The 40734-nt window shown below is 61.3% G+C and carries 35 protein-coding genes and 1 pseudogene; 22 read left to right on the plus strand and 14 right to left on the minus strand.

Annotated features, from left to right (window positions below):
• The first annotated feature begins 127 nt into the window (after window positions 1-127).
• From ccoN to NFV80_RS02705, 8 genes are all read left to right on the plus strand, one after another.
• Window positions 128-1555, plus strand: coding sequence for a cytochrome-c oxidase, cbb3-type subunit I (gene ccoN, locus NFV80_RS02670; RefSeq protein ID WP_296757738.1), 1428 nt, complete (start codon window positions 128-130; stop codon window positions 1553-1555).
• Between the two features lie 12 nt (window positions 1556-1567).
• On the plus strand, window positions 1568-2182 hold the full coding sequence (gene ccoO / locus NFV80_RS02675) for a cytochrome-c oxidase, cbb3-type subunit II (protein ID WP_296757740.1): 615 nt from the start codon (window positions 1568-1570) through the stop codon (window positions 2180-2182).
• A gap of 6 nt (window positions 2183-2188) precedes the next feature.
• Entirely contained in the window at window positions 2189-2383 is a 195-nt protein-coding gene (locus tag NFV80_RS02680; protein WP_296757743.1) for a cbb3-type cytochrome c oxidase subunit 3, read from the plus strand.
• Window positions 2380-3288, plus strand: a complete 909-nt coding sequence (gene ccoP, locus NFV80_RS02685) for a cytochrome-c oxidase, cbb3-type subunit III (RefSeq protein WP_296757746.1) — start codon at window positions 2380-2382, stop codon at window positions 3286-3288. Before NFV80_RS02680 ends, ccoP begins: the two co-directional genes overlap by 4 nt.
• Window positions 3289-3566: 278 nt before the next feature.
• Window positions 3567-4982, plus strand: a complete 1416-nt coding sequence (gene ccoG / locus NFV80_RS02690; protein WP_296757748.1) for a cytochrome c oxidase accessory protein CcoG — start codon at window positions 3567-3569, stop codon at window positions 4980-4982.
• Between the two features lie 8 nt (window positions 4983-4990).
• Window positions 4991-5533, plus strand: a complete 543-nt coding sequence (locus tag NFV80_RS02695) for a FixH family protein (protein WP_295326541.1) — start codon at window positions 4991-4993, stop codon at window positions 5531-5533.
• Between the two features lie 3 nt (window positions 5534-5536).
• Window positions 5537-5677: a DUF3149 domain-containing protein gene (locus tag NFV80_RS02700; protein ID WP_295326539.1), complete on the plus strand. Its 141-nt coding sequence runs from the start codon at window positions 5537-5539 to the stop codon at window positions 5675-5677.
• A 360-nt stretch (window positions 5678-6037) separates the two neighbouring features.
• Window positions 6038-6463, plus strand: a complete 426-nt coding sequence (locus tag NFV80_RS02705; protein WP_295326538.1) for a TonB family protein — start codon at window positions 6038-6040, stop codon at window positions 6461-6463.
• Here the strand turns inward: NFV80_RS02705 and NFV80_RS02710 are convergent.
• The gene (locus NFV80_RS02710; RefSeq protein ID WP_295326536.1) at window positions 6460-6999 is read right to left on the minus strand and encodes an NUDIX hydrolase; all 540 of its coding nucleotides are present in this window, start codon (window positions 6997-6999) and stop codon (window positions 6460-6462) included. The genes NFV80_RS02705 and NFV80_RS02710 overlap by 4 nt on opposite strands.
• A 186-nt stretch (window positions 7000-7185) precedes the next feature.
• On the opposite strand from NFV80_RS02710, the gene motA reads away from it, so the two are divergent.
• Complete coding sequence (gene motA / locus NFV80_RS02715) at window positions 7186-8043, plus strand: flagellar motor stator protein MotA (protein ID WP_295326534.1); 858 nt, start codon at window positions 7186-7188, stop codon at window positions 8041-8043.
• Window positions 8044-8082: 39 nt separating this feature from the next.
• Window positions 8083-9045 carry a flagellar motor protein MotB gene (gene motB, locus NFV80_RS02720; RefSeq protein ID WP_296757753.1) on the plus strand — a complete coding sequence of 321 codons (963 nt, stop codon included), beginning with the start codon at window positions 8083-8085 and terminating at the stop codon, window positions 9043-9045.
• Window positions 9046-9092: 47 nt separating this feature from the next.
• On the opposite strand, the gene NFV80_RS02725 is transcribed toward motB, so the two are convergent.
• The gene (locus NFV80_RS02725; protein ID WP_295326530.1) at window positions 9093-9701 is read right to left on the minus strand and encodes a glutathione S-transferase; all 609 of its coding nucleotides are present in this window, start codon (window positions 9699-9701) and stop codon (window positions 9093-9095) included.
• Window positions 9702-9815: 114 nt separating this feature from the next.
• On the opposite strand from NFV80_RS02725, the gene purB reads away from it, so the two are divergent.
• The 3 genes from purB to NFV80_RS02740 are packed head-to-tail and all read left to right on the plus strand — an operon-like array spanning window position 9816 to window position 11842.
• Complete coding sequence (gene purB, locus NFV80_RS02730) at window positions 9816-11186, plus strand: adenylosuccinate lyase (RefSeq protein ID WP_295326528.1); 1371 nt, start codon at window positions 9816-9818, stop codon at window positions 11184-11186.
• Between the two features lie 26 nt (window positions 11187-11212).
• A complete protein-coding gene (locus NFV80_RS02735) occupies window positions 11213-11518 on the plus strand; it encodes a hypothetical protein (RefSeq protein WP_295326526.1) in 306 nt (101 codons plus the stop codon).
• Window positions 11519-11521: 3 nt separating this feature from the next.
• Window positions 11522-11842 carry a DUF2322 family protein gene (locus NFV80_RS02740; protein WP_295326524.1) on the plus strand — a complete coding sequence of 107 codons (321 nt, stop codon included), beginning with the start codon at window positions 11522-11524 and terminating at the stop codon, window positions 11840-11842.
• A gap of 67 nt (window positions 11843-11909) precedes the next feature.
• Here the strand turns inward: NFV80_RS02740 and secF are convergent, their stop codons facing one another.
• The 12 genes from secF to NFV80_RS02800 form a co-directional block, all read right to left on the minus strand.
• Window positions 11910-12854, minus strand: a complete 945-nt coding sequence (gene secF / locus NFV80_RS02745; protein ID WP_295326522.1) for a protein translocase subunit SecF — start codon at window positions 12852-12854, stop codon at window positions 11910-11912.
• Between the two features lie 98 nt (window positions 12855-12952).
• Complete coding sequence (gene secD / locus NFV80_RS02750; RefSeq protein WP_295326520.1) at window positions 12953-14830, minus strand: protein translocase subunit SecD; 1878 nt, start codon at window positions 14828-14830, stop codon at window positions 12953-12955.
• A gap of 55 nt (window positions 14831-14885) precedes the next feature.
• Window positions 14886-15212 (minus strand): preprotein translocase subunit YajC, encoded by a 327-nt coding sequence (gene yajC / locus NFV80_RS02755; protein ID WP_295326518.1) that lies wholly within the window; start codon window positions 15210-15212, stop codon window positions 14886-14888.
• Between the two features lie 48 nt (window positions 15213-15260).
• Window positions 15261-16376, minus strand: coding sequence for a tRNA guanosine(34) transglycosylase Tgt (gene tgt / locus NFV80_RS02760; RefSeq protein WP_295326516.1), 1116 nt, complete (start codon window positions 16374-16376; stop codon window positions 15261-15263).
• A gap of 204 nt (window positions 16377-16580) precedes the next feature.
• Entirely contained in the window at window positions 16581-19313 is a 2733-nt protein-coding gene (gene ppdK / locus NFV80_RS02765; RefSeq protein ID WP_295326513.1) for a pyruvate, phosphate dikinase, read from the minus strand.
• 155 nt (window positions 19314-19468) lie between these two features.
• A complete protein-coding gene (locus NFV80_RS02770) occupies window positions 19469-21091 on the minus strand; it encodes an NAD(P)-binding protein (protein ID WP_295326512.1) in 1623 nt (540 codons plus the stop codon).
• The gene (locus NFV80_RS02775; protein WP_295326510.1) at window positions 21091-22104 is read right to left on the minus strand and encodes a thiamine pyrophosphate-dependent enzyme; all 1014 of its coding nucleotides are present in this window, start codon (window positions 22102-22104) and stop codon (window positions 21091-21093) included. Before NFV80_RS02775 ends, NFV80_RS02770 begins: the two co-directional genes overlap by 1 nt.
• A gap of 10 nt (window positions 22105-22114) precedes the next feature.
• Entirely contained in the window at window positions 22115-23368 is a 1254-nt protein-coding gene (gene porA / locus NFV80_RS02780) for a pyruvate ferredoxin oxidoreductase (protein ID WP_295326508.1), read from the minus strand.
• Entirely contained in the window at window positions 23361-23957 is a 597-nt protein-coding gene (locus tag NFV80_RS02785; RefSeq protein WP_295326506.1) for a 2-oxoacid:acceptor oxidoreductase family protein, read from the minus strand. The genes porA and NFV80_RS02785 overlap by 8 nt, the downstream gene beginning before the upstream one ends.
• A 364-nt stretch (window positions 23958-24321) precedes the next feature.
• Window positions 24322-25380 carry a MaoC family dehydratase gene (locus NFV80_RS02790; protein WP_295326504.1) on the minus strand — a complete coding sequence of 353 codons (1059 nt, stop codon included), beginning with the start codon at window positions 25378-25380 and terminating at the stop codon, window positions 24322-24324.
• 35 nt (window positions 25381-25415) lie between these two features.
• Window positions 25416-26471: a CoA ester lyase gene (locus NFV80_RS02795; RefSeq protein WP_295326503.1), complete on the minus strand. Its 1056-nt coding sequence runs from the start codon at window positions 26469-26471 to the stop codon at window positions 25416-25418.
• Window positions 26472-26531: 60 nt separating this feature from the next.
• Window positions 26532-27752, minus strand: coding sequence for a 2-methylfumaryl-CoA isomerase (locus NFV80_RS02800; RefSeq protein WP_295326501.1), 1221 nt, complete (start codon window positions 27750-27752; stop codon window positions 26532-26534).
• A 347-nt stretch (window positions 27753-28099) separates the two neighbouring features.
• On the opposite strand from NFV80_RS02800, the gene NFV80_RS02805 reads away from it, so the two are divergent.
• The 9 genes and pseudogenes from NFV80_RS02805 (at window position 28100) to NFV80_RS02845 (ending at window position 40373) form a co-directional block, all read left to right on the plus strand.
• A complete protein-coding gene (locus tag NFV80_RS02805) occupies window positions 28100-28951 on the plus strand; it encodes an acyl-CoA dehydrogenase (protein ID WP_295326499.1) in 852 nt (283 codons plus the stop codon).
• 1113 nt (window positions 28952-30064) lie between these two features.
• Window positions 30065-31507 (plus strand): phosphoenolpyruvate kinase, encoded by a 1443-nt coding sequence (locus NFV80_RS02810; protein ID WP_295326498.1) that lies wholly within the window; start codon window positions 30065-30067, stop codon window positions 31505-31507.
• A gap of 46 nt (window positions 31508-31553) precedes the next feature.
• Window positions 31554-33230 (plus strand): acyl-CoA dehydrogenase family protein, encoded by a 1677-nt coding sequence (locus NFV80_RS02815; protein WP_295326496.1) that lies wholly within the window; start codon window positions 31554-31556, stop codon window positions 33228-33230.
• Between the two features lie 45 nt (window positions 33231-33275).
• A complete protein-coding gene (locus tag NFV80_RS02820; protein WP_295326495.1) occupies window positions 33276-34463 on the plus strand; it encodes a MaoC family dehydratase in 1188 nt (395 codons plus the stop codon).
• Entirely contained in the window at window positions 34460-36478 is a 2019-nt protein-coding gene (locus NFV80_RS02825; RefSeq protein ID WP_295326493.1) for a protein meaA, read from the plus strand. Before NFV80_RS02820 ends, NFV80_RS02825 begins: the two co-directional genes overlap by 4 nt.
• 7 nt (window positions 36479-36485) lie before the next feature.
• Window positions 36486-37535 carry an ATP/GTP-binding protein gene (locus NFV80_RS02830; RefSeq protein ID WP_295326491.1) on the plus strand — a complete coding sequence of 350 codons (1050 nt, stop codon included), beginning with the start codon at window positions 36486-36488 and terminating at the stop codon, window positions 37533-37535.
• Window positions 37516-38748 (plus strand): annotated as a pseudogene (ccrA, locus tag NFV80_RS02835) (crotonyl-CoA carboxylase/reductase); the annotation flags it as partial. The gene NFV80_RS02830 and the pseudogene ccrA, both read left to right, overlap by 20 nt.
• A gap of 159 nt (window positions 38749-38907) precedes the next feature.
• Entirely contained in the window at window positions 38908-39270 is a 363-nt protein-coding gene (locus NFV80_RS02840; RefSeq protein ID WP_295326546.1) for a CBS domain-containing protein, read from the plus strand.
• A 128-nt stretch (window positions 39271-39398) separates the two neighbouring features.
• On the plus strand, window positions 39399-40373 hold the full coding sequence (locus tag NFV80_RS02845) for an NADPH:quinone oxidoreductase family protein (protein ID WP_295326489.1): 975 nt from the start codon (window positions 39399-39401) through the stop codon (window positions 40371-40373).
• The last annotated feature ends 361 nt before the right edge of the window (window positions 40374-40734 follow it).

The raw sequence follows: 40734 nt of genomic DNA on the forward strand, positions 1-40734 counted from the left end.
CGGCAAGAGTTGATCTGTGTCAAATTTGCCAGTGGCAGGTTAGAATAGCATCCGCATAGTCAATGCTCGCGATAAGGGCATTTGGGGGCGGTGAAAACCGGTTTTCAGTCAAGAATGAGGTGAGTCCATGTCGGAAACTCAGTCAACATATAACTACAAGGTGGTGCGGCAGTTCGCCGTGATGACAGTCGTCTGGGGCATCGTCGGCATGCTCGTCGGCGTGATCATCGCTGCGCAAATGGTATGGCCGGAATTGAACCTGGGGTGGCTGCATTTCGGTCGCCTGCGCCCGCTGCATACCAATGCGGTGATTTTCGCCTTTGGCGGCAGCGCGCTGTTCGCCACCTCCTACTATGTTGTCCAGCGTACCTGCCATACACGAATCTTTTCCGACGGCCTGGCTGCTTTCACCTTCTGGGGTTGGCAATTGGTGATCGTCCTCGCCGCTGTCACCCTGCCGCTGGGAATCACCCAGGGCAAGGAGTATGCGGAGCTCGAGTGGCCGATCGACATCCTGATCACGGTTGTCTGGGTCGTTTACGCGATCGTTTTTTTCGGCACGATCGCCAAGCGCAAGGTCACTCACATCTACGTGGCCAACTGGTTCTACGGCGGTTTCATTCTCGCTGTCGCGCTGTTGCACGTCGTCAATAGCGCGGCCATCCCGGTTTCACTGACCAAGTCGTATTCGGCTTATGCCGGCGTGCAGGACGCGATGGTGCAGTGGTGGTACGGCCACAATGCGGTCGGTTTTTTCCTCACCGCCGGTTTTCTCGGCATGATGTATTACTTCGTACCGAAGCAGGCCGGCCGTCCGGTCTATTCGTATCGTTTGTCGGTCGTACACTTCTGGGCGCTGGTTTTCACATACATGTGGGCGGGGCCGCACCACCTGCATTACACGGCGTTGCCGGACTGGACGCAGTCGGTGGGTATGCTGTTCTCGCTGATTCTGCTGGCGCCGTCGTGGGGAGGCATGATCAACGGCGTGATGACGCTCTCCGGTGCATGGCACAAGCTGCGTGACGATCCGATCCTCAAGTTCCTGATCACTTCGCTGTCCTTCTACGGCATGTCGACCTTCGAAGGTCCGATGATGGCCATCAAGACGGTGAATGCGCTTTCGCACTATACCGACTGGACGATCGGGCACGTGCATTCCGGCGCTCTCGGCTGGGTCGCAATGGTTTCGGTTGGCTCGATCTACTATCTGCTGCCGCGACTGTTCGGGAAGACCGAAATGTTCAGCGTCAAGCTCATTACCGTGCACTTCTGGGTGGCGACGATCGGTGTCGTTCTCTACATTGCCTCGATGTGGATTTCAGGGGTGATGCAGGGCCTGATGTGGCGCGCCGTCAATGCCGACGGTACGCTGACCTACAGTTTCGTCGAATCGGTCAAGGCCTCTTATCCGTTCTGGGCAATCCGTCTCATCGGTGGTGTCCTCTTCCTGGCCGGCATGCTGATCATGGCTTACAACATGGCCAAGACGATCGCCGGTGGCCGCTCGGTAAATGACGCTCGTGTGCTGTTGCCCACTGCCAGCCACGCCTGAGAGGGGAATCCAATGAAATTTACGCATGATGCAATTGAACGGAATGTCGGCCTGATGGTACTGCTCACCCTGCTGGTGGTCAGCGTCGGTGGCCTGGTCGAGATCATTCCTCTGTATTTCCAGAAGTCCACCACCGAGCCGGTCACCGGTCTCAAGCCTTACGATCCGGTGCGGCTGACCGGGCGCGACGTGTATATCCGCGAAGGCTGCTACCTCTGTCACTCGCAGATGATTCGTCCATTCCGCGCCGAAACCGAGCGTTATGGGCATTATGCGGTGGCCGGGGAATTCGTCTATGACCATCCGTTCCAGTGGGGTTCGAAGCGCACGGGTCCGGATCTGCAACGAGTCGGGGGGCGTTATTCGGATGAATGGCATCGTGTTCACCTGATCAACCCGCGCGATGTAGTTCCGGAGTCGAACATGCCTGCCTTTGCCTTCCTCGAGAAGGCGCCAGCAGACGCGAACAGCATCGAAGCGAAGATGCGTGCCCTGCGCAAGGTTGGCGTCCCCTATACCGATGACGAGATCGCGGGCGCCAGGAAGCAGCTCGAAGGCAAAAGCGAACTCGACGCGTTGATTGCCTACCTGCAGGGGATGGGCCTCGAAATGAAGAACGTCAAGTAGGCAGGCATGGACATCAACGATCTGCGATCCATCGTGACTGTCGTTTCGCTGCTGACCTTCCTTGGGGTGGTCTGGTGGGCCTACGGCGTCAAGGGTAACCAGAAGCGCTTCGAAGAAGCGGCCATGCTCCCATTTACCGATGAGGAAGCTGATCGGGTCGAACTTGGCCTCGATCGCAACGGACAAAGGAAAGCGTCATGAACGATTTTGTGAATCAGTTTTGGAACTGGTATGTCATCCTCCTGGTGCTGCTTGGCATTCTTGCTTGCGGCGTGCTGCTCTGGTCGCAGGACGCGGCGCCCGCCAGCAGCAAGGTGGACACCACCGGGCACGTCTGGGACGAGACCCTCGAAGAGTACAACAACCCGCTGCCGAAGTGGTGGATGTGGTTGTTCTACGTAACGGTCATCTTTTCGCTGATCTATTGCTTCCTCTACCCGACGCTCGGTTCCTATCAGGGTCTGCTGGGCTGGTCGTCGACCGGTCAACTTGCAAAGGAGGTGGCGAAAGCGGACGAACAGACCAAGCCGCTCTACGAGAAGTACAGGAAGATGGATTTTAAGGCTCTGGCGGCCGACAAGGAGGGAAACGAGACCGGCAAGCGTTTGTACCTGACCTACTGCATGCAGTGTCACGGTGCGGATGGGCGCGGGTCGAAGGGTTTTCCGAATCTGACCGACAACGACTGGCTGTGGGGTGGCCAGCCTGAACAGATCGTCGAAACGATCAGCAACGGTCGGGTGGGAATGATGCCGTCGCATGCGCATCTCGGTGCCGAGACGATCAAGGATCTCGCCAACTATGTGCGCTCGCTGTCCGGTTTGCCTGCCGACTCGGTGCGCGTTGCCAAGGGGCACGAAGCGTTTGCTACCGCGGGATGCACGGGTTGTCATGGGGTCGACGCCAAGGGCAACCAAGCGCTGGGCGCTCCCAATCTGACCGACAAGATCTGGCTGTACGGAAGTTCTGAAGCGACGATCATCGAGACGATCACCAAAGGTCGCAATAACCAGATGCCGGCGTGGAAGGAGTTCCTTGGTGATGACAAGGTTCACGTTCTGACCGCTTACGTACTTAGTCTCGGTACCGCTCCAGGCAGCAACTAGTCTGAAGCGAAGCGACGGAGCGGCTTACACCCCGCTCCGTTTTCTTTTTTCGGGGCGCCGGAATGTGTGGAGCAGGGAGAGTGTGCCGCGTAGCGAACGACATTCAGCTGCTCCGGAGGGCCGAGATTTCTTTCGCTGGATCGCTGCCATGGATTTCCCTGGCTGTCGATCGAGTTGCCCCCTTATCTTTCCTCGTCTGACGCAAGTCAAGACCGGACTCAAGCCGAGATGTAGTATTAGAGTTTCATGTAATTCTGAATGAGGTCGGGGTCGAGATCATGAACCAGGCGGTCGGCAGCGATGCCAAGGCGGTTCCCGTTAACGTCGATGGCTTGTACGAAAAGCACAAGACTGTTTATGCACGCAGCGTTACCGGAAAGTTCAACAACTGGCGCTGGGCGATGGTCGTCGTCACCCAGACACTGTTTTATGGTCTCTGTTGGCTGTCGTGGGATGGACGCCAGGCGGTGCTGTTTCACATCACCGAACGCAAGTTCTACATTTTCGGGATGGTCTTCTGGCCACAGGACGTGATCTATCTGGCCATTCTACTGGTGATTTCCGCGTACACGCTGTTCTTGGTCACTGCTGTGGGCGGACGTCTCTTCTGCGGTTATGCGTGCCCGCAAACGGTTTACACCGAGATCCTGATGTGGATAGAGCGCAAGATCGAAGGCGAACGTCCAGCGCGAATGAAGCTAGACGCGCAACCGATGAGTCCGCGCAAGTTTCGACTCAAGTTGCTCAAGCATTTTCTGTGGCTGCTCGTCGCACTATGGACCGGGATTACTTTCGTCGGCTATTTCACGCCGATCAAGGAACTGCTAGGCGAAATCGCCTCGCTCGAACTGGGGCCATGGGAAGCTTTCTGGGTACTGTTTTACGCGGCGTTTCTTTACATGATGGCGGGCTTCCTGCGCGAGCAGGTCTGCAAGTACATGTGCCCCTACGCCCGCTTCCAGGGGGTGATGTTCGACCCGGACACCCTGATCATCAGTTACGATCCGGAGCGTGGTGAGCCACGGGGCGCTCGCCGGAAGACGGCGGCTGGGCAGGCGAAGCCGCTTGGTGACTGTGTCGACTGCAGGATTTGCGTACAGGTCTGTCCAACCGGTATCGACATTCGCCGAGGTCTGCAGCTCGAATGCATTGCCTGTGCAGCTTGTATCGACGCCTGCGACCAAGTAATGGACAAGGTCGGTTCGCCACGCGGGCTGATCCGCTACTCTACGGAGAACGCTCTGGCCAAGCACTACACGGCCCGCGAAGTGGTCTCCCACCTGCTGCGGACGAGAACGCTGCTGTACGCGAGCATTCTGCTGGGGATCATCCTGGCGACGGTATGGAGTCTCAGCCAGCGGATACCCCTAAAAGTGGACGTGCTGCGCGACCGGTCCACCCTTTCCCGTGAGGCGGATGACGGGCGCATCGAGAATGTATATCGGCTGCACATCTCGAACACCGACGGAGTTCCCCACCGTTACTCGATTGGCGTCAGCGGCATCGACGGGATCGACATCGTCGGCGAGCGGCTGGTGGAGATCCCGGCGGCCTCCTCGACCACCGTGGCGCTGTCCGCACGCGTCCAGCCGGAGTCCGGCAAGAAAGGTTCGAACCAGATTTTCTTCGAGATTCGCGCCATCACGGACGACAAGCTCGCGATCCGCGAGAAGACCAGTTTTTTCCTGCCATGAATCTGAAATTGAATCCTGCTCCGCGGGCTTGGTATCGCGAGCCGTGGCCGTGGTTGCTGATGCTGGGTCCGGCGATCGTCATCGTCGCCGGATTGACTACCGCTTACCTGGCGATAGTCACCAGCGACGGCCTGGTCGACGACGATTACTATAAACAGGGTCTGACGGTCAACGAGCGCGCCGTCCATGATCGGCGGGCCGCAGATCTTGGACTGGAGACTGAACTCGTGCTTGGTGGCGACGGTGACCGGATTCGCGCGTTGCTCCGCGGCAAGGAGGGTCTACGCTTGCCGGAGACGCTGCGTTTGAACCTTGTGCACCCGACCCGCCCGGGCTTCGATCAAAAGATCATCCTGCATTCGGAAGGCGGCGGTGTTTATGCCGGTGTGGTGAAGCCGTTCGTCGGAAGGTGGCACGTCACGCTCGAGGATGAAGGGCAGGAGTGGCGCCTGTTCGGTGACTGGAGGGTGACCGACAAGCGGTCGGCGTTGCGACTGGCAGCGTCGGGTATCGCTTCTCCGACGGGATTTTCTGACTACAACGGGAGGTAAGAGGTGGCTTGGGATCTTTTGTTTTCGAGTGACTACGGCTTGTTCAGCCTGTTCGTGATCGTCTTCGTCATCGGCATGGCGGTCTGGTTTTCGCGCTTCTTCAGCCGGAATATTCGCGCCGACGAAGCGCGCCCCCGCAAGTAGCGGCACGTACGAAGAGGCTGGCGGGCCGCTTCGATCGGGGTGGCGCGGGTAGTGGTTCGCTGCTTGGCCGGGGTTAGGGAGTTGCGACCCTCTCTCGGCGTTCATCCCGCCGATTTCGGGGACGGAGAACGTCGTCTCGGGCTGGCTTTGGCGGCGTCCGTGCTGATGCACCTGGCGTTGCTGGCCCCTTCGGCTTCGCTTTTGCCGGTTCGCTTGACGGTGGCAACGCAGCCGTTGCAGGCACGCATCCATGCGACAGACCACCGCCTGGTACCTTCCACGGCATTGGCTGGCGCGCCGGCGGACCGGCAGCGGCAGACCCGATCGTCGTCGGGAGATCAACCGGTCCGGGAATCCGGCATGCGCGACACGCGTTCCCGGGTGGCGACCGCGCCCGTCGCACAACGCAGTTCCTGGTCGGCCCCCGCTACGGAACCGGCGCCCATACCGAGCCTCGCTCCGCCGGCTCCCAACGGGGTGAGCGCGGAAGATTTGCGTCAGTATCGGGTGGCGCTGGCGATCGCCGCGCGCCGCTTCAAGCAGTACCCCCTGGAGGCACGGGAAAGTCGTTGGGAAGGGCGGGTCGAGATTGCGTTGAGCGCCAGCGCCGGGCAACGCGTGCCCCACGCCTCGCTGGTTCACTCAAGCGGGTACCGCGCGCTCGACGAGCAGGCGCTATCGATGGTTGCGCAGGCCGCGGCTGTTACGCCGCTGCCGGAAAGCCTCCAGGGTGCAGAGATTCGCGTTTTGCTGCCAATCGAATTCAGTCTTGAGGCCACTCGTTAACCCCGGTGCGGTTGCAGATCTTCCTCGTGGAAGGAGAAATGACGCGCCAGTCGGTCGGCAAAGTACGCTCGCAAGCAAAGAGTGACACTCTGGAAAGCAAGATCCTGCCAAGGCACTGCTTCCTCCGAGAACAAGGCGGTCGCCAGTGTTTCGCGGCCAGCGGCGAAACCGGTGTCGACCAGTCGAGCACGGTAGAACAGGTGAACCTGGTTGATGTGCGGCACGTTGACGAGCGAGAAGAGCGGTCCGATCTCGATCCGGGCACACGCTTCCTCGAGCGTTTCGCGGATGGCCGCTTCGCTGGTCGTCTCGCCATTTTCCATGAATCCCGCTGGAAGCGTCCATAATCCGTAGCGCGGTGCGATCGATCGCCGGCAAAGCAGAATCTGGCCGTTCCACTCGGCAACACAGCCGACCACCAGCTTCGGGTTAAGGTAGTGAATCGTTCCGCAACGCTGGCAGACGTGGCGGGGCAGATTGTCGCCCTCCGGAATTGCCAGATTGACGACTCCGCCGCAATGACTGCAGAAATTCATTCGCGCAATTCCTTCGACCGTGTTCCAAGCAGACGCCTAGTGTAAATGATTCGGGCCGGCGCTCGTGTGGCCGAAAGGTGCCCAGCGTACTGGCTACTATTCCTGGTTCGCAATCTGGTTACAATACGCGACAATGCTGGGTTTCGGCCAGCGCGGTACGCGCGATGCACTGACAAAGGGGGGCGGATGTTTCTGATTGTTGGCTACGTGATCATCCTGGCGGCTGCGCTGGGAACCTACGCGGTTCACGGCAGCCTCGCTGCCTTGTGGGTTCCCCTCGAATACATCGCGATCGTCGGTCTCACGATCGGAGGCTTCGTCGCAGCGAACGACATCAAGATCATCAAGTCGACGGTTGCCGCATTGCCGGGAATCTTCAAGGGATCGAAATTCACCAGGGCCCTTTATGTCGATTTGCTGGCGATGCTCTTCGAGGTGCTGGCGAAGGTGCGCAAGGAAGGCCTGATGTCGATTGAGAATGACGTCGAAAATCCACACGACAGTCCCATCTTCAGCAAGTACCCGGCGCTGGCCAACGACCATCACGTGATGGAATTCATTACCGACTATCTGCGGATGATGGTTGGTGGCAATCTCAACGCCATCGAGATAGAAAGCCTGATGGACATCGAAATCGAAACGCATCACCACGAAGCCGAGACGCCTGGCCATGTGATGTCCAAGGTGGGCGACGCAGTGCCGGCCTTCGGTATCATCGTGGCAGTGATGGGCGTCGTCAATGTGATGGGCTCGGTGGGGGAGCCTCCCGCGGTACTCGGAAAGATGATCGGTGGCGCCTTGGTCGGTACCTTCCTGGGTATCCTGATTGCCTACGGATTCGTCGCACCGGTGGCCAGCCTGCTGGAGCAGAAGGCGCAGGACGGAGCGAAGATTTATCAGGTGATCAAGGTCGTTCTGCTGGCTTCGATGTCCGGTTACGCTCCGCAAGTGGCGGTCGAATTCGGGCGCAAGACCCTGGTTGCCGGTGTCCGGCCAACCTTCCGTGAGCTCGAGGAGGAGCTCAAGAGTCGCAAGGGCAAGTAAGCAGGCAGCCATGCTGCAGCAGCGGAGCGGAGAGGCGGGATGAGCGACGACGTACGGCCGATAGTCATCAAGCGCGTGAAGAAGTTTGCCGCCGGGCACCACGGCGGTGCCTGGAAGATCGCGTACGCCGATTTCGTCACCGCGATGATGGCCTTTTTCCTCCTGATGTGGTTGCTTGGATCGACCGCCAGCGGGGACCTCAAGGGAATTGCCGACTACTTTCAGAACCCGCTCAAGATCGCTTCGCAGGGGGGAGCGGGAACGGGCGACAGCTCGAGCGTCCTGAAAGGAGGTGGCAAGGACTTGACACGCACTGCCGGGCAAGTCAAGGCGGGCGATCTGGATGCCAAGAGCAAGTCGGTGAACCTCAAGGAAACGAACGCCGATCAGGCGCGAAAGGAGTTCGAGGAACGCGAGCAGGTGATGCTCGGCGATCTCAAGCAGACGATTGAGAAACTGATCGACAGCAACCCCGCGCTCAAGCAGTTCAAGAATCAGTTACTAATAGACATCACCAGCGAGGGCCTGCGGATTCAGATCGTCGATGAACAGAATCGTCCGATGTTCGATACGAGCAGCGCTGAACTGAAACCGTATACGCGAACCATCCTTCGCGAGATTGGCAAGGCGCTGAATACGACGCCAAACAAGCTGAGCCTGTCGGGACATACCGACGCAGCGCAATACGGTGGCGGCGACAAGGGCTTTTCGAATTGGGAGCTTTCCGCCAATCGCGCCAATGCCTCTCGCCGCGAGCTGATCGCTGGCGGTATGGATGAACACAAGGTCCTGCGGGTGGTCGGACTGGCTTCGACTGTGCTGTTCGACAAGAATGATCCACTCAGTTCGATCAATCGCCGTGTCAGCATCGTCGTCCTCAACAGGAGGTCCGAAGAATTGCTGCTCCAGGAAGATGGCAAGAGCGATGCGGTCGAAGTCGGCGGCCAGGGGATCGACGCCAGACAACTCGCGCCGCCGGTCGCCCCTGCGGGCAGGAGCTGAGGCGCGGCTGCCGCGGGTCAGCGGGGCCGGCACAGGTTCAGGCGCTGTTACGCCTGCGGAATAGTGTCCAGGAAAGCGGGACGGCGCATCAGCTTTTCGTACAGGCGAGCAAGATTCGGATGCTTTTCCTGCCAGTCGATTTCCGGGAAGCGAAAGATGAGGTAGCCGAGCGCACAGCCTACGGTCACGTCGGCGAGTGAAAAGTGTGTTCCCATGCACCAGACGCTTTCTGCCAGTTCGTTCGACATGAAATCGAGACTGAGGAGAATCTTGTTTTCTTGACGGGCGATCCATTCTGCACTTTGCAGGGCAGCGGGCCGCTTCCTCTCGAGAAAAACCAGCGCCGCGGCGTCGCATACGCCATCGGCGAGGGCTTCCCAACGCTTCACTTCGCTGCGCTCGCGATTCGGCGCCGGCATCAACTTGTTGTTCGGGGCAACGTTGTCCAGGTATTCGACGATTACCCGTGAATCGAACAGGACGGTATTGTCGTCGAGGACGAGTACCGGGATCTTGCCAAGCGGATTGATGTTGCTGACCTGGTTGTCCGGCGTCCACGGCGAGTCAAGCTCGAAGTCGTAATCGATTTTCTTCTCGGCCAGCACGACGCGCGTCTTGCGGACGTAGGGACTGGTCAATGATCCGATAAGCTTCATGGGCATCCTGCACGTGAAATTCGCGGCGGATTATACCATCCTGCCCGCATTCCGTTTGCGCGAGCGTCGGTCGTGACAGGTAAAATGGCGGACCATGCTGAACACGTTTCGAGGATGACCTGGATGCTTTCGCTGACCTCCCTTTCGCCGTTGGACGGCCGCTATGCCGGCAGGCTGGACGCGCTGCGCCCACAGTTTTCCGAGTACGGCCTGATTCGGCGCCGTTTGCAGATCGAGCTCGAGTGGCTCAAGGCGCTGGCGGCAGAACCGCATTTTCGGGAAATTCCCTGCTTCTCCCCTGACACGGTGGCAATACTGGATTCGTTGCTCGCCGACTTTGGTCCGTCGCAGGCGGCCGAGGTAAAGGAAATCGAGGCGATCACCAATCATGATGTGAAGGCTCTGGAGTACTGGATCAAGCAGCGCCTGGCGAACAACGACGAAGTCATGCGCGTCTCCGAGTTCATCCATTTTGCCTGTACCTCCGAGGATATCAACAACCTTGCGCACGCACTGATGCTGCGGGCGGCGAGCAACGAGATCCTGTTGCCGACGCTGGACAAAGTGATTGCAAAGCTTCGGGATCTCGCGCACGGCCTGGCCGACCTGCCGATGATGTCGCGTACGCACGGCCAGCCGGCAACGCCGACTACGCTCGGCAAGGAAATGGCGAATTTTGCGCATCGTCTCGTTCGCGCGCGCGCGGCGATCACCCGCGTACGGTTGCGCGGCAAGATCAACGGGGCGGTGGGCAATTACAATGCCCATCTGGTTGCGTACCCGGACTTCGACTGGGAGAAATTTTGTAGGTCTTTTGTCGAATCGCTGGGCCTGGAGTTCAATCCCTACACCATACAGATCGAGCCGCACGACACGATGGCGGAACTGTTCGACGCGTTTGCGCGCGCCAATTTGATCCTGATCGATCTGAACCGCGACGTCTGGGGTTACATTTCGCTGGGCTTTTTCCGGCAGAAAGTCAAGGCTGGCGAGATCGGTTCGTCGACGATGCCGCACAAGGTCAATCCGATCGATTTCGAGAATTCCGAAGGCAATCTGGGTCTGGCGAATGCCCTCTTGCGCCACCTGGCCGACAAGCTGCCGGTATCGCGCTGGCAGCGCGATCTGACCGATTCGACGGTCTTGCGCAATATGGGCGTCGCACTCGGCTACAGTCTGCTGGCCTACGATTCGTTGTTGCGTGGCCTCAACAAACTTGAGGCAGACCCGGTCTCGCTGCGGGCAGATTTGGATGCCAATTGGGAGCTGTTGGCTGAGCCGGTGCAGACGGTGATGCGTCGCTACGGTGTTGCCAATCCGTACGAAAAGCTCAAGGAATTGACTCGCGGCAGGAGCGTATCACGAGCGGACATCCGGCAATTGGTCGAGTCGCTTGAAATCCCGCCCATGGCCAAAGCGGCGCTGCTGGACCTGACGCCGGCGACTTACACCGGCATGGCGGCCGATCTCGCGCGACGGATCTGATGCACGGCTCCGGGAAGACTACTTGCATGCCCGAGCCAACGAAGGTCGATGATACTCCGGCGACGATCGTATGCCCGAGCTGCGAACGGGAAGTCCCCGGCGACGCCGCGCATTGTCCCTACTGCTGCGGCGACGATGGGAGGCGTGGTGCGATCAAGCGCGGCGCCTTCGTCGGCGCCGTGTTCGGCTTGCTGACCGGTGGCCTGCTGGCAGCCCTGTGGTCGTCGATCGTCGGCCCGGAACAGGCCAACGGCGAAGTCGTCGTCGCCATGACACTGGCCTGCGCGACGTGCGGCGCGCTGCTCGGTGCGATGCGCAACCGCAAGGAGTAAGAGATGGGGCAGTTTGCAGAAAACCTGAAGAAGTTGCCTGGCGTTTCCCACGTCGCAGAGATCAAGCTGCTCGATGCGCGAGGCGAGGTAGTCGCGACGATCGAGAACAAGTCTGGCAGCCTGGGATCACTGGCGGTCTACAATCACCTCGCGCAGACCTACGGCGCGATCACGCCCGACGCCGCCGAAAAGGGTCTGGAGATCTTTGCCGAGCACGCCGACGACGCGCGCAGCAATCCGGGCAAACATCCCCACATCGATCGTCTGTTGGCGCTCCTTGAGGAGAAGAACACCCTGCGTACCAAACACGTATTCGCCGTTTAGGATCGTGGCAGCGACACTCGGGGGAGAGCCTCCGCCAACGCTCGGAATGATCCCTCAGTCGGGGGGGCTAGACCACGGCGCCGTCTGCGTTGGCACCTTCGATCTGTCTCTTCGGCTTGACGAACTGTTCGCGCGATACGCCGAGCCACATCACCAGTGGGCTGGCAACCAGTACCGAAGAGTAGATGCCGAAACAGATGCCGATGGTCAGCGCCAAGGCAAAGTAATAGAGTGTTTCGCCACCGAAGAGCAACATCGAAAGCACCATCATCTGCGTCGAGGCATGCGTGATGATCGTTCGCGAAATGGTGCTGGTAATCGCATGGTCGAGGACCTGCGGCGTGGTGAGGCCGCGCGCCTTCTTGAATGTCTCGCGCACGCGGTCGAAAACGACTACCGACTCGTTGACCGAATAGCCGAGTACGGCCAGCACGGCCGCGAGCACCGAGAGTGAAAATTCCCACTGAAAAAAGGCGAAGAAGCCGAGGATGATGACCACGTCGTGCAGGTTGGCGATGATCGCCGAGACCGAGAAACGCCACTCGAAGCGGAAGGCCAGGTAGACGACGATGCCAATGACTACCAGCAGCAGCGCCAGAGCGCCGTTCTCAGCCAGTTCCTTGCCGACCTGCGGGCCGACAAACTCGACGCGACGCAGGGTGGCACCCGGGGCCTCGACAGCGAGCGCCTGCATGACTGCCTCGCCGATCTTGGCAGTGTTCTGCTCCGCCTTCAGGGGCAGGCGAATCAGAACGTCCTGGCTGGAACCGAAATTCTGCACCGAGAGGTCGGTATAACCGGCAGTGCCGAGCGCATCGCGCACCTTTTCGAGATTCGCTGCTTGCGGGTAATTGAGTTCGATCAACGTGCCACCGGTGAACTCGACCGACAGGTGCAGGCCACGGCTGAAGAGGAAAAACACGGCGAGCAGGAAGGTGAGCAGCGAGATGACGTTGAACGTCAGCGCATGGCGCATGAACGGGATGTCTCTTCTGATCCGGAAGAATTCCATTTACGTTTTTCCTCAAGGTGGCGAACGTCGGACTGATTTCCATGGCGCATCGTGCCGCAATGCGGGGACGGAGGAATCGACAGCGACGGACATGACCGTTAGCGGGCGGTAGCGCTGCCGGCACCTGCCGGTTTCCAGACCTGGCCGATGGCGAGTGATTTGACCTTGCGACGCCGGCCGTAGATCAGGTTGATCAGCGCGCGTGACACGACGACGGCGGAGAACAGGGAGGTCAGAATCCCGAGACAGTGCACCACGGCAAAACCGCGCACCGGGCCAGAGCCGAAGATCAGCAAGGCGATGCCGGCGATCAGCGTGGTGATATTGGAGTCGAGAATTGTCCCGAACGCCCTCTCGTAACCGGTATGAATCGCCGCCTGCGGCGTCGAGCCATTGCGCAGTTCTTCGCGTATGCGCTCGTTGATCAGCACGTTGGCGTCGATTGCCATGCCCAGTGCCAGTGCGATGGCGGCGATCCCCGGCAGGGTCAGCGTCGCCTGCAGCAGCGAGAGCAGGGCCACGAGGAATAGCAGGTTGGATGCCAGGGCAATCACCGAAACCAAACCGAAAAGCACGTAATAGGCGATCATGAACACGGCAATCGCAGCAAAGCCCCACATCGTCGAGAGAAAACCCTTCCGGATGTTTTCCGCGCCGAGGCTCGGACCGATCGTCCGCTCTTCGATGATTTCCATCGGGGCGGCGAGCGAGCCGGCGCGCAACAGCAATGCCGTGTCGTTCGCCTCCATGGTGCTCATGCGCCCCGAAATCTGCACCCGGCCGCCGCCTATCTCGGCGCGGATGACAGGCGCCGTGATCACCTCGCCCTTGCCCTTTTCGACCAGCACGATGGCCATGCGCTTGCCAACGTTGTCGCGCGTGACGTCCTTGAAAATGCGCGCACCCGCCGAATCGAGCGTCAGGTGTACGGCAGGTTCGTGCGTCTGGTTGTCGAAACCGGGCTGCGCGTCGGTGAGGCGGTCTCCGGTCAGTACCACCTGCTTCTTGACCAGCAGCGGCAGCGCCCCCCGTTCGACGTAGAGCTCGCTGCCAAATGGCGTCTGGCCCGCCTGTGCCGCTTCCAGAGCACCCGGGGTGTCGTCAACCATACGGATTTCCAGCGTCGCGGTTCGACCAAGGATGTCCTTGGCCTTGGCGGTATCCTGCACGCCGGGTAACTGAACGACGATGCGGTCGGCACCCTGCTGCGCGATCACCGGTTCGGCGACACCGAGTTCGTTGATCCGGTTGTGCAGGGTCGTCGTATTCTGCTTGATGGCAAACTCCTGGATACGCTTGATCGCCTCCGGTTTGAGCGTGGCAATCAGCTTCAGGTCGTCGCCTTCTCCCTGGTCGGCCAGGAGCAGGTCGGACTGATTGTCCTCGAGTACGACGCGGGCCTTGTTGCGTGTCTCGCCGTCACGGAAGCGGATCACGATGTGCTCGCCTTCGCGAGTGATTCCGGCGTGACGAACCGCCTTGTCACGCAGCAGGCTGCGCAGGTCGCCGCTGATGGCGTCGAGACGCTTGGTGAGCGCTCCGCGCATGTCGACCTGGAGCAGGAAATGTACGCCACCCCGCAAGTCGAGGCCAAGATACATTGGCAGGGCATGCAGGCTGGTCAGCCAGCGCGGCGAACTCGACAGAAGATTCAGGGCAACGACGTACTGTGGGTCGGCCGGGTCCGGGTTGAACTGTCTTTCCAGGAGGTCTTTCGCCTGCAACTGGGCATCGGTCGTGGGCAGCCGAACCTTGACGCCGTTGCTGTCGAGGAATATTCCGCTGTCGGTTATGCCCCCCGTCTGCAGGGCAAGGGCAACGCGTTCGCGCGTCTTGTCATCGATCTTGAGCGTCGCCTTGGCGCTGGAAACCTGGACTGCGGGCGATTCGCCAAAGAAGTTCGGCAGCGTGTATACCAGGCCGAAGAGCAGGGCAAGGACGACAGTGACATATTTCCAGAGCGGATAACGATTCATGGCTGCTTGCGGTCGGAAGGCGAGGCCGCCATGCGAAGAGCGGCCGTCAAGTGGGTTAGAGCGCTTTCAGCGTACCCTTTGGCAGAACCAACGTGACGGCCTGCTTCTGTACCTGGATTTCGACTGCCTCGGCGACTTCGAGCGTCAGGAAGTTGTCGCTGACACGGGTAATGCGACCGGCAATACCGCCGCCGGTGACCACTTCGTCTCCCTTGGCCAGCGCTTCGATCAGCGCCTTGTGCTCCTTCGCACGCTTCATTTGCGGGCGAATCATCAGGAAATAGAGGACAACGAACATCAGAATGATCGGCAGCAACTGCATGAAGCCACCCATGGGGTCTGCAGCGGCAGCTTGTTGAGCGTGGGCGGTGCTGATCAGCACGTCGGTCTCCTCAGGCAAAATATTCTAATCAAACTTGTCATTCTAACACTATGCTTCGCGTTGCTGCTCGCGCGCGTAGTGGAAGCCGGCAATTGTCTCCGCCAGATTGCCTCTGCGGATCGCGTCACGCAGTTCCAGCATCAGCTGGTGATAATAGTGCAGGTTGTGCAGGGTTCCGAGTTGCGCCGCGAGGATCTCGCCGATGCGGCTGAGGTGATGCAGGTAGGCGCGTGAAAAATTCTGGCAGGTGTAGCACGCGCAGCCCTCGTCAAGCGGCTGTGGGTCGTTCCTGTACCTCGCGTTGCGGATACGGACGTCGCCGTGCCGGGTAAACAGGTGACCGTTGCGCGCGTTGCGCGTTGGCAGGACGCAGTCGAAGAGGTCGATTCCGACGTTTACCGCAGCCACCAGGTCTTCCGGTGTACCAACGCCCATCAGATAGCGCGGTTTGTGCGCTGGCAGGCGTGGCGTCGTGTGGGCGAGAATCCGCGCCATGTCCTCCTTCGGCTCGCCGACCGACAGTCCGCCGATGGCGAAGCCGTCGAAACCGATGTCGATCAGTCCGGCCAGCGATTCGTCCCGCAGGTCTTCATACATGCCGCCCTGCACGATCCCGAACAAGGCGTTGCGGTTGTCGAGCCGGTCGTGCGCGGCGCGCGAACGCCGCGCCCAGCGCAAGGAAAGGCGCATTGACGCGGCGGCTTCGTTGTGGCTGGCTGGGTACGCCGTGCACTCGTCGAAAATCATGACGATGTCCGAATCGAGGACACGCTGGATGCGCATCGACTCCTCCGGCGTCAGGAACAGGCGGTCGCCATTGATCGGCGACTGAAACCTGACTCCTTCTTCGGTCACCTTGCGCAGCGCACCCAGCGAAAACACCTGGAAGCCGCCCGAATCGGTGAGGATCGGGCCATTCCAGCACATGAAGCGGTGCAGGCCACGGTGACTGGCGATCACCTCCAGCCCGGGCCGCAGCCAGAGATGGAAGGTGTTCCCCAGACAGATCTGTGCGCCCGTTTCGATCAGGTCGCGCGGGGTCATCGCCTTGATCGTGCCATAGGTGCCAACGGGCATGAAGGCGGGGGTTTCGACGATGCCGTGTGCGAGGGTGATACGGCCGCGACGGGCTGTGCCATCGCTGGCGAGAAGTTGGAAGTTCATTCGTCAGTGAGTGGGAATGCGATTGCGGATCAGGTCTGCCGCGACGATGCGGGTGGCCGGAGCAGAGGCAGCTTCCGCGGGGCACGATGCCCGGCTTGCAGAGGAGCGCACTCGGCCGAAAAGCACGCACCCCGGGCAGAGCCCGGGGTGCGAGGTATGATCGGCCGTGCTCGCTGGCGGGCGCGGCCGGGGCAGAGATACCGCCTACTTGCTGTCGTCGAGTGCCGCCTGCGCGGCCGCCAGACGGGCAAGCGGCACCCGGAACGGCGAACAACTCACATAGTCGAGCCCGGTCCGATGGAAGAAAGCGACCGAAGCCGGATCACCGCCGTGCTCGCCGCAGACCCCGAGCTTGATTCCGGAGCGTACCGAACGCCCTTTTTCGACGGCCATCTTGACCAGCAGACCGACGCCCTTCTGATCGATCGACTGGAAAGGATCGAACTCGTACATGCCGTCCTTGAGATAGCTGGGCAGGAACTTTCCGGCATCGTCACGCGAGAAGCCCATGGCCATCTGCGTGAGATCATTGGTGCCGAACGAGAAGAACTCCGCCTGTTGGCCGATGCTGTCGGCGATCAGGGCTGCGCGTGGCGTTTCGATCATGGTGCCGAGCAGGAAGTCGAGCTTCTCGCCGCGTTCGGCGAAGACCGCCGCCGCCGTTTGACGGATTACCTTGGCTTGCGCGTTGAATTCACGGACCGTTCCCACCAGCGGGATCATGATTTCGGCCTTGACGTCGAAACCCTTGGCCTTCATGTTGAGGCCCGCTTCGATGATCGCCCGCGCCTGCATTTCGGTGATTTCCGGGTAGGTGATGCCGAGGCGACAACCGCGATGGCCCATCATCGGGTTGAACTCGTGCAAATCGTCGACGCGCATCTTGATCACGCCCAGCGGCACGTTCATTTCGTGCGCCATGATCCGCTGGTTTTCCTCGTCGTGCGGAACGAACTCGTGCAGCGGTGGGTCGAGCAGGCGGATGGTGACCGGCAGGCCGCTCATTTCGCGGAACAGTCCCTCGAAGTCGCCACGCTGCATCGGCAGCAGCTTGGCCAGTGCCCGGCGACGCCCGCCTTCGTCGTCGGCCAGGATCATTTCACGAACTGCCTTGATGCGGTCGCCCTCGAAGAACATGTGCTCGGTGCGGCACAGGCCGATCCCCTTGGCGCCGAAATTGCGCGCCACCTTGGCGTCTTCCGGTGTGTCGGCGTTGGCGCGCACGCCAAGTCGCTTGTAGCGGTCCGTCAGTTCCATCAGCGCGCCGAAGTCGCCGGTGAGTTCGGCTTCCTTGGTCGGCACCTGGCCTTCGTACACTTCTCCGGTCGAGCCGTCGAGCGAGATCCAGTCGCCTTCGCGATAGGTCTTTTCGCCGATCGACATCGTACGCGCGTGATAATCGACGCGCACCGCGCCGGCACCGGAGATGCAGCACTTGCCCATGCCGCGTGCGACGACGGCGGCGTGCGAGGTCATGCCGCCTCGGGCGGTCAGAATCCCCTTGGCGACGCTCATGCCGCGCAGGTCCTCCGGCGAGGTCTCCTGACGCACCAGGATCACCGCATGTCCCTTTCGTACCCATTCCTCGGCTTCATCGGCAAAGAAGACGATCTGTCCGGCGGCGGCACCCGGCGACGCCGGCAGGCCATGCGCGATGGAGCGCGCCTTCTTGATGGCGGTGGGGTCGAATACCGGGTGCAGCAGCTCGTTCAGGCGTTCCGGGTCCACGCGCCGCAAAGCTTCCTTTTCGTCGATCATTCCCTGCTTGAGCATCTGCATGGCGATGCGCACCATGGCCGCACCCGTGCGCTTGCCGTTGCGGGTCTGCAGCATCCACAGGCGGCCTTCCTGGATCGTGAACTCGACGTCCTGCATGTCCCTGTAATGGTTTTCAAGTTTCGTTTCCGCGTGCAGGAGTTGCTGGTAGATGTCGGGCATCAGCTCCTCAAGCGACGGGAAGCGGGTGCGACGTTCCTCTTCGTCGACCAGTGCCAGCTGCGCCCAGCGGCGCGACCCCTCGAGCGTGACCTGTTGCGGCGTACGAATTCCGGCGACGACGTCCTCGCCCTGCGCGTTGATCAGGAATTCGCCATTGAACAGGTCTTCGCCGGTGGCTGCGTCACGCGTGAAGGCGACGCCGGTGGCGCTGTTCTCGCCGAGATTGCCGAAGACCATGGCCTGGACGTTGACCGCGGTTCCCCAGGTGTCGGGAATGTCGTTCAGTTCGCGGTAGACCTTGGCGCGGTCGTTGTTCCAGCTCTGGAAGACGGCCATGATCGCACCCCACAACTGCTCCCAGGGATCGGTCGGAAAATCGCGGCCGACACGGGCGCGAATCAGCCCCTTGAAACGCAACACGAGTTCCTTGAGATCGTCGGTATCGAGCTCGGTATCGAGCTGTACTCCCTTCTTATCCTTGAGCGCGTCGATGACCACTTCGAAGGGATCGTGTTCCTGTTTCGACACCGGCTTCAAGCCCATGACGACGTCGCCGTACATCTGGACGAAACGACGGTACGAGTCCCAGGCGAATCGTTCGTTGTTGGCCTTGCGCGCCAGACCGGCGACCGCTTCGTCGTTGAGGCCGAGATTCAGGATGGTGTCCATCATTCCGGGCATCGACGCGCGCGAACCCGAGCGCACCGACAGCAGCAGCGGATCGGAGGGGTCGCCGAATTTCTTGCCCATTTCCTGCTCGACAAAGGCCACGCCCTGCCGGACTTCGGCCTCGATCAGCTTGACCACGGCGTCCTGGCCCTGCTCGGTATATACCGTGCACACCTCGGTACTGATCGTGAAACCGGGTGGCACCAGGATTCCCAGGCGGCACATTTCCGCCAGGTTGGCACCCTTGCCTCCGAGCAGGTTCTTCATCTTGGCGTCGCCGTCAGTTCTGGCGGCACCGAATACGTAGACGTTCTTTGTTTCAGTGGACATACATACCTCGCGGGTGAGGGAACAAGGAAAGGACACCTCGAACCGATGGTCCGAAGTGCCCCCAGATTTGGTGACCCGGCCAGCGGCGCCGGCTCACGGGATTCTTGCGCCCCTGTCGTGAAAGCGGTCAGGGGCGCGACGCAATGCGGCGGCGCTCAGATTTCTTCGGCCTCCATCCTGATGGCGCCACAAGGACACTCGGCGACACACACACCGCAGCCCTTGCAATAGTCGTAATTGAACTGGAAGCGTTTGCCGGGACCGAGTTTGATCACCGCGTTGTCCGGACAAACGCCGTAGCAGTTGTCGCATTCGAAGCAGTTGCCGCAGGAAAGACAGCGACGTGCTTCAAACAGGGCATTGTTTTCGTCGAGTCCGCCCTGGACTTCGTCGAAGGTCGACTGGCGACGGATGATGTCGAGCATCGGACGCACGGTCTTTGGTGCGTCGGTGTAGTACCAGGTATTGAGCCTCTCGAAAGCGGCGACCTCGTGTTTCGCTGGTGCGACGTACTGATCGCCACGTAGCCACGCATCGATGTGCTTTGCTGCCGCTTTGCCGTGGCCAATGGCGACGGTCACGTTGCGCTCGGCGGGAACCATGTCGCCTCCGGCGAAGATGCCCGGATGGCCGGTCATCATGTTCGCGCCGACCTTGACCACGCCGTCGCTGACCTCGAGGCCGGGAACTCCCTCCAGCAGTCCGAGATCGACATCCTGACCGAGCGCAAGAACCAGCGAGTCGGCCTCGATCGTTTCGAATTCGCCGGTTGGCTGGGGAAAGCCCTTGCTGTCGAGCGCCATTTTTTCGATCGTCAGCGAGGAGTCGCCGGCCTGCTTGATGGTCGATAGCCACTTGACCATCACTCCTTCCTGCAGCGCCTCCTCGACTTCGAAGTCGTGCGCCGGCATCTTCTCGCGAGTGCGGCGATAGACGATCAGCGGTTCGGCACCCATTCGCTTGGCGGTACGTGCCACATCGATGGCCGTATTGCCGCCACCGTACACGACGACGCGGCGACCGAGCAATGGCTTGTCTTCTCCTTCCATGCTGCGCAGTAGCGAAATGGCATCGATGATCTTGGCCGCGTCACCTGCCGGGATCATCGCACGTTTGCCGATATGCGCACCGACTGCCAGGAAGGCCGCGTCGAATCTGCCCGCCTGCATCGTGTCCAGGATGTTCTCGACCTTGCTGTTCAGTTGCACGTCGACGCCGAGGTCAACGACCCGTTGCATTTCCGCTTCGAGCACATCGCGCGGCAGGCGGTACTTGGGAATGCCGAAGCGCATCATGCCCCCCAGCAGCGGACCCGCTTCGTGCACGGTGACGCGGTGTCCGAGCCGGCGCAGGTGATAGGCTGCCGACATGCCGGAAGGACCAGCGCCGACGACCAGAATGTGCTTGCCGGTTTCGCTACTGGGTGCCGTCAGTTTCCAGCCGCGTTTGAGCGCCTCGTCGCCGAGAAAGCGCTCGACCGAATTGATCCCGACCGGTTCGTCAAGCTGCCCGCGATTGCAGGCACTTTCGCAAGTGTGATAGCAGACACGTCCCATGATCGCCGGGAAGGGGTTGTCTCTCGTCAGGTGCCGCCAAGCGCTTTCGTAGTCACCCGACTCGGCGTGGAACAGCCAACCCTGGATGTCTTCCCCGGCCGGGCATTGCTTGTTGCAGGGCGGCAAGCGATCGACATATACCGGACGGGAGGTACGCCACGAACCGGTGCGGTTGGCTAACGAAGAGCCCGGGTCCAGGGTGATTGCAAAAGGTTTTTCCATCAGTTCGCCTCCTGGTCGAGCAGTCCGTACTTACGAATATTCTTGTCGGCCGCCGCTTGCAGGCGGGCGATCGTTTCCACCGCCGGCTTCTTGCCGAACAGGTGGGCATAACGTTTCTGCAGTTTCAGGTATTCCTCGACTGGCTGCTGTCTGCGGATCTTGAGAACGCCGGTGACTTCGCCGTGCTCCGCTTCGAATACCGGGAAGACGCCGGTCTCCTTGGCCAGGCGGGCCAGCTTGATGGTGTCCTGCGACGCCGCTCCCCAGCCGAGTGGACAAGGAACGAGGATGTGGATGTAGCGCGCGCCACGCATGCCCATTGCCTTGGTGACCTTGTATTCGAGGTCGTGCAGGCCGGCGACGGTAGCCGTCGCGACGTAAGGTATCTCGTGCGCCATGGCGATTGCCGGGACGAATTTGCCCTGGCCGAAGGCGTTTCCGGGTTCCGGGCCGACCGGCATGGTGGTGGCAGTACGCGCTGCCGGCGGCGTTGCCGAACTGCGCTGGACGCCGGTATTCATGTAACCGCCATTGTCGTAGCAGATGTACAGGACGTCGTCGTTGCGCTCGAACATTCCGGAGAGGCAGCCGAAACCGATATCGGTTGTGCCGCCGTCGCCGCCCTGGGCGACGACGCGCACGTCGCCCATTTCACCTTTCTGTCGTTTGACCTTGATCGCTGCGGCGATGCCGGTGGCGACTGCCGCCGTATTGCCGAAGAGCGAGTGGATCCAGGGGATCTGCCAGGACGTTTCCGGGTAGGGCGTCGAAAACACTTCAAGGCAACCGGTGGCATTGGCCGCGATCAGACGACCACGTGCGGCGTTCATCGCCGCGTCGATTGCGAAGCGTGCACCGAGGGCTTCGCCGCAGCCCTGACAGGCGCGATGCCCCGAGTTCAGTGAATTGGTGCGCCCGATGTCGGCCTGCACGGTGCGGTCTTTGTCACTCAGCAGGCGGTTGCCGACAGTGAACGTGCCGGTCTGGTAGAAATGGAGTGGTTGGAAGCTCATGTTGGGTTCCTCAGCCAATGCGGGCGGCAATGACGCCCACGTCGCGCAGCATGCTTTCGGCTGCCGGGCCCGAACGGCGCGTGGCGCGCTCGCGTTCGAGCTGCTTGTTGATCACGTTCCAGTCGAGGTCCAGGAAAGAGAGGTGTTCGAGTTCGCCGCGGGCAGCCTTGGCAAACAGGGCGCGCAAGGACTTCCTGGTGATCGCCCGTCCGCCCAGCCCGGCGACGACGGTGTGGCCGTGCAACTGGAGCCCTGACATGGCCATGCGAACGTCGGTGGACAGGATGCCGCCGATCCCGACGGCCAGGCTCTTTTCGAGCACGACGACGCGTTGCGCATTCTGCAGTGCCGCGCGAACGCTCTCGATCGGGAAGGGACGGTACGAAGTGATTCCCAGTACGCCGATCTTCTCGCCGGCAGCGCGCATCTCGTCGACCGTGTCCTTGATCGTTCCCAACACCGAGCCCATCGCCACGACGATGGTGTCGGCATCGTCGGTCAGGTACGAATGCGTCAAGCCGCCCGACTCGCGCCCGAATACCGCCTTGAACTGCTCGGCCATTTTCGGGATCAGTTCGAGCGCCTGCATCTGTTTGGCGTGCGCGAGGTAGCGTACTTCCGCGAATGCTTCCGGGCCGACCATGGCGCCAATCGACACCGGATTCTTGGGATCGAGCACCTGCCGGGGTTCGTACGGTGGCAGGAAAGAGTCGACCTGTTCCTGGCTGGGTACGTCCACGCGCTCGTAGGCGTGCGTCAGAATGAAGCCGTCCATGCACACCATCACCGGCAGGCTGACCTCCTCCGCCAGCTTGAACGCCTGGATGTGCAGATCAAGCGCTTCCTGGTTGGTTTCGGCGAACAACTGAATCCAGCCGGAGTCGCGTTGCGAGAGCGAGTCGGAATGATCGTTCCAGATGTTGATCGGTGCGCCGATTGCACGGTTGGCCACGGTCATCACGATCGGCAGGCCGAGCCCGGATGCGTTGAACACCGCCTCGACCATGAACAACAGGCCCTGCGAAGCGGTGGCGGTGTAGGTGCGCGCGCCGGCGGCAGATGAGCCGATGGCGACGCTCATTGCCGCGAATTCGGATTCGACATTGATGAACTCGCAATTCTCGACATCGCCGGCCTTGACCATCTCGCCAAGTCCTTCGACGATGTGCGTTTGCGGTGAAATGGGATAGGCGCAGACGACCTCGGGTCGGCAAAGGGCTACTGCCTCGGCGACGGCGTGTGAACCTTCGGTCTGTTTAAGCATGTGCTGCCTCCTCCTGACGCGCCCCTGCAATCTCGTCAAGGACGAACTGATACGCTTCGCTGGCGGCCGCGATGTTGTTGCTGGCGACCTTGTCCGAAAACTTGGCGTTGATCGCCTGGATGACCGACTCCAGCTTGATGATCGCCGATGCCGCGGCGAAGCCGGCGAGCAGCGGAACGTTGGGCATGGGGCGACCGACGTGCTTGCGACTGAGGTCGGTCGCAGGAACCGTGCACAGCCTTTCCTTTGGCCAGTCGCGGACATAATCGCCGAGGCCCAACTCGTCGAAGGTGCGGCTGGTATTGATCAGGATGTAGCCGTTCTTTTTCAGTCCGGCGAAGACGTCGACCTGGTGCAGCAAGGTTGGATCCTGAATGATCAGGGCATCCGGTTCCATGATCGGTTCGCGCAGCCGGATTTCCTGGTCGGCGATCCGGCAGAAAGCAACGACAGGGGCTCCGGTACGTTCGGAACCAAAGCTCGGAAAGGCCTGAGCGTGGCGGCCTTCCTCAAACGCAGCAATCGACAACATCTCGGCAGCCGTGACCACGCCTTGGCCGCCGCGACCGTGTATTCGGACCTGGAACATAACTCCTCCATGATTTCACATCGTTCTTTCGACGTTCGCGCAGCATAGCTGAGTTCAAGTCCGATGAAAACAACGATACCGCGGCGTATGGTCGAACTTTTTGCAATTTCTGTTGCCGCCGTGGTCGGTTCTGGGTCCACCGCAGGCTGCGCGCCGCCCGTGCATGTCTTCGTCATATGCACGAAAAACGAGTGGCGTGTTCGCTGACACTTGCGTCGCGGGGCGGATGATGCCGAATGACGATTCGTCGCTGGTTGGCTGGCAGGTGGTCGCTCGCCAGTTAGGGCCGGGGTTGGCAACGGTCACCCGGCAGCACTTCCCCGCGCTTTACCATGCGACCTTTTTCTGCACTGAGGCGATCCGCCTACATCCTTCTCGGCATCAACACCGTGTAGTCGAAATCAAGCAGCACACTCGCATCGTAACGGCCATCGGCCATCTTGTAGGGGAATTCAGCACAGGGTCTATCCTTGGTGGCCACCGTGCGCAGGCGGAGCGCGCCGAGATCGCTGCGTCCCGGAACGATCAGTTGCTCGAGCACTTCCGACCAGGCATACACCGTGTCGCCGGCAAATGCCGGCGAGACATGGCGGCCGCCGTTGATTGCGGCGACGGTGAAGGCGTTGGCGAGGCCGTTGAAGGACAGCGAGCGGGCTAGGCTGATGATGTGACCGCCGTAAATGATTCGCCTCCCGAAACGGCCGGTCTTTTCCGCCTGCTGGTTAAAGTGCACGCGGGCGGTGTTCTGGTACAGCCGGGTGGCCATCATGTGTTCGCTTTCTTCGATGGTCATGCCGTCGACGTGGTCGATGCGCTCGCCCACCGAATAATCCTCCCAGAGTTCGCGACTGCCGGCGAGTGCGGTGTCGTACTGCTCCATGCGGAGCAGGCTAGGCACTACCAGGTCGCTGGCCGCAACAGCGGCGGGAAGATCCGGTACGACGGCTTCCGGTGCCGGCGAAGCGGGATCGCGTTTGCGCACCATGACCCAACGGCAATAGTCGAGCGCGATCTGGCCACGCTGATTCACTCCACAGGAGCGGATATAGACGACGCCGGTCTTGCCGTCACTGTTCTCCTTCAGGCCGATCACCGTGGAATCGGCGTTCAGCGTGTCCCCCGGATACACCGGGTGACCAAAGCGACCGGCCGCATAGCCCAGGTTGGCCACGGCATTGAGCGAAATGTCCGGCACGGTCCTGCCAAAGACCATGTGGAATGCGAGCAGATCGTCAACGGGCGCACGCGGCAGGCCGAGCAGGTGGGCAAAAGTGTCGGCCGAGGAGAACGCAAAGCGCGAGCCGGTCAGCGCCGTGTACAGCGCCACGTCGCCCTCGGTGATGGTTCGCGGAGTTGCGTGTACGATCGTCTGTCCGATGGAGAAGTCTTCGAAAAAGTTGCCCAGCGTGGTCTTTTCGCTCATTGGATGGTGTCTCCTTGTGCCATCGAGTGCGCTTGCTACAGGCCGTACGCGGCGGCCAGTTCCGGGTCGCGCCTGGCCACCAGTCGCGCGAGGTCGACCATCACGCGGGCTTGCTTCCAGGTGGCATCGTCCTGCATCTTGCCGTCAATCGTTGCCACGCCGCTGCCGTCGGGCATCGCCTCGAGGATGCGCTTGGCGAACAGCACTTCCTTGACGTCGGGGCTGAACACGCGCTTGGCGATGACGATCTGGTTCGGTGCCAGCGACCAGGCACCACTGCAGCCCATCAGGAATGCATTGCGGAACTGCGCCTCACATGCTGCTTCATCCTTCAGATCGCCGAAGGGTCCGTAGAACGAGCGCAGACCATGCGCGACCGCTGCGTCGACCATGCGGGCGACAGTGTAATGCCAGAGATCCTGCTGGAAGAATGCACGCTCGCCGGGGCCGCCTCCCTGGTTCTCTCCCGGATCGGCGAGCACACCATAGCCCGGATGTCCGCCACCGACCCGGGTGGTCTTCATGCCGCGCGAAGCCGCCAGATCGGCCGGACCCAGGCTCAGCCCATGCATGCGTGGGCTGGCGGCGCAGATTGCCTCGACATTGGTCACTCCCTGTGCCGTTTCGAGCAGGGCGTGCAGCAGAATCGGCTTCCTGATCGCGTACTTCGCTTCGAGCAGCGCCACGTACTGATCGACGAAATGGATGTCCCACGGGCCTTCCACCTTGGGGATCATGATCACATCGAGCTTGTTGCCGACGCGCCCGATGATCTGGTCGAGGTCGTCGAGCACCCAGGGGCTGTTCAGAGCGTTGATTCGCACCCACATTGCGGTGTCGCCGAAATCATGGCCGGCCAGCAGCTCGATGAAGCCGGCGCGCGCTGCGTCCTTGGCTTCGATCGGGATGGCATCTTCGAGATTGCCGCACATGACATCGCACTGCCTGGCGGTTTCTGGCGCCTTGGCGCGAATCTTCTCGATATGTGGCGGAAAGAAGTGGATCATTCGTTCCGGCCGCACGGGCAGTTCGCGGAGAGGCTGTGGCGCTCCGATGGCGAGCGGTTTGTAGAAGTGTACTGGCAGTTTCATGGTGGTTTCCCCTGGTCTATGCGCGGCGGTTCGCTGCGCCGCGAATGTCGGCGGCAATTGTCAGTCTGGCCCCGCGACGACGCGCGCGTCGTGCAAGCGACCAACCTCGGCTTCGCTCAAGCCGAGAATGTCGAGCAGAATCTGATCCGTGTGCTCGCCGAGTCGCGGCGCCGGCTTTGCCGGCAGGCGGGGCACACGGCCGAAATCGAGCGGCGTCGCGGGCATCAGGTAGGAGCCGATGCCGGGCTGTTCGGTCATGGCAAACATCGGATTGTCGATCGAACAATCGCGGTCACAGGCGATGGCTTCGCGCACACTGCGATAGGGGCCCCACGAAACGCGGTGGGCATCGAGGATGGCGGCTGCCTCGGCGAGGGTGCGGGCGTGGAACCATGGCTCGAGCAGGGCCGCAATCTGCTGTCGGGCGCGAAAGCGATTGCCTTCATCGCCGAGATCCAGACCCAACCGGACGCCGAGCGCGGCGAAAGCCTCCTGCAGGCCGGTGGCCTGGCTCAGACAACGCCACTGCATGTCGGTGAGACCGACGACCATCAGACGCTTGCCGTCGAGCGTCGTGAAGTCGCGACCGAAAGCGCCGTAGAGATAGTTGCCCTGGCGCGGCCGGTCGCTGTCATTGACCATCACTTCGGCAATCATGCCGAAATTGCCGATCATTGCCAGTGCCACATCCTTCAGCGCGAGACGCACGAGCTGTCCTTCGCCAGTGAGTCGGCGATGCCGTTCGGCGGCGAGCAGGCCGAGGGCGATCATCTGGCCGCTGATGAAGTCCCACGCCGGAAACACGTGATTTACCACTTCCGGCGAACTGTTCGGCCCGGTCATCAAGGGTAGCCCGATCTGCGGGTTCAGCGTGTAATCGACTTCCGAGCTGCCGTCGCGACGACCGGTCAGGTTGATCATGATCAGGTCCTGTCGTCGCGCACGCAGCGCTTCGTAGGCCAGCCAGCCCTTGGCGGGAAAATTGGTGCTGAACAGGCCGGCGTTCTCACCTGGCGCACAGATCAGCTGGGTCAACAATTCCTGCCCGCGCGGCTTGCGAAAATCAACTGCGATCGAGCGCTTGCCCTTGTTCAGTCCTGCCCAGAAGAGGCTGTGTTTGCCGTCCAGCGTGAGCGGCCAGCGGTGATGGTCGAGTCCGCCGGCGAGGGGGTCGAAGCGGATGACGTCTGCGCCGAGCTGGGCCAGCGTCATTCCTCCCAGCGGTGCAGCGACAAAAGCGGAACCTTCGACGACGCGCAGGCCCTTGAGAATTCCATCCATTTTCTTCTCCTGCAGCGTCGGCGCTCATCGCAGACGTATCGCAAGTCCTCTTCCGCTTGCGACAAGGTCGAGTGGAGCAGGGTACATGCCGATGCGGAATCTTTCGTAGCGCACGTCTCGTTTGCCAGTCGATCGCCTGAAGCGATCGACAAGCCTGGACAGATGCCGATTGCAGGCGACCGAACGCCGACACAAGCGGGCTAGTATATCGGCAAACTCGCCCACTTGGCGCATGAATCTGGATCGAGTTGCAGATCAACCGGGGCTGCGTGCGGCGACGAGCGTTTGGCCGTATGCTGCGCATTGCTTGACAAAGCTTTTTCCGAGTCCTCGAAAGGATCTTCCCCATGACTGACGCAAACTACGCGAATTGGATCGGTCGCCAGGAGGTCATCGACGATGACCTGTGTCTCGCACCAGCACTGGCCGCGGCTGCGATGCTCGACGATCCCGCCACTCGTTTCGCGCCGGGAAGCGCATTGCCGCCCTTGTGGCAGTGGTTCTACTTCCTTCCCCGCGTGCAGCAAACGATGCTCGGAGTAGATGGGCATCCGCAACGCGGCGGTTTCATGCCGCCGATTCCCTATCCGCGACGGATGTTTGCCGGTGCGCGCATGCGCTTCCATCGTCCTTTGCTGATTGGCCAGCCGGCCCGTCGGAAAGCAGTCATTCGTGACATCCGGCTGAAGTCGGGACGCTCCGGCGCGCTCGCCTTCGTCTCGGTTCTCTACAGCTTCCTGCAGGCGGGCCAATTGTGCATCGAAGAGGAGCAGGACATCGTTTACCGCGAGCCCGGGCCAGCGGTCGACCGTCCGCGCGTGCTCGACTGGCCGCAGCTTCCTTCCGGGGCGTGGGCGCGCGTAGTGAGACCCGATCCGATGCTGCTTTTTCGCTTTTCGGCACTGACCTTCAATGCACACCGCATTCACTACGATCGGCCCTATGCGATCGAAGAAGAGGGCTATCCCGGGCTGGTGGTGCACGGACCGTTGACTGCCGTCCTGCTGATGGAACTCGTGCGTCAGCACGTGCAACACCCGGTCCAGACATTCCGTTTTCGCGGACTGGCGCCCCTCTTCGATCTCGCTCCGTTTCGTGTCGTGTGTTCCTCCGGCGGCGACGGTCTCCTCTGTCTGGAGGCACAAGCGCCAGATGGTATGACGGCGATGAGCGCGGACGCGGAACTCTCGGCGCCATAGCGGCCCGCCATCACCTCCCTCTTTCCCGGCCTTTCCGCAGGCCGAAGACGGGTGGCTGTTCGGTTGCTGGGGCGGCACCGGGTTAACTGCATTGCCCTTTTTCGGTGTAGGCAAAATGGCCCTGCAAATACACCCAATCGAGCTTGCGAGTGGTCCGCGCGAAGGACTAGAATGATCGGGGCTCATGTCGCCGCGACAAGTGTCGCGGCGAGGCAGGCCGAGGATGCCGTCAGACGGACCGACGCGGACGACGCACTTCTTTCGATGCGGATCGGGTAGCGCCGGTGGGCGGTTCGCAAGCGGTCGGAACGGCCGCTTGCAGTGGTCCGAGACGGTGCGCACGGGCTGCAAGCGGACGTCTCGGCAGCGCGATCGGCAAGCCGAAGGCGCGGCCCGAGTGCTGCGAAGAATTCGGAATTGGCTCGTCGCAATGCGGTGGGCAGGCAGTGACCAAGGGGAGGGCAGCCGTGGTTCAGCAATGCGTCCTGGTGTGGGGCTCCCGTGCCAGGGGCTACGCGCAGCGCAGGACTCCGCTGGTCCATCCCGACGACTTGCGGCCGGCCCACGTGATCGCGGGCGAGGCGCGGCGGTCGAGCGTTCGCAGGAGGGCACCCCGCGGTTCGCTGATCGCTCGTCAAGGCGTGAAAATGCCGTCCATGCGGACTGGGAAACAGTCGAGACAGGCCTTCAGGCGGGACGATGCAGGCAAGGCCCGGCTGGCGCACGAGGCAGTGCCCTTCTCGTGCACGGCAAGCCCGATTCGAGGCCAGCGTTCTCGCGCTGAGCTGTTTCCTACCCATCTTTCAGCGACTGGGGTGCGTTCCGGCCCGCAGTCGTCGACCGCGATTGCCGTCGCGCGCTCGTTTGCCCGATTGGCTACGAACACAGGCGGGCGTCGCCCAATGGCGCATGCTTTTTCCTGCTGGCCGATTCCCGCTGGCCGTGTCCGACCGAGCCTTTCTGGCCCGGGGTCCTTTGCGCGGGCGGTCGTGCTCCAAGCCGGTATTCCCTGCGACCGGATCGTGGCCGTCGGCGGTGACCGTGGTGGGAGCGGCCGGAAATCAGCAGGATGTCGACAAGAATGTGTTTTTGGCAACGATCAGGAGGCAACACATGAAGCTCACTCTGACCCATGACGAATTGAATGCCTATTACAGCGAGCTGCACGACTCCAATGCGGTGTTCCGTGCGGATTATCCTGCCGATTCGTTCGAGAGACAGCCGGTCCACACGGTTTACGGAGGCGCCAATCTGTTCAAGGCGAGCTTCGCCAGCAAACTGGGTGAGGTTGCTCTGAAGACTCTCGACACCTATGCACCGACCTACAACGTATTTGCACGCGTTCTTGGCCTGCCCGGATCCGAGACGCTGCCGACCAATCCGGTCTATCTGGACAGTCTGACGCGTGCGTTGGAAACCAGTCCGGAGCAGGTGCGCCAGATCAAGCCGGCTGCCTGGCTGGCGTTCACCGTGTTCAACCGTGTCGTCAAGAAGCTGCAAACCGAACCGATCGAGGACAATCGCATCGATTTCGAGGACGGCTATGGCAATCGTCCCGATGACGAGGAGGATAGCCATGCCGTATCCGCTGCCGACGAAGTTGCCAAGGGCATGAGCGAGAATCTGCTGTCGCCATTCATCGGCATTCGGGTAAAGACGTTTTCTGACGAGTGCAAGGTGCGATCGATACGTACCCTCGACATATTCCTGACCCGATTGGCGGAGAAGACCGGTGGCAGGCTGCCACAGAATTTCATTGTCACGCTGCCCAAGGTGGTCACCCCGACGCAGGTTTCCACCTGCGCCAAGGTCCTGGAGAATCTCGAAAGCCGGCTGGGTTTTCCGCAGGGTTCGCTAAAAATGGAAATCATGATCGAAACCACCCAGTCGATCATCAACCACCGGGGCGAAAACACGGTTCCGCTGCTCGTCGCTGCCGCCGGAGGCCGCTGCCGCTCGGCCATTTTCGGGACGTACGATTATACGGCGTCGTGCAACATCACGGCCGCGCACCAAAGTCACACCCACCCCGCCTGTGATTTCGCCCGCCATGTGTTGCAGGTCAGTCTGGCAGGCACCGGCGTGACGATCAGTGACGGCGCCACCACCAGCATGCCGATCGGACCCCACAAGGCTGCCAAGGATGCCGCCCTTTCCCCGCAGCAGATGGACGAGAATCGCGCCGTGGTACACGGCGCCTGGAAGCTGCACTACGACAATATCATGCACTCGATGCGGCACGCGTATTATCAGGGTTGGGATCTGAATCCGGGGCAATTGCCGGTGCGCTACGCAGCGGTCGATACCTTTTTCCTCAGCGGTCTGCAGGATGCTTCGGTCCGGCTGAACGCTTTCCTCAACAAGGCAGCGCAGGCGACGCTGGTCGGCAATACCTTTGACGACGCGGCGACCGGCCAGGGGTTGTTGAACTTTTTTCTGCGCGGCATGGCGTGCGGAGCCATCACCGAGCAGGAGGTTCTGGCGACGGGAATCACCCTGGACGAACTGCGCTCCCGCTCGTTCGTTCGCATCGTCAATAACCGGGCCAAGAAATAGCCATCGAGCAGTGGTGGTCGATCGCTTGTGAAGAAAGGAATCAATCATGACTGAGGTCAACAGCGACACGCTGGGGTCGCTGCAGTATCTGGAATCAGCCGATGCGGTACTCAGACAGGCGCTGACCTGGGTAAAGCGGGAATGTGCCGGCGGCAAGGGGGTGTCGAACGAGAAACTCGACGAGCACCAAATGGCCAGCTTTGACCTGGCCTGGTGTGCGGCGGAATCGACCGCCGCACGTTTTGCCGTGGAATATGCGCGTCAGGTGGCTGCCGTTGCGCCAGTTGCCGACGGGAGCTGTCTGGAGGAGCGGATGGCGCGAGTGTTCTGCGCCGAAGCCTTGCAAAACATCCACAATCGCTTGCGGGCGCGACCACAGAGCTTCGGGCTCGACGACTCGAATCTGGCGCCGTTTGCCGCGACGGCCGTCAGTCGCTTCTGCCAGAGCCAGCTCGATGCCGGCAATCTGGAATCACTGGGCAGAGAAGTGATCGCACGCAATGGTGCCAGCGGCGCGTACATGCTGGACGATCACGCCACGATGATGCAGGACGCGTTCCGCAAGCTGGCCACCAACGTCGTCATGCCGCTGGCCGAGGAGATCCATCGGGAAGACCGGATCATTCCGCCGGAGATTCTCGACCAATTGACAGAAATGGGCTGCTTCGGGTTGTCGGTCCCCGAGAGATACGGCGGTCTCCAGAGTGACGACCATGAAGACAACACGGGGATGATCGTCGTTACCGAAGAGCTCTCGCGCGGCTCGCTCGGCGCGGCCGGCAGCCTGATCACGCGGCCGGAGATTCTCAGTCGAGCGTTGCTCAAGGGGGGCACCGAGGAGCAGAGGCAAAAATGGTTGCCGCTGGTCGCGAGTGGCCAGCCCTTGTGCGCCATCGCCGTGACCGAGCCGGATACCGGCTCCGATGTCGCGGCGATGCGTCTGAAGGCGACGAAGTGCGAGGGCGGATGGCTGCTCGACGGCGTCAAGACCTGGTGCACCATGGCAGGAAAGGCCGGCGTGCTGCTCGTTCTCGCGCGCTCGAATCCTGACCGCTCGCTCGGCCACAAGGGGCTAAGCATGTTTCTGGTCGAAAAGGATTCGTATGACGGTCATGATTTCGAATATCGTCAGGCGCAGGGCGGCGTGCTCAGTGGCCGCGCGATTTCGACCATCGGTTATCGTGGCATGCATTCCTACGAGGTATTCTTCGACAATGTGTTCGTGCCGGACGAGAATCTGGTGGGCGGACCGGAGGGGGAAGGGAAGGGTTTCTACTTCACGATGGCTGGGTTCGCTGGCGGCCGCATTCAAACCGCTGCACGCGCCATCGGCGTAATGCAGGCCGCGTTCGAGCGGGCGGTTTCGTATTCCCAGGAGCGCAAGGCTTTCGGAAAACCGATCGGCGAATTTCAACTGACTCTCGTCAAGCTGGCGCGCATGGCGACGCTGCTGACGGTTTCCCGCCAGTTCACCTACGCCGTCGGTCGTTTGATGGACCAGGGGCTGGGTCAGATGGAAGCGAGCATGGTGAAGCTGTTTACCTGTCGAACCGCCGAGTGGCTGACTCGCGAAGCGATGCAGATACACGGTGGCATGGGTTACGCAGAGGAATCGCCGGTCAGCCGCTATTTTCTCGATGCCCGTGTGCTGTCGATATTCGAAGGTGCCGAAGAAACATTGGCTCTGAAAGTGATCGCGCGCTCCCTCATCGACGCTGTCTAGGACGGGCGGCGGGTGCCCCCAGCGTCACGCGAAAAGGATGAATCCATGTCGCAGGCAATTCGTTTCCGAGCGCAGGTCGAACTGGCCAAAACAGTGCAGGTAGACCTCGCAAAGGTCCGGTATCCTCATTATGGTCGCTATCTGGAGGAGTTCGTTCCCGGCCAGGTGTTCGTTCACCCCCGCGGCTTCACCTTTCTCCGCGCCCAGATGGAAGCATTTGCGCGGACCTACATGCAGTGCAATCCGTTGTATCTCAACGAACAGTATGCCAAGGCCAGCGGATTTTCGGGTCTGCTGGCGTCACCCCAGATGGTGTTCAATGTGGTTCTCTCGCTGGGGGTGCAGAACGATTCGGAAAAGGCGATGGCCAACCTTGGTTATTACGATGCCCGGTTTCTGCGACCCGTGCACGAGCTGGATACCATCCGTTCGCTCACCAAGGTGATCGATCGCAAGGAGCGCGGTGCCGGCAAGCCGGGGATCGTGACCATCCGGACGCTTGGCATCAACCAGAACGAAGAGGTGGTGCTGCAATACGAACGGAAGATCATGGTTGCCGGGCAGGGTGACCGCCCGGCGACCACACCCTTGCCCCGGTCGGACGTGATGCCGCCTTTCCCCTGGGTCGATGATGCGGAGGTCGTTCTGCCGCGCTTCCCGGAACGGATGCCCTCCGGGTTGACCGGTCCCAATTCCTGTTTCGAGGATTTTGCAGTCGGCGACATCATCGTGCATGCCAACGGCCGAACGATCACCGATGAGCATCTGCCGCTGACCTATGCCGTGGGCAACACGCATCCGCTGCATTTCGACCGGATTTTCAGTTCCGGCCTGTCGGGCAAGATGAGCGGCGACCCCATCGTTTATGGCGGTCTGGTTTTTGCTTGGCTCGACGGCCTGGCCAGCCGCGACGTCAGTGAAAACAGCGTCTGGGAGCTCGGCTTTACCGAGGGGTATCACACCCAGCCGTCGATCGGCGGCGACACCGTTGCAGCCCTCTCTCGGGTGCTGGCTGTCGAAGATGCTCCCGGCGAATTGTCGGCGAAATTCGGCATCGTCAGTTTCCAGTTGATCGGCGTCAAGAACGTCAGCGCGTCCAGCGCGCTTGCGAAGTACGGCGCAGACCTGTTCATCAAGGAGAACGACAAGAAGGAGATGGACAAGGAGAAGATCGACGGCAAGATTTTTGAGATCGAGAGACGTCTCTTGATCAGAAAAAGGGGACAGTCATGATTTCTTCCCGGAAAAAGCGCGATCAGCCCTGGTTGATGCGGACCTACAGCGGTCACAGTTCGGCCAGAGCGTCCAACGCCCTCTATCGGACCAATCTCGCCAAGGGCCAGACTGGGCTTTCGGTGGCTTTCGACCTGCCCACGCAGACGGGCTACGACGCTGACCATCCGTTGGCGAGAGGCGAGGTCGGCAAGGTCGGGGTGCCCATCTCGCACATTGGGGACATGGATCAACTGTTCGATCAGATTCCGCTCGACCAGATGAACACGTCGATGACCATCAACGCCACTGCGGCATGGCTCCTGTCGCTGTACATCGGGTTGGCGCAACGGCGAGGAATCGATCCGAGAAAACTGAGTGGCACCACCCAGAACGACATCATCAAGGAGTATCTCTCGCGCGGCACGTACATCTATCCGCCGGGTCCGTCGATGCGTCTGATCGCCGACACGATCAACTACACGGTCCGGCATGTGCCGAAGTGGAATCCGACGAACATCTGCAGCTACCACTTGCAGGAGGCGGGCGCGACGCCGGTTCAGGAGTTGGCCTATGCGCTGTGCACCGCTATGGCAGTGCTCGACACGGTCAAGGCTTCCGGCGAGATCGAGGTGGCTGCCTTTCCGCAGGTCGTCGAGCGGATCTCCTTCTTCGTCAATGCCGGCATGCGCTTCGTCGAAGAATGTTGCAAGTTGCGGGCGTTCGGCGAAATGTGGGACGAACTGACGGCGACCCGCTACCAGGTCGACGATCCGAAGCTGCGTCGCTTCCGTTACGGCGTGCAGGTAAACTCGCTGGGCCTGACCGAGCCACAGCCGGAAAACAACGTGCAGAGAATCGTTCTCGAAATGCTGGCGGTAGTGCTCTCCAGGCGGGCGCGAGCGCGTGCCATCCAGTTGCCTGCATGGAACGAGGCCATGGGACTTCCGCGCCCCTGGGATCAGCAATGGGCGCTGCGGATGCAGCAGGTGATGGCATTCGAAACCGACTTGCTAGAATACGAGGATATTCTCGACGGGTCGCCGGTCATCGCTGCCAAGGTTGCCGACTTGATCGAAGGCGCGAAGAAGGAGATCGAGAAAGTCGAGGAGCAGGGCGGAATCATCGCGGCGATCGAGTCCGGCTATATCAAGCGGGAACTGGTGGGAAGCCACATGCACCGCTTGCGTGCCATCGAGTCTGGCGATCTGCAAATCATCGGGGTCAATTGCTTTCAGGAAACCGCCGAATCGCCGCTGACCGGGGGCACCGACGGGGCGATCATGAAGATCGATCCGGCCGCCGAGCGTGGGCAGATCGAGCGCCTGCAGGCGCATCGAAAAAGCCGCAACGATGCCGACGTTCGTGCCGCCCTGCAGGGACTCGCCGATGCCGCCAAGACTGGCGAAAACATCATGCCGAGTTCGATTCGTTGCGCGCTGGCGGGAGTCAGCACCGGCGAATGGGGCGACACGCTGCGCGCGGTTTTCGGCGAGTTCAGGCCGCCGACGGGGATCGACATTGCCATTGACAGCCGCCAGGTGCTTGGCCAGAAGGACCTGGTTGCCGAACTCAGGGAACGGGTAGCCGACACCGGCAGCGCATTGGGTCGTCCGCTGAAACTGTTGGTCGGCAAGCCCGGACTGGATGGGCATTCCAATGGTGCCGAGCAGGTCGCCGTGAAAGCCAGGGACGTTGGCTTCGAGGTCGTTTACGACGGCATTCGGCTGACGCCGCAACAGATTGCCCAGGCGGCCGAGGAGGAAGGAGTGCACCTGGTTGGCCTGTCGATCCTCTCGGGAAGCCACATGGAACTGGCGGGAGCGGTCCTCCGGGAACTGCATGCGCGGGATCTCGGGAACCTGCCGGTGATCGCCGGCGGGATCATTCCGCCAGAAGATGCCGAAAGACTGAAGGCGCTCGGGGTGCGCGCGGTCTACACCCCCAAGGACTTCAATCTGAATGCCATCATGGTGGACATGGTGGATGTGATCCGCGAATGCAACGGACTGCAACGGCTCGGCCCGCGACCCTGACAGATCCATGACGCAAGTCAAGCTTCCCGATCCCGAGCAGCTGGCTTTGCGCATTTTGCGCGGCGAGCGGGCGGCGGTGGCCAGCGGCCTGAATCTGCTGGACAACAAGCTTGCCGAAGCGCGTTCCCGTTCGGCGCGGCTGCTGGCATCGCTGTCCGGAGAGCACTGGCTCGATGCCGGCCACCTGATCGGGATCACCGGCCCGCCGGGTGCGGGCAAGTCGTCGCTGGTTTCGGCACTCATTCGGGCATGGCGTTCCTCCGGCAGGAGCGTTGCGGTGCTTGCGGTGGATCCCTCGAGCCGCCCCGAACTGGGAGGCGGGGCCTTGCTCGGAGATCGCATTCGTATCAAGAATTCGTCGCATGATGAAGGCTTGTTCATCCGCTCGCTGGCCAACCGCAATCAGTTGGGGGGCGTGGCGACCGAGGTCTGGCCGATGAGTTGGCTGCTATTGACCTGTTTCGACATCGTCGTGATCGAGACGGTGGGCGTCGGGCAGACCGAAATCGATATCGCCGAAATCGGCGACACGGTCTGCTACGTGGCGCAGCCAGCTTCGGGCGACACGATCCAGTATTTGAAGTCGGGGATCATCGAAATCCCGGATATCTTCGCGGTCAATAAGTCGGACCTCGGTGCTGCCGCGCGCAAGACCGCTGCCGAAATCGCGCGCAGCGCATCGCGGCAGGACCGCCGGGCCGACTGGGATTACCCGGTGTGCTTGGTGAGCGCGGCAATGAGCACCGGGATCGAGCAATTCCGCGACCATTTCGACAGGCATCGCAGCTTTCTCACCAATGCCGGATTACTGGGAAAGCTGCGCGCCCGTCATCAGAGCGCCTGGGTAGTGCGCTTGCTGAAAGAGGAATTTGGAACTTTCGGCCTAGAACTGGCCGGTGGCCGCACCGCTGTCGCCGAGCGTCTGAGCAAGGGTGTACTGAACCAGTTCGAAGAATACGAGCGCCTGCGCAAGCAAATTCTTTCCCGATTCATGTCGGTAAGCCGACCGAGCAGTCCAACCAAAAAGGAGCATCCTGATGAGCAAGCAATTGTATGAGTTAGGCGAGAAACCTCCCCTCGGAGAAGTGCCGGAGAAGATGCATGCCTGGCTGGTCCGCCAGGATCGCTTTGGCAAGCCCACCGAGGCGTTTCAGAAGGAGGTGGTGAATACGCCCTCCATCGCCGACGATGAAGTGCTGGTTTATGTCATGGCGGCGGGTATCAACTACAACAACGTCTGGGCGGCACTGGGTATTCCGGTCAATGTGATCGCTGCCCGCAACAAGGGCGGGGAACCCGAAGACTTCCATATCGGCGGCAGCGACGCATCGGGGATCGTCTATAAGGTTGGCAAGGACGTGACCAACGTCAAGGTAGGCGACGAAGTCGTGATGCATTGCGGTCAATACAGCCGAAACTGCGAGTGGGTCAAGAAGGGGGGTGACCCGATGTACTCGCCGTCGTTCAAAATCTGGGGCTATGAGACCAATTATGGCAGCTTCGCCCAATTCACCCGGGTACAGGCGCAGCAGTGCATGCCCAAGCCCAAGCACATGAACTGGGAGGAGTCGGCAGCCTATACGCTGGTCGCGGCTACCGCATGGCGGATGCTGCACGGCTGGGGCGCCAGTTCGATCAAGAAAGGGGATGTCGCGCTGATCTGGGGCGGCGCCGGGGGTCTGGGCTCGATGGCGATTCAGATCGCCAAGGCGGTCGGTGCCACTTCGGTGGCGATGGTGTCGGGCGAGGACAAGTTCGACTACTGCATGAAGTTGGGCGCAAAAGGCTGCATCAATCGCAATGACTTCGATCACTGGGGAATGCTGCCGCACTGGAAGGATGGCGCAGGTTACGCGAAGTGGTTGAAAGGCGTACGCTCGTTCGGCGCGAAGATCTGGGAAGTGCTCGGCGAAAAGCGGGCACCGAATATCGTTTTCGAGCATCCGGGCGAGAGCACCATCCCGAGTTCGATTTTCGTCTGCGAGACCGGCGGCATGGTCGTCGTCTGCGCCGGCACTACCGGGTACAATGCCACGGTCGATCTGCGTTACCTCTGGATGCGACAGAAGCGTCTGCAGGGATCGCACTTCGCGAATACGGAGCAGGCCAACCAGATGAACGAATTGGCGTTGCGCGGCTTGCTCGATCCGTGCATGTCGCGTGTCTTCACCTACGAAGAGTTGCCACTGGCCCACCAACTGATGCACGACAACAAGCACCCGCACGGCAACATGTCCGTGCTGATCGGCGCCACCGAGTTCGGTCTTGGAGCCAGCGGCAAGCCCCCGGTGGCAATGGTGCATCCGACCTTGCCCAAGGGCGACGTGCATACGACCCCCGCGCCGTACCCGATGTCCGTACCGCTGCCGAGCATCGCCGAGGGCGAAGCGCTGACCGTTGCCGACGACGGTACCAAGGTGCGCGACCTGATGCATCTGGGCATTATCTCCTGTACGCCGGACGATAGCGTCGGAACGGTCGCCAAGATCATGGTGGACAAGGAAATCCACGCGGTCGTGGTGATGGATGACCAGGGACAGGCAGTGGGCGTCGTGTCGCAGACCGACATGGTGCTGGCGCGGCAGGGCCGGACTCCGGATCAGGCGCGATCGATGCTGGCCAGGGAAGTCATGACCCCGGGTTGCGCCACCTGCGACGCCGATATGCTTTTGAGCGAGGCGGTCAGCCTGCTGACTGCACGGCGGATGCATCGCCTGGTGGTCACCGAAAATGGCCAGCCGGTCGGCGTGCTCTCGATGACCGACGTCGTGCGCAAGATCATCGGCGAGTAGTCGGTAGCGTGGGCAGGCGCTGGTGGCGAGCGTCGCGCCACCGCGTCTGGTCCGCATCGGGGAACTGTAAACTCCCTCCTCCTCCTTCGTGATGGAGAAGGGAAACTTGTGAAACGAGGGCTCCCGCCATGCAGGCCATCGTCTGCCAGGAACTCGGCGGCCCTGCCGCCTTGCGCCTGAGCGAAGTTCCTGATCCATGCCCCGGAGCGGGGCAGGTGCGTCTGCGAGTGCGCGCCTGCGGGATCAACTTCGCCGATGGTCTGATCACCCGTGGCCAGTATCAGGTGCAGCCGCAACTGCCCTTCAGTCCTGGTTTCGAGGTTGCCGGCGAAGTGCTGGAACTGGGTGCCGGCGTGGACGAATTTGCGCAAGGCGATCGAGTGATCGCCATCACGCCGCACGGCGGCTACGCCGAGCAGGTCGTGGTAGCCGCGACGCGTTGCCTGCGGATGCCGGCGGCGATGCCCTGGGTCGACGGGGCTGCCTTCCCGGTCGTTTTCGGCACTTCGCACGTCGCCCTGGCGCACCGGGCGCGGTTGCGGAAGGGAGAGCTGCTGGTGGTGCATGGGGCCGGTGGCGGTGTCGGGCTGACCGCAGTTGCCATCGGCAAGCAATTGGGGGCGACGGTGATTGCGACCGCGAGCAGTCGTGCCAAGCTGGAGGCGGCTCGCGCACAGGGCGCGGACCACCTGATCGATGCCAGCGACGACCTGCGGTTGCGGATCAGGGAACTGAGCAACGGGCGCGGCGCCGACGTGGTGTACGATCCGGTCGGTGGGGATTCATTCACCGCGTCGCTGCGCAGCATGGCATTCGAGGGGCGGATCCTGATCATTGGATTCGCGAGCGGCTCCGTGCCGCAGGTTCCCGCCAACCATCTGCTGGTCAAGAATGTTGATGTAATCGGGGTCAATTGGCCGGCCTACGCCGAACTGCATCCCGAAGTGATGATCGGCAGTTTCCGTACCCTCGTTCAATGGTATGTCGACGGCGCGATCAGGCCGCACGTTTCGGCGACGTATCCGCTGGCACAGGCGGTCGACGCCCTGCATGAGGTCGTGGGCCGAAAATCCACCGGGAAAATCGTCATCACCGTCGACTGAGAGCATAGATGGTCGCCCCGGTTTGCCAAGCATTCATTTCGATGGAGGCGGAGAAGGTGGAGATTGCAGCCATGGAACCGGACCTTGATCGAGGCTACCCGCCCCTGTCCCTGATGGAATACGCTGACCGGGCCCTTATCAGTGAAATGGACTCGAAGTGCGAAACTCTCATCAGGGTGTCCTGGTCACGGTCTGACCTGTCTCGCCATCACGTCATGATTGCCCGAGCAATCGGTAGATTCTCCTCGGAAGTTCGTCGTCGTTGTATTGCTACACCGTGTTCAAGCCGTAGTCGCTCCGTAATCGGCCTCGTAGTCCCGGCCGTGCGCCAACAACGCCCAGGCGATTCGTGCATTCTTGT

The organism is Accumulibacter sp., from assembly GCF_023806565.1.
GTDB lineage: Bacteria > Pseudomonadota > Gammaproteobacteria > Burkholderiales > Rhodocyclaceae > Accumulibacter.

Bases quoted from the DNA above. Each gene is read 5' to 3' on its own strand.
- NFV80_RS02785 (WP_295326506.1), bottom strand. From the start codon at position 23,957: ATGTTCCAGGTCCGAATACACGGTCGCGGCGGCCAAGGCGTGGTCACG.
- ppdK (WP_295326513.1), bottom strand. From the start codon at position 19,313: ATGTCCACTGAAACAAAGAACGTCTACGTATTCGGTGCCGCCAGAACT.
- NFV80_RS02805 (WP_295326499.1), top strand. From the start codon at position 28,100: ATGACTGACGCAAACTACGCGAATTGGATCGGTCGCCAGGAGGTCATC.
- NFV80_RS02830 (WP_295326491.1), top strand. From the start codon at position 36,486: ATGACGCAAGTCAAGCTTCCCGATCCCGAGCAGCTGGCTTTGCGCATT.
- porA (WP_295326508.1), bottom strand. From the start codon at position 23,368: ATGCTTAAACAGACCGAAGGTTCACACGCCGTCGCCGAGGCAGTAGCC.
- NFV80_RS02795 (WP_295326503.1), bottom strand. From the start codon at position 26,471: ATGAAACTGCCAGTACACTTCTACAAACCGCTCGCCATCGGAGCGCCA.
- ccoP (WP_296757746.1), top strand. From the start codon at position 2,380: ATGAACGATTTTGTGAATCAGTTTTGGAACTGGTATGTCATCCTCCTG.
- ccoN (WP_296757738.1), top strand. From the start codon at position 128: ATGTCGGAAACTCAGTCAACATATAACTACAAGGTGGTGCGGCAGTTC.
- NFV80_RS02800 (WP_295326501.1), bottom strand. From the start codon at position 27,752: ATGGATGGAATTCTCAAGGGCCTGCGCGTCGTCGAAGGTTCCGCTTTT.
- NFV80_RS02810 (WP_295326498.1), top strand. From the start codon at position 30,065: ATGAAGCTCACTCTGACCCATGACGAATTGAATGCCTATTACAGCGAG.
- NFV80_RS02705 (WP_295326538.1), top strand. From the start codon at position 6,038: ATGCGCGACACGCGTTCCCGGGTGGCGACCGCGCCCGTCGCACAACGC.
- NFV80_RS02770 (WP_295326512.1), bottom strand. From the start codon at position 21,091: ATGGAAAAACCTTTTGCAATCACCCTGGACCCGGGCTCTTCGTTAGCC.
- NFV80_RS02845 (WP_295326489.1), top strand. From the start codon at position 39,399: ATGCAGGCCATCGTCTGCCAGGAACTCGGCGGCCCTGCCGCCTTGCGC.
- motB (WP_296757753.1), top strand. From the start codon at position 8,083: ATGAGCGACGACGTACGGCCGATAGTCATCAAGCGCGTGAAGAAGTTT.
- NFV80_RS02775 (WP_295326510.1), bottom strand. From the start codon at position 22,104: ATGAGCTTCCAACCACTCCATTTCTACCAGACCGGCACGTTCACTGTC.
- secD (WP_295326520.1), bottom strand. From the start codon at position 14,830: ATGAATCGTTATCCGCTCTGGAAATATGTCACTGTCGTCCTTGCCCTG.
- purB (WP_295326528.1), top strand. From the start codon at position 9,816: ATGACCTGGATGCTTTCGCTGACCTCCCTTTCGCCGTTGGACGGCCGC.
- tgt (WP_295326516.1), bottom strand. From the start codon at position 16,376: ATGAACTTCCAACTTCTCGCCAGCGATGGCACAGCCCGTCGCGGCCGT.
- NFV80_RS02815 (WP_295326496.1), top strand. From the start codon at position 31,554: ATGACTGAGGTCAACAGCGACACGCTGGGGTCGCTGCAGTATCTGGAA.
- secF (WP_295326522.1), bottom strand. From the start codon at position 12,854: ATGGAATTCTTCCGGATCAGAAGAGACATCCCGTTCATGCGCCATGCG.
- NFV80_RS02840 (WP_295326546.1), top strand. From the start codon at position 38,908: ATGCATCTGGGCATTATCTCCTGTACGCCGGACGATAGCGTCGGAACG.
- NFV80_RS02710 (WP_295326536.1), bottom strand. From the start codon at position 6,999: ATGAATTTCTGCAGTCATTGCGGCGGAGTCGTCAATCTGGCAATTCCG.
- motA (WP_295326534.1), top strand. From the start codon at position 7,186: ATGTTTCTGATTGTTGGCTACGTGATCATCCTGGCGGCTGCGCTGGGA.
- ccoG (WP_296757748.1), top strand. From the start codon at position 3,567: ATGAACCAGGCGGTCGGCAGCGATGCCAAGGCGGTTCCCGTTAACGTC.
- NFV80_RS02735 (WP_295326526.1), top strand. From the start codon at position 11,213: ATGCCCGAGCCAACGAAGGTCGATGATACTCCGGCGACGATCGTATGC.
- NFV80_RS02680 (WP_296757743.1), top strand. From the start codon at position 2,189: ATGGACATCAACGATCTGCGATCCATCGTGACTGTCGTTTCGCTGCTG.
- NFV80_RS02790 (WP_295326504.1), bottom strand. From the start codon at position 25,380: ATGAGCGAAAAGACCACGCTGGGCAACTTTTTCGAAGACTTCTCCATC.
- NFV80_RS02825 (WP_295326493.1), top strand. From the start codon at position 34,460: ATGATTTCTTCCCGGAAAAAGCGCGATCAGCCCTGGTTGATGCGGACC.
- NFV80_RS02725 (WP_295326530.1), bottom strand. From the start codon at position 9,701: ATGAAGCTTATCGGATCATTGACCAGTCCCTACGTCCGCAAGACGCGC.
- ccoO (WP_296757740.1), top strand. From the start codon at position 1,568: ATGAAATTTACGCATGATGCAATTGAACGGAATGTCGGCCTGATGGTA.
- NFV80_RS02740 (WP_295326524.1), top strand. From the start codon at position 11,522: ATGGGGCAGTTTGCAGAAAACCTGAAGAAGTTGCCTGGCGTTTCCCAC.
- NFV80_RS02820 (WP_295326495.1), top strand. From the start codon at position 33,276: ATGTCGCAGGCAATTCGTTTCCGAGCGCAGGTCGAACTGGCCAAAACA.